Annotated in this window: 63 protein-coding genes and 1 pseudogene (1 of these 64 only partly in view); 30 read left to right on the top strand and 34 right to left on the bottom strand. The window is 66.1% G+C overall.

The features are described 5' to 3' along the window. Positions 1–852, bottom strand: the 5' portion of a protein-coding gene (locus AC6CID_RS20875) for an IS110 family RNA-guided transposase (RefSeq protein ID WP_138843968.1). Its footprint begins 354 nt before the window's first position; the window shows 852 of its 1,206 coding nt (coding positions 1–852); the start codon lies at positions 850–852; the stop codon falls past the left edge of the window. A gap of 201 nt (positions 853–1,053) precedes the next feature. Between AC6CID_RS20875 and AC6CID_RS20870 the strand changes: the two are divergent. Further along, positions 1,054–1,506 (top strand): annotated as a pseudogene (locus AC6CID_RS20870) (IS30 family transposase); the annotation flags it as partial. 124 nt (positions 1,507–1,630) lie between these two features. Here the strand turns inward: AC6CID_RS20870 and AC6CID_RS20865 are convergent. Beyond that, positions 1,631–1,990: a hypothetical protein gene (locus AC6CID_RS20865; protein WP_024100463.1), complete on the bottom strand. Its 360-nt coding sequence runs from the start codon at positions 1,988–1,990 to the stop codon at positions 1,631–1,633. Between the two features lie 400 nt (positions 1,991–2,390). Beyond that, on the bottom strand, positions 2,391–2,939 hold the full coding sequence (locus AC6CID_RS20860; protein WP_498354394.1) for a hypothetical protein: 549 nt from the start codon (positions 2,937–2,939) through the stop codon (positions 2,391–2,393). Positions 2,940–2,994: 55 nt separating this feature from the next. Here AC6CID_RS20860 and AC6CID_RS20855 point away from each other — a divergent pair. Further along, a protein-coding gene (locus AC6CID_RS20855) for an IS5 family transposase (protein WP_153008482.1) occupies positions 2,995–3,791 on the top strand; the annotation gives its coding sequence in 2 pieces (ribosomal slippage) (positions 2,995–3,331 and positions 3,331–3,791; 798 coding nt in all). Positions 3,792–3,958: 167 nt separating this feature from the next. Here AC6CID_RS20855 and AC6CID_RS20850 read toward each other — a convergent pair. The 21 genes from AC6CID_RS20850 to AC6CID_RS20750 all read right to left on the bottom strand — a co-directional run bounded on the left by AC6CID_RS20850 (position 3,959) and on the right by AC6CID_RS20750 (position 23,554). Continuing rightward, the gene (locus AC6CID_RS20850) at positions 3,959–4,318 is read right to left on the bottom strand and encodes a hypothetical protein (RefSeq protein ID WP_498354393.1); all 360 of its coding nucleotides are present in this window, start codon (positions 4,316–4,318) and stop codon (positions 3,959–3,961) included. A 44-nt stretch (positions 4,319–4,362) separates the two neighbouring features. After that, the gene (locus AC6CID_RS20845) at positions 4,363–4,764 is read right to left on the bottom strand and encodes a hypothetical protein (protein ID WP_012476981.1); all 402 of its coding nucleotides are present in this window, start codon (positions 4,762–4,764) and stop codon (positions 4,363–4,365) included. Between the two features lie 28 nt (positions 4,765–4,792). Beyond that, the gene (locus tag AC6CID_RS20840; RefSeq protein ID WP_242411774.1) at positions 4,793–5,605 is read right to left on the bottom strand and encodes a DUF6884 domain-containing protein; all 813 of its coding nucleotides are present in this window, start codon (positions 5,603–5,605) and stop codon (positions 4,793–4,795) included. 261 nt (positions 5,606–5,866) lie between these two features. Continuing rightward, positions 5,867–6,214 (bottom strand): hypothetical protein, encoded by a 348-nt coding sequence (locus AC6CID_RS20835; protein WP_231414312.1) that lies wholly within the window; start codon positions 6,212–6,214, stop codon positions 5,867–5,869. Next, a complete protein-coding gene (imuA', locus tag AC6CID_RS20830; RefSeq protein WP_498354392.1) occupies positions 6,211–6,744 on the bottom strand; it encodes a DnaE2-dependent mutagenesis accessory factor ImuA' in 534 nt (177 codons plus the stop codon). Before imuA' ends, AC6CID_RS20835 begins: the two co-directional genes overlap by 4 nt. Before the next feature lie 350 nt (positions 6,745–7,094). Further along, positions 7,095–7,268 carry a hypothetical protein gene (locus tag AC6CID_RS20825; RefSeq protein ID WP_450118388.1) on the bottom strand — a complete coding sequence of 58 codons (174 nt, stop codon included), beginning with the start codon at positions 7,266–7,268 and terminating at the stop codon, positions 7,095–7,097. Between the two features lie 123 nt (positions 7,269–7,391). Then, a complete protein-coding gene (locus AC6CID_RS20820) occupies positions 7,392–7,988 on the bottom strand; it encodes a hypothetical protein (RefSeq protein WP_498354391.1) in 597 nt (198 codons plus the stop codon). 102 nt (positions 7,989–8,090) lie between these two features. Then, a complete protein-coding gene (locus tag AC6CID_RS20815; RefSeq protein ID WP_498354390.1) occupies positions 8,091–9,182 on the bottom strand; it encodes an ADP-ribosylglycohydrolase family protein in 1,092 nt (363 codons plus the stop codon). Next, positions 9,179–9,367 (bottom strand): helix-turn-helix domain-containing protein, encoded by a 189-nt coding sequence (locus AC6CID_RS20810; RefSeq protein WP_012476975.1) that lies wholly within the window; start codon positions 9,365–9,367, stop codon positions 9,179–9,181. Before AC6CID_RS20810 ends, AC6CID_RS20815 begins: the two co-directional genes overlap by 4 nt. A 55-nt stretch (positions 9,368–9,422) precedes the next feature. After that, positions 9,423–11,426, bottom strand: a complete 2,004-nt coding sequence (locus AC6CID_RS20805) for an ADP-ribosyltransferase (protein WP_498354389.1) — start codon at positions 11,424–11,426, stop codon at positions 9,423–9,425. Positions 11,427–11,868: 442 nt separating this feature from the next. After that, positions 11,869–12,174, bottom strand: coding sequence for a hypothetical protein (locus tag AC6CID_RS20800; RefSeq protein ID WP_080678626.1), 306 nt, complete (start codon positions 12,172–12,174; stop codon positions 11,869–11,871). A gap of 259 nt (positions 12,175–12,433) precedes the next feature. Next, positions 12,434–14,425: a cutinase family protein gene (locus AC6CID_RS20795; RefSeq protein WP_498354388.1), complete on the bottom strand. Its 1,992-nt coding sequence runs from the start codon at positions 14,423–14,425 to the stop codon at positions 12,434–12,436. Between the two features lie 193 nt (positions 14,426–14,618). Further along, positions 14,619–15,413, bottom strand: coding sequence for a hypothetical protein (locus AC6CID_RS20790; RefSeq protein ID WP_217580480.1), 795 nt, complete (start codon positions 15,411–15,413; stop codon positions 14,619–14,621). Next, positions 15,414–17,207 (bottom strand): hypothetical protein, encoded by a 1,794-nt coding sequence (locus AC6CID_RS20785; protein ID WP_012476971.1) that lies wholly within the window; start codon positions 17,205–17,207, stop codon positions 15,414–15,416. Continuing rightward, entirely contained in the window at positions 17,207–18,307 is a 1,101-nt protein-coding gene (locus tag AC6CID_RS20780) for a DUF2637 domain-containing protein (RefSeq protein WP_498354387.1), read from the bottom strand. The genes AC6CID_RS20785 and AC6CID_RS20780 overlap by 1 nt, the downstream gene beginning before the upstream one ends. Before the next feature lie 186 nt (positions 18,308–18,493). Then, a complete protein-coding gene (locus tag AC6CID_RS20775) occupies positions 18,494–18,886 on the bottom strand; it encodes a ParB family protein (protein WP_260783049.1) in 393 nt (130 codons plus the stop codon). Beyond that, the gene (locus AC6CID_RS20770) at positions 18,886–19,674 is read right to left on the bottom strand and encodes a ParA family protein (RefSeq protein WP_475869109.1); all 789 of its coding nucleotides are present in this window, start codon (positions 19,672–19,674) and stop codon (positions 18,886–18,888) included. The genes AC6CID_RS20775 and AC6CID_RS20770 overlap by 1 nt, the downstream gene beginning before the upstream one ends. A 347-nt stretch (positions 19,675–20,021) precedes the next feature. Then, positions 20,022–20,630, bottom strand: coding sequence for a hypothetical protein (locus tag AC6CID_RS20765; RefSeq protein ID WP_082899698.1), 609 nt, complete (start codon positions 20,628–20,630; stop codon positions 20,022–20,024). Positions 20,631–20,785: 155 nt separating this feature from the next. Beyond that, complete coding sequence (locus tag AC6CID_RS20760; protein WP_498354386.1) at positions 20,786–22,339, bottom strand: hypothetical protein; 1,554 nt, start codon at positions 22,337–22,339, stop codon at positions 20,786–20,788. A 241-nt stretch (positions 22,340–22,580) separates the two neighbouring features. Continuing rightward, on the bottom strand, positions 22,581–22,904 hold the full coding sequence (locus AC6CID_RS20755) for a hypothetical protein (protein ID WP_498354385.1): 324 nt from the start codon (positions 22,902–22,904) through the stop codon (positions 22,581–22,583). Beyond that, the gene (locus tag AC6CID_RS20750) at positions 22,901–23,554 is read right to left on the bottom strand and encodes a hypothetical protein (RefSeq protein ID WP_498354384.1); all 654 of its coding nucleotides are present in this window, start codon (positions 23,552–23,554) and stop codon (positions 22,901–22,903) included. Before AC6CID_RS20750 ends, AC6CID_RS20755 begins: the two co-directional genes overlap by 4 nt. A gap of 410 nt (positions 23,555–23,964) precedes the next feature. Here AC6CID_RS20750 and AC6CID_RS20745 point away from each other — a divergent pair, with 410 nt between their 5' ends. The 3 genes from AC6CID_RS20745 (at position 23,965) to fabG (ending at position 26,407) form a co-directional block, all read left to right on the top strand. Then, positions 23,965–24,396 (top strand): helix-turn-helix transcriptional regulator, encoded by a 432-nt coding sequence (locus tag AC6CID_RS20745; protein ID WP_230792454.1) that lies wholly within the window; start codon positions 23,965–23,967, stop codon positions 24,394–24,396. Between the two features lie 299 nt (positions 24,397–24,695). Continuing rightward, positions 24,696–25,655: a hypothetical protein gene (locus AC6CID_RS20740; protein WP_498354383.1), complete on the top strand. Its 960-nt coding sequence runs from the start codon at positions 24,696–24,698 to the stop codon at positions 25,653–25,655. A gap of 53 nt (positions 25,656–25,708) precedes the next feature. Further along, the gene (gene fabG, locus AC6CID_RS20735; protein ID WP_012476962.1) at positions 25,709–26,407 is read left to right on the top strand and encodes a 3-oxoacyl-ACP reductase FabG; all 699 of its coding nucleotides are present in this window, start codon (positions 25,709–25,711) and stop codon (positions 26,405–26,407) included. Positions 26,408–26,612: 205 nt separating this feature from the next. On the opposite strand, the gene AC6CID_RS20730 is transcribed toward fabG, so the two are convergent. The 8 genes from AC6CID_RS20730 to AC6CID_RS20695 all read right to left on the bottom strand — a co-directional run bounded on the left by AC6CID_RS20730 (position 26,613) and on the right by AC6CID_RS20695 (position 36,436). Beyond that, complete coding sequence (locus AC6CID_RS20730; RefSeq protein WP_012476961.1) at positions 26,613–27,206, bottom strand: hypothetical protein; 594 nt, start codon at positions 27,204–27,206, stop codon at positions 26,613–26,615. A gap of 12 nt (positions 27,207–27,218) precedes the next feature. Next, entirely contained in the window at positions 27,219–27,575 is a 357-nt protein-coding gene (locus AC6CID_RS20725; protein WP_231414590.1) for a hypothetical protein, read from the bottom strand. Positions 27,576–28,031: 456 nt separating this feature from the next. Beyond that, a complete protein-coding gene (locus AC6CID_RS20720; RefSeq protein WP_173283625.1) occupies positions 28,032–29,630 on the bottom strand; it encodes a peptidoglycan DD-metalloendopeptidase family protein in 1,599 nt (532 codons plus the stop codon). Further along, positions 29,627–30,319, bottom strand: a complete 693-nt coding sequence (locus AC6CID_RS20715) for a hypothetical protein (RefSeq protein WP_498354382.1) — start codon at positions 30,317–30,319, stop codon at positions 29,627–29,629. Before AC6CID_RS20715 ends, AC6CID_RS20720 begins: the two co-directional genes overlap by 4 nt. 149 nt (positions 30,320–30,468) lie before the next feature. Next, on the bottom strand, positions 30,469–32,526 hold the full coding sequence (locus AC6CID_RS20710) for a hypothetical protein (RefSeq protein WP_498354412.1): 2,058 nt from the start codon (positions 32,524–32,526) through the stop codon (positions 30,469–30,471). A 98-nt stretch (positions 32,527–32,624) separates the two neighbouring features. Continuing rightward, positions 32,625–35,690: an ATP-binding protein gene (locus AC6CID_RS20705; RefSeq protein ID WP_248957644.1), complete on the bottom strand. Its 3,066-nt coding sequence runs from the start codon at positions 35,688–35,690 to the stop codon at positions 32,625–32,627. After that, a complete protein-coding gene (locus tag AC6CID_RS20700; protein WP_498354381.1) occupies positions 35,687–36,085 on the bottom strand; it encodes a hypothetical protein in 399 nt (132 codons plus the stop codon). Before AC6CID_RS20700 ends, AC6CID_RS20705 begins: the two co-directional genes overlap by 4 nt. A gap of 42 nt (positions 36,086–36,127) precedes the next feature. After that, entirely contained in the window at positions 36,128–36,436 is a 309-nt protein-coding gene (locus tag AC6CID_RS20695; protein ID WP_217580502.1) for a hypothetical protein, read from the bottom strand. A gap of 1,065 nt (positions 36,437–37,501) precedes the next feature. On the opposite strand from AC6CID_RS20695, the gene AC6CID_RS20690 reads away from it, so the two are divergent. The 9 genes from AC6CID_RS20690 to AC6CID_RS20650 all read left to right on the top strand — a co-directional run bounded on the left by AC6CID_RS20690 (position 37,502) and on the right by AC6CID_RS20650 (position 45,571). Then, the gene (locus AC6CID_RS20690; RefSeq protein ID WP_498354380.1) at positions 37,502–39,658 is read left to right on the top strand and encodes a type IV secretory system conjugative DNA transfer family protein; all 2,157 of its coding nucleotides are present in this window, start codon (positions 37,502–37,504) and stop codon (positions 39,656–39,658) included. A 109-nt stretch (positions 39,659–39,767) separates the two neighbouring features. Further along, complete coding sequence (locus tag AC6CID_RS20685) at positions 39,768–40,115, top strand: hypothetical protein (RefSeq protein ID WP_012476952.1); 348 nt, start codon at positions 39,768–39,770, stop codon at positions 40,113–40,115. A 2-nt stretch (positions 40,116–40,117) separates the two neighbouring features. Next, positions 40,118–41,506, top strand: a complete 1,389-nt coding sequence (locus tag AC6CID_RS20680; RefSeq protein ID WP_387399801.1) for a CpaE/TadZ family protein — start codon at positions 40,118–40,120, stop codon at positions 41,504–41,506. A 62-nt stretch (positions 41,507–41,568) separates the two neighbouring features. Continuing rightward, positions 41,569–42,873: an insoluble domain protein gene (locus tag AC6CID_RS20675; protein WP_498354379.1), complete on the top strand. Its 1,305-nt coding sequence runs from the start codon at positions 41,569–41,571 to the stop codon at positions 42,871–42,873. Between the two features lie 69 nt (positions 42,874–42,942). After that, positions 42,943–43,596, top strand: a complete 654-nt coding sequence (locus AC6CID_RS20670) for a DUF8176 domain-containing protein (RefSeq protein ID WP_258913961.1) — start codon at positions 42,943–42,945, stop codon at positions 43,594–43,596. A gap of 52 nt (positions 43,597–43,648) precedes the next feature. After that, a complete protein-coding gene (locus AC6CID_RS20665; RefSeq protein ID WP_498354378.1) occupies positions 43,649–44,164 on the top strand; it encodes a hypothetical protein in 516 nt (171 codons plus the stop codon). A gap of 63 nt (positions 44,165–44,227) precedes the next feature. Then, positions 44,228–44,689, top strand: a complete 462-nt coding sequence (locus AC6CID_RS20660) for a hypothetical protein (RefSeq protein WP_217580656.1) — start codon at positions 44,228–44,230, stop codon at positions 44,687–44,689. Continuing rightward, complete coding sequence (locus tag AC6CID_RS20655; RefSeq protein WP_217580512.1) at positions 44,686–45,039, top strand: hypothetical protein; 354 nt, start codon at positions 44,686–44,688, stop codon at positions 45,037–45,039. Before AC6CID_RS20660 ends, AC6CID_RS20655 begins: the two co-directional genes overlap by 4 nt. A gap of 55 nt (positions 45,040–45,094) precedes the next feature. After that, the gene (locus AC6CID_RS20650) at positions 45,095–45,571 is read left to right on the top strand and encodes a helix-turn-helix domain-containing protein (RefSeq protein ID WP_258913962.1); all 477 of its coding nucleotides are present in this window, start codon (positions 45,095–45,097) and stop codon (positions 45,569–45,571) included. Positions 45,572–45,621: 50 nt separating this feature from the next. Here AC6CID_RS20650 and AC6CID_RS20645 read toward each other — a convergent pair whose 3' ends face one another. After that, a complete protein-coding gene (locus AC6CID_RS20645; protein ID WP_231414578.1) occupies positions 45,622–45,840 on the bottom strand; it encodes a hypothetical protein in 219 nt (72 codons plus the stop codon). Positions 45,841–45,897: 57 nt separating this feature from the next. Continuing rightward, on the bottom strand, positions 45,898–46,158 hold the full coding sequence (locus AC6CID_RS20640; RefSeq protein WP_231414577.1) for a helix-turn-helix transcriptional regulator: 261 nt from the start codon (positions 46,156–46,158) through the stop codon (positions 45,898–45,900). A 192-nt stretch (positions 46,159–46,350) separates the two neighbouring features. Between AC6CID_RS20640 and AC6CID_RS20635 the strand changes: the two genes are divergently transcribed. The 16 genes from AC6CID_RS20635 (at position 46,351) to AC6CID_RS20560 (ending at position 56,061) form a co-directional block, all read left to right on the top strand. Then, a complete protein-coding gene (locus AC6CID_RS20635) occupies positions 46,351–46,938 on the top strand; it encodes a hypothetical protein (protein WP_258913963.1) in 588 nt (195 codons plus the stop codon). 58 nt (positions 46,939–46,996) lie between these two features. Further along, positions 46,997–48,034, top strand: coding sequence for a DUF3560 domain-containing protein (locus tag AC6CID_RS20630; protein ID WP_258913964.1), 1,038 nt, complete (start codon positions 46,997–46,999; stop codon positions 48,032–48,034). A gap of 72 nt (positions 48,035–48,106) precedes the next feature. After that, entirely contained in the window at positions 48,107–48,397 is a 291-nt protein-coding gene (locus AC6CID_RS20625; protein WP_012476944.1) for a hypothetical protein, read from the top strand. Positions 48,398–48,620: 223 nt separating this feature from the next. After that, on the top strand, positions 48,621–49,286 hold the full coding sequence (locus AC6CID_RS20620; RefSeq protein ID WP_242411766.1) for a 3'-5' exonuclease: 666 nt from the start codon (positions 48,621–48,623) through the stop codon (positions 49,284–49,286). 225 nt (positions 49,287–49,511) lie between these two features. After that, entirely contained in the window at positions 49,512–49,724 is a 213-nt protein-coding gene (locus tag AC6CID_RS20615) for a hypothetical protein (protein ID WP_173283623.1), read from the top strand. Positions 49,725–49,770: 46 nt separating this feature from the next. Continuing rightward, positions 49,771–50,241, top strand: coding sequence for a hypothetical protein (locus AC6CID_RS20610; protein ID WP_012476941.1), 471 nt, complete (start codon positions 49,771–49,773; stop codon positions 50,239–50,241). Positions 50,242–50,341: 100 nt separating this feature from the next. Beyond that, positions 50,342–50,560: a hypothetical protein gene (locus AC6CID_RS20605; protein WP_024100336.1), complete on the top strand. Its 219-nt coding sequence runs from the start codon at positions 50,342–50,344 to the stop codon at positions 50,558–50,560. Positions 50,561–50,658: 98 nt separating this feature from the next. Further along, positions 50,659–51,096 carry a helix-turn-helix domain-containing protein gene (locus AC6CID_RS20600; RefSeq protein ID WP_252174527.1) on the top strand — a complete coding sequence of 146 codons (438 nt, stop codon included), beginning with the start codon at positions 50,659–50,661 and terminating at the stop codon, positions 51,094–51,096. Between the two features lie 112 nt (positions 51,097–51,208). After that, positions 51,209–52,024, top strand: a complete 816-nt coding sequence (locus tag AC6CID_RS20595) for an N-formylglutamate amidohydrolase (RefSeq protein ID WP_012476938.1) — start codon at positions 51,209–51,211, stop codon at positions 52,022–52,024. After that, positions 52,017–53,141: a hypothetical protein gene (locus tag AC6CID_RS20590; protein ID WP_012476937.1), complete on the top strand. Its 1,125-nt coding sequence runs from the start codon at positions 52,017–52,019 to the stop codon at positions 53,139–53,141. Before AC6CID_RS20595 ends, AC6CID_RS20590 begins: the two co-directional genes overlap by 8 nt. 356 nt (positions 53,142–53,497) lie before the next feature. Further along, positions 53,498–53,938, top strand: coding sequence for a hypothetical protein (locus AC6CID_RS20585; protein ID WP_012476936.1), 441 nt, complete (start codon positions 53,498–53,500; stop codon positions 53,936–53,938). Continuing rightward, positions 53,935–54,195 carry a hypothetical protein gene (locus tag AC6CID_RS20580; RefSeq protein WP_121209305.1) on the top strand — a complete coding sequence of 87 codons (261 nt, stop codon included), beginning with the start codon at positions 53,935–53,937 and terminating at the stop codon, positions 54,193–54,195. Before AC6CID_RS20585 ends, AC6CID_RS20580 begins: the two co-directional genes overlap by 4 nt. A gap of 63 nt (positions 54,196–54,258) precedes the next feature. Beyond that, the gene (locus AC6CID_RS20575) at positions 54,259–54,594 is read left to right on the top strand and encodes a hypothetical protein (protein ID WP_498354377.1); all 336 of its coding nucleotides are present in this window, start codon (positions 54,259–54,261) and stop codon (positions 54,592–54,594) included. A gap of 77 nt (positions 54,595–54,671) precedes the next feature. Next, a complete protein-coding gene (locus AC6CID_RS20570) occupies positions 54,672–55,334 on the top strand; it encodes a hypothetical protein (protein ID WP_498354376.1) in 663 nt (220 codons plus the stop codon). Beyond that, entirely contained in the window at positions 55,331–55,780 is a 450-nt protein-coding gene (locus AC6CID_RS20565) for a hypothetical protein (protein ID WP_219130553.1), read from the top strand. Before AC6CID_RS20570 ends, AC6CID_RS20565 begins: the two co-directional genes overlap by 4 nt. Before the next feature lie 134 nt (positions 55,781–55,914). Further along, complete coding sequence (locus AC6CID_RS20560) at positions 55,915–56,061, top strand: hypothetical protein (RefSeq protein WP_012476932.1); 147 nt, start codon at positions 55,915–55,917, stop codon at positions 56,059–56,061. Positions 56,062–56,643: the final 582 nt, after the last annotated feature.

The raw sequence follows: 56,643 nt of genomic DNA, 5'->3' as shown, positions 1-56,643 counted from the left end.
GCCGAGGAAGGGCCCGAATCCCGGCATCGACTCGATGATCTCGGCCTGCGGGTGCCGGCTGAACTCGTGGCGGATCTTCTCGTCCAGGGCTTTGACTCGTTCGTCGAGAGCAAGGATCGCGCCGGCGAGCTCGGAGACGATCGTTGCGGTGAGCTCTTGTCCGGGCAGCACGATCGACTGCGCTTCGGCTGCGGCGAGCGCCCGGGCCGCCACGTCGTCGGCGCCGCGGACCTTCCGGTTCCGCAACCACTGCGTCAGCCGGGTCTGGCCGAGGCGCCGGATCCGATCGGGACTGGCGTAGCGGGTGAGCAGCACCAGCGCTCCCTTGTGGGCGGAGTAGTCGAATGCCCGCTCCAGGCTGGGAAACACACTGGTCAACAGGTCGCGCAGTCGGTTGATCATCCGGACGCGATCGGCGATCAGATCCGTCCGGTGCCCGGTCAACACGGCGAGGTTACGCACCAGATCGGTGCCGGCATCGATGACCGTCAGGTCCCGGCGCAGGCGAGCGGTCTCGGCGATCACGTACGCGTCTTTGGCGTCGGTTTTTCCTTCGCCGGTGTACGCAGCGCTCATCGCCGCCACCACTCGACCGGATGCGTAGTGCACCGAGTGGCCGGCCCGAGCCAGCACACCGAGGAGCAGCGCCGACGGCGCGCCGATGATGTCGACGGCCCAGATCAGCTGCTGCGCCAGCGAACCTGCTCGGTCCACGAACGCGACGAGGTCGGTTTCGTCGTTGGCGAGCTTGACCGATGACAAGGTCCGACCGTTAGCGTCCACGACGCACGCCCAGTGGTGGGTCTTGCCGACATCGATGCCGATCCATGCCTTGTCCCGAACTACCGTCATGCGTGTCTCCGTCCGTCGACCGGGTGCTGACAGCGGTCCCGTGGAACACCCCGCTGACGCATCCGTAACCAGCGACCGAGCGCAGATCTCAATCAGCAGCCGAGGCGTCCCGGAGGACCGGGTGGACATTCCCAATCAGCGACCACAGCGCAAGGCGATTTCAGCCACACCCGGCCCTCCCGGACCACCAACAGTCTTACGGAAGGCGATTTGATCACCGGTGAGCTGAACAAGACCGCGATCGGCACCCTCGTCGAACGCACCACCCGCTACACGATGCTGCTGCACCTGCCGAACGGGCACGACGCCGAATCCGTGCGGGACGCGCTCATCGCCGCGATGAAAGACCTGCCCGCGCATCTTCGTGGCTCGCTGACCTGGGATCAAGGCGCCGAGATGGCCCGGCACAAGCAGTTCGGTATCGCTGCCGATATGGCCGTCTACTTCTGTGACCCGGCCAGCCCCTGGCAGCGCGGCACCAACGAGAACACCAACGGACTGCTGCGGCAGTATTTCCCCAAGGGCACCGATCTGAGTGTCTACAGCCCGGCGGACCTCGAGCACGTCGCCCAGGAGCTCAACGGCCGGCCACGCAAAACGCTCGGCTGGGATACTCCAGCCGAGCGTCTGCGTGATCTAATCACCACCAACTAACAGCGGTGTTGCGTCGACCCCTTGAAACCGCCAGAACTCGTGGGGCCTTCGCTGTGTCTGTATCAGCGGATGCGCTGGTCGCAATGGGCGCAGCTGTGAGGCGGCAGGTGGCCCGAGCTAACAGTCAGCGTTTCGTCTGCTGGCCGAGGGCATCCAGGAGTGCGTTCAGGTCCACTGCCACAACGAGGGTTGCCCCGTGCTGTCCTGCTACGACAGGAGTCGCGGCAGGAGTCGCGGGAGCGACTGCGACGTCGTCGACGTGAGTGCGGATGGAGACGACGCGATAGGCGCTCGTGTCGGTCAAGCGCGGAGTGATCGCCTCCGGGTGCTCGGCGTTCCACTCTGCCGCGCGTTCGATCGCACGGCGGATTCCACGACGCTCGGCCTGGTCGTAGCCCTTGGGGGCGTCGACAACGATGGTGAAGGTCTGGCTCTTGAACTCGTATCCGGTGCTGGCCTGGATCTCGACAGCGTAGGCGTTCATGTGCCCTCCTCGAGGTAGTCGGATGGATTGATCGGCAGTGTCTGCTCGCCGAGGTGTTTCGGATTCCGAGGCATAGAACCTCGCGGTGTCGCACCGCCGAACACTCCACAACATTACAATAGTATTTTGCATAGTTGCAACCCTCATGCAGATGCGCACCCTGAACGACGAGTACGCCTTGCCTCCCGTCGCCCCACTTTCGCCTTTACCGCACCCCGGAAGGCGGCTATCGAAGATAGAACACCGGAGACCACCTGAAATGACCGCGCCCCTGTCGTCTGTGGCGGGGTAGGCCAGACAACAGGGGCGACTTACTCACGTAGCCGGGGGGCGCTACGTGCGGTCGATATAGCACCACACGTACTGGGAATCGTCCAACTGGGTGAACACTCCGGGGATATCACCGTGTTTCGGGTGTGCGCAGATGGAGGACGAGCCAAACCACGGCAGCAACTGTCACGAGCGCTAATGAACCCGCTCCCATTGACAGTTGGTCAGATACTCGACGAATCGATTCGATCACGAGCACAACAATCGCCAGCGTTGTCGAGGCACTCGCCGGAACGACCCAGGCGCGAAGCGGAACCGCCGGGGTGTAGTAGTGGTGCCGGCCTTTCATGTGAGCGCGAGCGGCCAGATAGGTCAGCCCGGCAACAGCAACGATGACGAGCAGAGCCAGACCGGCAGCCAATCTGAGCTGTTCGATATGGCGGACGACGGACCGCAGCGCGAGGAGCTGAATGAGGCCCGCGGCGGCGCCGAGCGCGACAGACCCCACCCGAATCCCTATGGACGACTCGTCGTCTGCGGCCAGCCACATCGTCACCGCGAATGCCGCGACCGCTACCGCCGTCAAGAGCCATGAATATCCGACTATCCAATTAATGGTTGACCAGTCCGAATAATGACTGACCGCGGTCCCCGACGAACCAGCAAGCATTAAGAGCATGTCTCTTATGGTCTCGATCGTTTGTGCGGCATAATGCACCGTCGTGGTCGATGCGTTGTCTTCCCGGCTGGTACCGGATGCGTTGTGGGATATCGTCGAACCGTTGTTGCCCGGATTCCGGGCGCGGCCGCAGGGTGGCGGCCGGGCGGCGCTCGATGATCGGGCGGTGTTCACCGCTATCGTCTACGTGCTCACCAGCGGCTGTGCCTGGCGGCACCTGCCGCCGTCATTCGGAGTCAGTGTTCCGACCGCGCATAGACGGTTCACGACCTGGGCCAAGGCTGGGGTGTTCGACGAGCTGCACCGCCGGGTCCTCGACCAACTCGGTGCCGGTGGGGACCTGGACTGGTCCGCCGCGATCCTCGACGCCGCGCACGTGCGGGCGAAAAAGGGGGATCTTTGACCGGTCCCAGCCCGGTCGATCGAGGCAAGAACGGCTCGAAGATCCACATCCTCTCCGACGCCGATGGTATCCCACTGGTCACCGCGGTGACCTCGGCGAACACCCACGACAGTGTCATGCTGCAACCCATGGTCGCTGCGATTCCTGCGGTGCGTTCGCGTCGCGGTCCGCGGCGCCGCCGACCCGGCCGGTTGCGGGCGGACAAGGGTTACGACTACCCCGTGCACCGCCGGTGGCTGCGGGCCCGGGGCATCGTTCCGCGGATCGCCCGCCGCGGCGTCGACAGCAGCGAACGCTTGGGACGTTACCGGTGGAAGATCGAGCGCACTCTGGCCTGGCTCACCGGCTACCGCCGGCTGACCATCCGCTACGAGCGCCACGGCGAGCACTTCGCTGCTTTCCTCCAACTCGCCGCGGCGTTGACCTGCTTCAAGAAGCTCGCCAAATGAGACATTCTCTAAGCATCCCCTTCAGGATCAAGAATCGGAGTGTTGATCAAGATCGAAGCTACCTCAAACTCGTATCACGTTCGCAGGCACAAATCGCGCGCGGGTTGCCGCTCGTCGTCGCCGAATCCGGGTGTAACCGAATCGAGGGGACGTGCCATCTAGCCTGTTCACGATGACTTTTTGTGGCATTCCCGGTTAGCGCCGAGGCTGAGAAGATCTTCAATTCGTGCTGTCTTGCGTCCACGGTGACGTGCGCGGATCAACTGTAGGTAGATTCGCGCACCTATTCCTGCCTGCATAAGCATGCGATGGATGCGCCATTCGGCGAGAAAGCTCGCGTCGAGTGCATCCTGATTCGCATGGGTGACCTGCTGGCTGAGCAGTTCGATGATGCTGACGAGGTCTTCTTTGTCTCGGAGGAGCCAATCCTCGCGACGAATATGACCGTTCCACCGCTTCACTCGGGGACGGTCATCCCAGTTGGGCGGGAAGTAATTGGTCAGCGGATCGGGGGTGCGGTCGGGCATCGGGTCTCCGTTCTCCGGATCGCTCGGAAGGCCGGGGTGGAAGATCAGTGGTCGGCGGCGGTGGTGATGGTCACGACGAGCTCCCCCGTGTCACCGGAGCCGATCTCGATGCCGAGGGTGAGCAGGTCTTCTCCGTCCAGGGCAGGCGCTGGGGTGAAGTTGAACAGCTGGAGCCCGGCGGCGCCGAGGCTCTGCGCGCGCAGGAGCGCTCGAGCGGCGTGGGCCAGGACGGTCCAGGCGCGGCCTGTTTCGCAGCGAAGCGCATCGTCGGCTTCCGGCCACGCGATGGTGTGCTTCCAGGCGCGATCGGTGATCGCGGTGGGCAGCAAGATCCCGAAGCGACGGGCTTCGGAGGTGACGTCACGCAAGGCACCACAGGCGAGAGCGCCGGTTCTAGTGCCCTGGGTTGATTCCACTCCGTGGCTTTCTGGCAGCAGTTCGGTCATAGATCCTCCAAGTGTGTCGGTGTGGTGATCAGTGCAGCTGGCCGCATGCGGCGATCTCTGCGAGTCGCTTCTGCTGTTCGCCGATGCCTTTCGTGCCTGCCAACGGTGTGTGTGCATGAGGCCAGACCTGCTGTGCGAGCGTGGTGTAGTCGCGACCACCGAACAGCACGACGTTGCGATGGTCGAGCAGCCCCTGGTCGGCGGCCTGCTCCCGGAGTCGTTCTGCTGTGATCGATCCGGGCTGGCCGAGGCGCAGGTTGTATGGCTCGATGAGGTGATGCAGCGGTACCAGACCGAAGCGCGCGGAGAGGATGCGTGTGGTATTCGGGCCCGCGAGCGCGGCGGCCGCACGCAGGCCGAGTCGGTGGTAGGTGCCCGTGTAGCGCTGCCCTGCCGGGATCTTGGAGGGGGTCGGGTCTTTCGTTGCTCCGCAAGGCACGATGACCAGGGGTTCGTCCGCGCGGGCGGCGGCAGCATCGTGTGCCAGATGGTCGGCGACAGTCCATCGCAGCCAGTTCCAGCCGGGACGGTCGGGCAGGTCGAAGCAGTTCTGCGAGTGGGCTGCGACGAGGAACGGGGTGCGCCACGGCCGAAGATCAGTGTTGGGCAACGTGGTTTCGACGCCGTCGTGAGGCCGGAGGAAGCGGGTGTGCAGGGGCCCGATCGAGATCGGGACTCCGATGTATCCGCCGCCGCTCTTCGGACCGATCCCCGGCAAAGACTCGACGAGTCCGATGTCTTCGATCAGGGCACGCCCAGGGGCCGGCGGAGTCAGAGTCGGGTCGTCGTAGCGGAAAGTCGGGGTGTAGATCGGCGACATTACGTTGTGCGCTGCTTTCATCGTTGGAGTTGGGGCGACCGCTCACCAACCAGACCAAACATTACATTACTTCTTTGTATTGTCTAGCTCGGGTTCGATTGCGCTAGCTGATAAGTGACATCAGGCATCAACCAAGGCCGGGCAGATGGTTCGACGAATCGTCGCCATATCATCCGAGATCCGCCCCGAAGGGACATGCCATCTGGGCAGCTCATGGCTATTGCGGGCGGGTGCGATGATCGCGCCTCGGCCTGATGATGCGATGCCTTCCGGGCAACTCGCTTACAGTTGCGCCCCTTCACCCGCGGGGAACACGAAGACGGAATCCACCCACAGCCACAGCTCGGCGCCACTGCGGCCGCTGGAGGAGCGCACCGGAAGGCGCACCTGGGCAAGCCAGCGTCCGTCGCACACCCTGATCCAGGCGTGCAGAGTCGCTCGCATTACCGATTCGAGCCGAATACCCCCGGCCCTCACACGCAGTGGCAGGCCATCGACACGAGTGAATCCTCTGCCGGCAGGTAGAGCTCGGGAGACATCGACCATCACCTCGATGGGTTCGGGTGGCCGCCGCAGGATCGGCATGCCTGGAAACTGCTCATCCCAGGCGTCGAGTCCGGGACCGGTCACTGCGCAACCTTCAGCATTTCTGGGGCTGCCGGTCGCGCAATCCATCTGAGACCGTCAGAGTGGCCGGTGAGCGTGATGTTCCCTCGTTGCGGCAGCCGTCCCCTGGCACGCGCCTCGACGGTCAGGTCCAGCCCTGTGATGCGGCCACCGTCTCCGCCGCCGAGACCCCGATAGCCGACCACCTGAGCGTCGAGGTTCAGATCCACAGTCGGCCAACTTCCGTCGGCAACAACGAGTACCGCGCCGTTGTTGCGGGTGCGTGCGGCGATGGCACGTGCACGACTCGGAGGGATGCTGGCACCACCGAGCGAGAGAACAACCAGGTCGAGTCCGTCCAGGAGCACGGCGGCCACGGCGAGGGGGTCTGCACCAGGATCGGGAACGAGGGCACATCGAGCGAGATCCGCTCCCATTTCCACGCCGGCGAGCAATCCGAGGTTGGGGCTTCCGATCACCCCTGCCCAGCCTCCCGAGCCCGTCACCGAGGCCAGGAGCCCGAGCCGAAGAGCCGTCGCGCCGGTGACGTGCACAGTTGATCCTCGGAGCAGTCCGCCGTGCGGAAGCAGGGGCGCGAGCGGTTCGGGGACAGGGAGGACCCCCCGTGCCGTCCCGAGGGCCGGCGGCCGGGCTGTTTCGGTGTGCGGCCCGCGCGCGGTCGACGACGGACGCAGACGTGGGTCATTCGGCCGGCCGGGAATCGCGGCAATCCGGTTTCGCAGGTGCGCGATCGTGTCGACCTTCGACTCCACAGCTGATCACCCCTTAGCTCCGCCCCTTAGCGTAGAACACATGTTCGATAGATTGAGGCATATCCATATGGGAGCTAATACCCCATACGTCTGCGGGATGTGACGTCGCAGCAGGTCAAACACCTTTCCCATCAGCGCGATGCCAAATCCGAAGTGACCCAGCGCTCAGCACGGCGCCGTGCGCCTGGACCGAAGTACATCTGCTCGATCACCGATTGCGCACTGACATGGGCATAGGGAATCACGGCCAAGATCCGGCCGGACTGCACAACCCAGCGGCCGTACTCTGCGCGAGAGAGATTCACGGTTTTCTCCTGCCGCCCGGTTCAACCGCAGACGGTAAGCCTCATCCAGGGGACATCAGACGATCGTCGACACCGAAAGGGGACGTGCCATAACCGCAGTTCAGCGGTCCATTCTTGAGTGTGTCAGGAAACAGAAACCAGCAGCTCGGAGGGTTCGCTGCGCAGACGCCACCAGCGCCGCAGACCCAATGCCGCAGCTACCGGCACGAGAGCGAAGATTCCGGCGGTAATGGCGCTCGCGGCCGTCTGTGACGCCCTGTCGACTTCTTCCTGCGTCTGGAAGCCGAGCATGGCCGCGATCGCCGACGCCACCGCCATTCCGCCCACTACGACGACCAGACCTCCGAGCGCGGCAGTCCACCCGAAGATCGCCCACGGTGACCAGAAGTACCGCGGAGGGACTGCACCTCGGTTTCGGCAATCACGTTGCTGCTCCCGGAACTCCGCACGACGAGTGCGCACGCCTTGAACGAGGAACCACACGCCGGCGGCGAGACCGATGCTGATCACGACCGAACTGACTGCGTCCTGAACCCGCGCAGGCAACCCCAGAATCGAGACGACGGGCAGCGCCCCGAACGCGGCCAGGATCAGCAACCAGGCTCGCCCGTAGAAAACGGCTGCGCTGCCGTATCGAGGAACGACGCGGGGCGCCCAGACGAACCCGCACGCTCCGCCGACGATCATCACCGCGCCCGTTGCTACTGCTTCGACCTGCAATTCGCTCCCTTTCGCTGTGATGCCTCGGGCCCACTCGAACCCAAGAGGGGATGTGCCACCTTGGCAGGACGCAGCGCATTTCACCTACTGGGTGCGCTCAGGTCAGCGCACCACCGAATCCCCGGGAAGGCAGCAGGATGCCGACTCGATCGCAGCGGCGTAGCGCGGCTCGAATCTCGGGGCCAGCCCAGCGAGGCGCCAGTAATCCGGCGTCGTCTGCGCGGCACCGATAAGTGCGCCCGCAATGCAGGCAATCGAGTCCGAGTCCCCGTTGCTGGTCGCCGCCCAGGCAAGCGCCTGCGGGCCACCCCAGTTATTCCCGGAGCTGATCTGTCGGTCTTCCGGCAGCGTGGCCAGGTCTGCAACGAGGAGTCCCAGTGCGATCGCGCTCGCCGACTCCCACCCTTCGCCGATGCCCGTGCACGGGTCGCCGTACTCGGTCGTGTCCACCAACGCGAGGCGGTCCAACGTCTCCGCGGCCGCGACGAGGATGTCCACAACATCATCGTTCAACCCCTCGACCAGCACTGATGACACGTCCCCTCGATAGGGGGCAAGGACATCGGCGAGGTAGGGATCGGTCAACCACTCGCTCACACCGTCGAAGATCCGCTCGGCCTCGGTCAGAGCGTGCTCGAGGAATCGGCCGCGGCGTTCGGGAGCGTGCCGGACCGCGTCAGCGAGCAGCAGTGCCGGCACGATCGCGCGAGGGTGCTTGTGGGTGATCACCGCCTGGAGAGCAGTCAGTCCCCGCCAGTACGGCTCGGGAGCGAACGCGGCCGGCACCAAGCGCATCACGGCCCCGCAGCCGGCAGATTCATGTGCACCGTCCTGGTCGTACCAGCGCGCGCCAGCACTCAGGTTCGACAGTGATCCCATGCAGGTGCGGCCTGGGGCGCGATTGTTGTCGGGGTCGAGCTTCCACAGGGTGAAGTGCCGGACGATCGCGGCGGTGACCGCCTCGATGTCGTCGAAGTCGGCGACCTCGGTGAGCGCATCGTGCAGGGCGAGGGTCATCTGGGTGTCGTCGCTGATGATCCACTCCCCCGCAGGCGCCGGCACCGGGAAGGCCGGCATCGAAGCGTAGGAGAAGAACTCGACCTGGTAACCCCAGGCGTCGCCGGCCGCGAGACCGGTCAGTGCGTTGCTGTACCGCGCGAGCTGAACGGGACGATCGGCAGTAGGTGCGGTCAAGGCTTCTCCCCGTGTTGTTGGTTCTCGTGTTCGAGTTCGTTGGCCGCGGTGCGCACGTACTCGATCTCAATGAGATCGAGGTCGGCGACACGGCCGATGTAGTTTGCGATGTCGTCCGGGCTCATCCCCTGGGCGAGGTATTCACGGATGTCGTCGAGCTGTTCGTCGGTCAATTTCGAGTTCATGGTGCCTTCTCTCTCACGATGGGGGACATGCCATCATCCCAGTTCAATGATGGTTTTACGCTACTGCCTTGAGCGGCGGATGCGTACCGCCATCGGCTTCGGCAACCAGGTCCTCAGCTACGAGCCACACCGTGGGCATGCCGTGGACACCGTGGTGATCGACGCGTACACAGCGCAGATCGGTGCCCGTGGGCACGATGACCTCGTCTTCGCCGCTGTGCAGCGAGATCGACTTGACCGGAAGCCCAGAGCGGGTACGGATGACCATCATGTACGGCGGATGTCCGGCGAATCCCTTTGCGGTTGCCTGTTTGGTCGTCGTACTGGTGACCTTGCCGATCTGCATCTTCGATCCGACCGTGAACGTGGCGTCGATGTACTCGGCGGCTGTCCCCTTCCATCCGCTCGGCACACGGGTGCCCCGCATGACGGTCATCGGCTCGATGTTCGGGTTGTGCTCGTTGAACTTGTCGAACGCCGACTCGATCCCCGACACCGTGGTCTTCGTCGACCCGGAAGGGTTCGGATCACGGCCGGTGATTGCAGCGTTGATCGCGTGGTAACTGCCGCCGGTGTAGGTCGTCAGCGCGCTGCGTTCGGACTTGTCGAGCACCTTGTTCACGAACGTGGCATTGTGCGCCGTCAGTTTGGACAGGTCGGAGGTCTTCACCTTGTCGCCGCTGACCGAGAACCCCCACGCCTTCAGATCGCCGGCACGCTGATGGATCACCGCGTAGTCGTCGGCGGTCTCTTTGCCGAAGGCCCTGATTCCACTGCGGTACAGGCTCTTGTGCTTCTCCTCCCCCAGGCTCTCCGGCGGAATCTTGTGGTCGAAGTGGGGAATCACGCCGCCACCACGAGTTTCGGTGCCCAGCGCGCGGCGATGTGCACGGACGTATGCCTGCTCGGCCTGCGCCGTGGACTTGCCAGCAGCCAGCGCCTGGGCGCGGGCCTTCTCCCCCGCTGCGATCGCAGCCTGCTCCCGCAGCCGCTTGTTGTGCCGTTTGACGCCGGCGTAGATGTCGGCACGGACCGGGCCGGCTCCGACCGAGTCGGTCAACTTCTCGACAGCGCCGCTGTAGCCGTCGTTGATGATCTTCTGCTGGATCTCGGCGGTGGGGGCTTTGCCGGCGGCCGATTGGCGCGCGACGTCGAGCAGTACGTCGCCGCGAATGGCGTGTGCCTGCCGCTGCATGTCGGTTGCGCCCTCGGGCAACGCGCCGGGGTCGACGAGGATCGGGATGCGATTGGCCTTGGCCAGGGCATCTTGTTTTCCGTTCGCGGTGGCCACCGGGTAATACGCGTCGCCCTTGCGCTGAAGGACGACGAAGTCGCTGTATCCGCGGCGAACGATAGCAGTTCCGCCGTCGAGATAGCGGCCTTCGACCTGTTCAACACCCGATCCGGTTTCCATCGGAATGGTGCCGGCCTTGTAGATGTCGGTGTCACGCGCGACGCCGGTAGGTGCCAGAACCGGTCCCTCGGCGATGGCGGCCGTTGCTTCAGCGGCGTACTTACGGTTGTACGACCGAGTGATCGCGGCGACCTCGTCGTCGGTGAGGCTTGCGTAGTACGCGTCGCGCTCTTCGTCGCTGCTCATGTCCTCCCGCATGCCGAACTTCGCGGCCGCCAGGTCGTCGCGTGATTCGGCCTGCCGCCGTTGAGCATCGACATATGCGTCCTTGGCCTTATCGAGCAGTTTCTGCTGCTCGGCGACAGCTTCGGCGGTACCTGTTCCTGCCTCCAGCTCCTTCTTCGCTTTGCGGAGTCGGGTCCGGTAGCGGTTGACCGCCTTTCGCGCTTCGTTCTCATCGTGATCGGCCGCGGCGACGTTCTCTTCGGCTGCGTCGAGAGCAGCCTGAGCCGGGGTGATCTTCGGCGCCGCGAGCTTGTCCCGCTCGGCCTTTGCCTGTGCGATCAGCAGTTTCGCGCTGGGAGGGTTAGCGTGCGTGCTCGGCATGGGCGTCTTGCCCAGGATCTCTGGGTCGATTCCGAGCCCTTCCATGAACTCTTTCAGAACACTCGGCGGCGCAGCCAGAACGGCAGCTGCGGACTCCACCAACCCTTGTTCCTTCAGATGCTCGACGACCTTCCTGCGCGCCTCGCGTGCAAGTCGGCGATTTCCGTTGGCTTTCGCAGCAGCTTTATAGCTCCCACACCCCGGGCATCGACGGCCTGATCCATGAGATTTAGAGCGGCACATAGCCGGATCGTACTGGGGAGACGGCACGTCCCCCCTACCGGCCTGCATGCGCATTCGGCCGCAGAGGACGGGCGGAAGCCCAGGGAGGAGACGAAGGTTCACCGCGGCACGTGCGCAGCCGGCCATATCGCTCACCTTCCTCCCGTTCGCGCCGGCCTCTCAGCCCCGTACGCTTACATGACGTCGACCGATCCACCGGTCCAACTCGACCACAACATTACAATAATAATTTGCATTGTTGCAACTCGGCGCGCAGTCTTCGCGGGATCGAAAACCCCTGCATCGGCACGGCTACCCATCAATCATCCGCTCTATCGGGAAGGCCGCCGAGGTCCGCCCCATCGGTCGCGAGCGGAACGGTAACAACCCACACCGGGCTCTTGTTTGTGTCCGCATGCCGGCTAGCGGCAGGAGGGAGCTCGTCGACCTCAGTCAGACCCGCGATGAGATCGCCGACGGCCAGCGCGACCTCATTTGCTCCCGCCCCCACCGCTGCTGCATGCGTTGCTTCCGCACGAGCGGCGGTGCCGACCATGTCGCCGAGTCCCGCGAAGACCAATGCGCTCAACCCCACGAGCACACCAACGCCCACAGCCTTGGTCACAACGTCACACGCCCCGCCGCAGCGGCCCGCACCGCTTGGGTACGCAGCAAGTCACGGTCTATCTCCCCGCTGCTCAACGCATCAGGACGGTGCCCGACGTGGAAGAGACCATCAACGTGAGGGCACGCGAACACAGCCAGACCCTTCTCCCCCCGGTGACGCCTCCGGACCGCCCGCGCGTCACCGCGGGTGAGATATCCCCGGTGAGCGCATGTAGCGCACCAGGTCCAGCGGGCAGACGGATTGTGGGCACGGGAACTCATACGGCACGTCCGATCTGAAGATTGAGCCAGTCGGAGAGCCACTGGATGGCATTTCGCCCGGCGTTGTCGACCACGAGAGTGTTGTAGTTGGTGTGAGCGCCAGAGGTGAAGAAACTCGCAGCACTGAGCCCTTCACTGACCAGCGCGGCGAGATCCTGAGCGCCCTGGGATTGCGAGAGCGTGACCAGAGAGTCCGACAGCTGCGGAAGATCCAGGTTCGCGGCCTGGGTGGTGATACTCGTCGATACAGCGTTCGCCTGCTTGCCCAGCAGCTCCGGCGGGGTCTTGGTGGCCTTACCCGAGAGCATGTCAACCGCAACGGATGCCAGGTCCAGCCCCACCGGCAGCAGGCCGGTCATTGCAGCTCCCGCACCGATTGGATCAGGCGCGATTCCCGGCGGCGGGAAGAGTTTTTCGAGAGCTGCCCACGCGATTTCCTGAATCTGACCAACGATGTTGGCCAGTCTGATCACATCGACGTTCGACAAGATCGACGACACGAGGGCAGCGATCTGTGTCGCGCCGGATGGGTCCGGGATGACCGCAAGGATTTGTGAGACCCACCGCATGTCGACCTCCGCCGCCATCTTCACCAACGGCGAGAACTGGTTGTTCAGCTCACCTGCGATCTGGTGGGCGCCGTGCGCGTCGAGCGCAGCGACCTTCTGCGGCAGCAGGGCCAGGTTGTTGAGAATGCCGGGCAGGTCCAGGGACGTCACGCCGGTAGCGACGTTGAGGACCTGGTTGACCACCACGGTCGGTTTGAGCACCGACAGCACACTGGTGGCCGAACTGAGCGCATCCACAGGGGTGGAAACCAGCGGTGCGACCTGGCCGGTCAGCAGGTTCGCATTGTCGGCAAGCGTTTGAATCTCGGGCGCAGAGGACGGGAGACCGGCGGAGGCATCCCCGGCCAGGGTGCTCGCAGTGTCGGCGATCTTGAGGGCTGCACTGAAGGCGCTCTCGAGGTCGGATTGCCCCGCGCGGGTAAGGACTTCACCAGCATTGTGCTCGGCAGTCCCGACCGGTGCGTCGGCGAGCTGACCGTTCGCCGCGGGGTTCGCTGCACCGGAACTGAGGAGATCGGTCAGCGGAGCGAGGGTCTTCGCGATGGATCGGGCGGTATCGGCCACCTGGTCGATATCAACAGTCGGTGCCGTCAACTGCTGCCCGAGAGTGGAGACCTTGGTACCCAGGGCCGGCAGATCCGCATCAGAAAAGTCGGAGGTCAGAGCCGCGGCGAGCTGCGTGTTGCCCCCAGGCTCCGCAGTGGGGACATCACCGACGCTCGAGCTCTTGCTCAGGATCGACCCCAGTGATCCGAGCAACGGGCTCGATCCCTTCTCGATCGAGCAGTACAGATCCCCCGGGTCGCAGATCGAGGCGACGCGGCCGGACAGTGCCCCCATTCCCTGGGGTCGAGGATCAGCGATGCCTTGTCCGGAAGTGCGCGGGCCTACAGTCGCTGACCCTTTCGTTCCTGCTCCAGGATCTGCCAACAGACCGACTGCGAGTACACGGCTGGCGTCGATGGGTCCTCTGCCGTTGCCGATGTCGGAGGCGATGTCGCCGGCAGCGTCCGCGCCCTGCGAGTAGCCGATCATCGTGAACTTCGTTCGGGGGCACGAGTTCGCGACGTCTGCGAGCACCTGCTTGGCCTTCGACACCGCGTCGGCCTTGCTGTCGGCGTAGGTATGACCGTTGTCGAAGGCTCTGGCCATGTACGGCAACGTGTAGACCTCGACAGCACTGCCGTGGGCATTCTCGAGCGCGTCTGCGACCGGCTTGAGCATGCCCACCGGCTGACTGGGGTCAGCGTTCTCGTCGGTCTCCCAGGTGCCGGGAATGAAGAGGTTGAACGTCGACGCGCAATCGGTCGGAGCCGCATGTGCAATCGCGGGCGCAGTGAGTAGCACGCCCCCGCTTGCGACGGTCGCGGTGGCAACCAGCGCAACAGTGCGGCGGGACCTCCAACGTCTGACAGGCATGGGCACCTCTGATGGCCGAATGGGAATGTGCCTGCATACATTCACCCACAACCGGGATTTTCCCCAACGGGGTGAACCCTTCACCGGACCACATTTGTGCCTCTTGAACTGCGCAAATATCCAGCCTCAATGACATGCACAAAACCGCCGAGGGCCGCCCCGCATAGCGGAAGCGGCCCTCGGTGACAGTGCCTCAGTGCCAGGTGACGTCGAGTTTGTCGATGGCATCGAAGTGGAAACCGAACTGATCACCGTAGGCATCGAAACCCTTGTTCTCCGGATAGTCAAGGGTGGCATGGCGTTCGAGGATTGCCACGACACGCGCCTGATCGTCGTTGGCCAGTGCCGCAGCGAGAGCTTGAGACTCTTCGGCACTGAAGGGGACGTCGGAGTTACCGAAGTCCAGCGTGCGGGTGCGGAAGTCGTATCCGGCTTCATCACCATTGCGAACATGCACGCGGCCGGTGACACGGATGGTGGCGATCTTCGGGGTTCCATCCGGCTTGAGAACGCCGGCCTGGTGCATGGTGACCTGAGCCTTTGCGGCCTTGAGCTTGGACTTTGCGTCGTTGCGCAACTCGTTGGTCTTTCCCGACATGTACTTGCGCACCGACGACGGGCTGCGACCGATCTTCTTCGCCACCTCGTTGACCCCGCCGAGCCGCGCGATTGCGGCGCGGCGCTGCGCGAGTTCGGCGATCGACGCGTGAGGAATGCGGTCCTGCTGCGCCCACCGGCGCAGAGTGCGGTCCGACGGAGGCTTGGCCCCGGCATCGATCGCGGCCTGGCGAAGACCGTCGTTGCCGATCTCGCTACGCATCTGTTTGATCGGGACCTTCGCAGTCAGGCCGGCCAGTCCACTACTGGATTCCTGTGCCTTGGCCACCCCTGCCGCCGCGGCCGCGGCGACCTTGACCTTCATGCCGTCGAGACCGACGGCCTTCTGCACCACGGACTTCGATCGGGGCTTGGGAAGATGCAGTGCCATCTAGTCCTCCTCGTCCTGGGAACCGTAGGCCGCAGCGATCGTGAGGCGAACATCGTGGGTGGTCTCGGCCGCGGCGAACGACAGGATCATCTCGTCGGTCAGCTCTACATGCTTCTCCAAAGTCATCTTGCCCAAGGCGTCACTGTCGTCGGCGATATCCTGCCCCTCCCCCACCAGGTAGACCCAGGAGTCGGTCATGGTGCGGATCGGCCAGCGTCCGGTCTCGCGGGCGATGCGCATCGCGACGCGGCGGCCACGCCAGCGGCAGTGCGCCATGATCGCCGCCCGCCACAGCGGTTGATGGTGGTGCTGCATACGGGTGGCGGTCCACATGTCCGGGTTGACCATCCGGCCGACATAGCCCTTGTAGCAGGCACCGAGGAAGCGCTTCATCGCCGCATCATTGGTGTCGACGGCCACCGCGCGGGCCTCGCGGAGCACCTTGGCCCACTTGTCGAGGGCACGGCCTTGTTCTTCGTAGACCCAGGCTTCGGTGATGTCGAGATCGTCGAGGTCCAGGCCCATCCCGCCGTCTGCGATCGGTGCGCACAGCCCGTCGAGGCTGACTGTGGTGATCCAGGTCTGCACGGGCTGGTCGTCGAGCATCGCCGGATGGGGCAGCGGCAGCTTTGTCGGCAACGCGTACTGCCCCGCGGCGGGCAGGGTCACGCGCCAGATCCCGAAGGGGGGCTTGTCGGTTGCGGCCGCGGCCGCGGCGTCGGCGCCGGTGAGGTTGCGGACCCGGCCGTAGCCGAAGGACAGCATGCCGGCGGAGGCCAGGTACGCGGCGCGCTGGTCGATGGTCACCAGTGCCGTGGCACCGTCGAGATCGTCGGTGTCGGGAATGCGGGACCAGCCCGCGGCCGGCTCGAAGTCCCCACGCGGTGCACCGTCGATCGGCGGGATCGGGCCGCCGGCGGTGACGACGATGCCCTTGCCTGTGCGGAGGCGTTCGCGGCGGATCTTGTCCAGGACCGCAGCGCCGGTGCGAGCGGGAGTGGGCCCGGGCAGGGTGTCGAGGTGTTTGACGGACCAGGCCAGGCGGCGGCCGAGCTCGCGGGCGGCGGGCAGGTCGTCGTCGGGCAGATAGGTGCCCACGGTGGGGTTGCCGAGGATGCCCATGTCTCCGACCCGATTGCCCCATCCGAAGTCCTTGTTCCAGTACGTCCACACGTACGGCTCGAGGATCAGGTCGACCATCTGGGTGGCGGTTCCGACCTTGCGGATCAGGTGCACGACGAATCCGGGCTCGCCCCGCAGCTCCCAGCCGGCAGCGATCAGCGGCGGCAGTGTCGCCGCGATGGCTTCGGTGAGTTCGGATGCGGCACGTTGACGGAGCTGTTCGAGGTCGTCGACATCGTCTTCGCTGCCAGGATCGATGGTCCACCCGAGCTGGGCGCAGGAATCGATCCCCACGAACCACACCTGTGCGGTGAGTCCGTGCGGGGTCAGCGCTGCCCAGTGCAGCAGCTTGTCCAGCTTCTCGATCGAGTCGACCGGTCCGGTCAGTCGCGCACCGGAGGGGGTGTAGGTGGCTTCGGCAGTGACGATGATTGCGTGGCCGTCGGCATCGGTGGTTACCGGCAGCGATTCCCACGGTCGCGGATTGAGTTCTAGTGCCTCGACTGTGGTGCCGGCCTCTTGTTCCGTGCCGTCTGCGTCGGGCTCGGGGCTTTCTTCCGGCGCCGCCGCAGGCTGCATCGTCTCGGGCTCGGAACTGTTCGGTTCTTCGTGATCGCCCTCTTCGGGGAATCCGAAGAGGGCGAACTGTTCTTCTCCCCTGTGGTCGGTCATCAGCTGGTCACCAGTTCTCGTTCTTCGACGTGTTCGCGACCGAGGGAACCTTCGCCCAAGTCAGGCAGCGGCGGCATGGTGAAGCCAGCCTTGAGCGCTGCCTCTTCTGCCTTCTTGTAGCGACGCAATGCGGTGCTGGTTGCGACACCACCGGTTTGCTCGGCGATCGCCGCGAACGTCAAGTCCGGAGTGCTGATCTTCATCCGCGCGGTCTCGCGTACTTCGTCAGAGAGGCCGGGAACCTGGTCGATGAACTCGAGGAGCGCGCGGGTGCTCTGCTCAGGAGCCGGTGCTGTTTCGACGATCGGGGCCGTTGCGGTGTCATCCGCAACAACTGTCTCGGGAGTCGGCGACGGCGTGCCTTCAGGTGCAACGGATGCAACGTGGTGCGCAACGGATGCAACGTGGTGCGCAACGGATGCAACGTGGTGCGCAACAGGTGCAACGTCGTGCGCAACAGGCGTCCGCTCGGACGCAGCGGCGGCGTCGCTGCTCCACTCGTCGGTCTTCGTGACGGGTCCGGGTTCGGCGGGTTCCGTTGAAGTCCACGCAATGGTGGGGGCCGACGTTGCATCGGCAGCTTTGACCAGTTCGCTGTACTCGGTGAAGGCCGATCCGATGGCCTTGATGAGGATGCCGATGCCATGTGTGAAGGCCAAGACCAGCAACGGAGGGATCACCGCGATAATCGGCGCAACCGTCGGTGCAAGGGGGTTGAACCCCAGGATGGCGCCTCCGGCGATGGTCTGTGCAGCATCCTGCGCGGCCCGATAGGCGTGATACGCATTGCCTGCAACGCTCACGAACACCACGGCGATCAGAAGGCAGAGGAAGAAGTTGCGCCCTTTTGCGCTCCCGCTGATCTTGCTCAGGACGATCACAGCAATGGTTGCACCGAGGATTCCGCCGTCAACGATCGCAGGGAAAATCCAGGCGTGCTCAGCGGGGAGCATGCCTTGCACAGCGAGGTCTTTCAGGACGGAGAACGAAAGAATGAATGCGCCGGTGGTGATCCCAGCGGCGAGCAGTGCCGCGAGGAGCACCGCTGCAAGAAGTCCGTACAGCTGAAGTCGCGCCGCGCGGAGATTAAAGTCGGTCATAGATCGGGGTTCCTTCCACGGTGGTCCCGGTCGCAGAGACCCTGCCGGGTACCAGCCGGCGGGGTCTCATTGCATAGTGGCTGCTGGAGGATTCGGGGTTGCGCAACTGCGCAACGGCGCTGGTAGAGGTGTTGCACCACGTGCAATGCCCATACTTGTACCTATATCCCCTATACCCCATATGGGCTAAAGGTTGACTCCCTGCGCCGGAGGCGGGAATGCCTCGCCGTTGTTGAAGTCGGACTCCAGACGCTTGCACAGCTGCTCGATCGCAATGCGGATGAACTGCTGCTGGCTGGTGATGCCGGTGCGCGGGCGTGTGTGCTCCAGCGTTGCAACCATGCGCTCCTTCAGCTCCTCCGACACCGAAAGCAGGATGTCGGTGGTGGCGACCTTCCGCTTTTTTGGAGCGGGTGCTGCCTGTTGCGCAACGGGGGCCGGCGTTGCACCAGCCTGTTGCGCAACGGGGGCCGGCGTTGCGGAGATTGCGTCGTCGGCCGCGAGGGATTCCTTGGCTTGTGCAAACGTGTTGCGCGCCCTGCGAGGCGTCGGTCGCGTGGGTTCTGGGATGCCACTCATCAGGAAGCCACCTTCTCGAGGATCTCGGTAAATGTCGCGTGGAGGTTGCGCGCCCAGGCCGGCGACTTGGGGTGTTGATCGAATCCCATGCCGACGTTCGTGAGCTTGGAGATGTCGGCGAGTTGCGGGATGAGGTCGCCGAGAATCGCAATGCCGTCCTCGGCCGCGTACTGCTTGAGGTATTCGATCGACTTGGCATGGTCGCTGCGACGGCCGTCGACCCGGTTGACGACCACGCCTGCAAGCGGGAGCACTTTGTCCATGTACTCGGCGATGTCGTCGAGAGCGTCCCGGATTGCGTCGAATCCGTCGAGAGCATCCTGCTCGGGCTGCACGACGACCAGGACGTTGTCCGCGGCGTACAACGCACTGCGCGAGACCAGATCGATCGCAGGGCGGCAGTCGATCAAGATGTGGTCGTAGTCGCCGGAGATCTTCTTCAGCGCCCGAGCGAACGCCATCTCCCCGCCTGGCTTGGTGCCGAGCTGGTCGCTGACCGCCTGCAAATCGCCGAACCCGCTAGGAAGCACATGGATCGCTTCCCTGCGCGCAGGAATGATCGCATCCCGGGCCGGAAGGTCCACATTGCGATCCAGAACATCAGCGAGCGATTTCGGTGAAGGTTCGGTCGCCGAGTACCCGGTGAGATGCTTCGTTGAGTTTCCTTGCATGTCCGCATCGATCAACAGACATGACTTTCCGGCCGCGGCCGCGGCGTGGGCCAACCCATTGGCGACGGTCGTCTTGCCCACCCCGCCCTTGAGGTTGGCGATCGCGGTGATCGTCATTCCCTCCCCTTTCGTTTCCCATATGGGTACTAATATTAGCTTATATATCCTCTATGTACTAGAGGATATCTGTACTTGTCTTAGACAAGATGATATGCCTCCAGCACAGCACAGATCACCTATCGGAAGTTGCTATCTGGTTCGCATAGATATGGTGCGCTCAACTCATCTACCGAAGTCTGTCATTGCAGCAGCTCATGTGCGCTTTTATCTGCTCAGGCAATGGCTGATGAGGCATGATCCCCAGCACTCCGATAGCACCGGTGCGCCGACTGGCTCCGCCGCTGACAGCCCGCTCCCCTATAGCCCATATGGGCTATAGGGGAGCGGGCTGTCAGCGGGGCTGGCTACGTGAGTAGGCCAGAGGAAGCGACGTGAACGTTGGCGCGAGCGGGGCCTGTGACCTTCACGCCGCGCGCAACAGCGGCGCTGGCATCTCCAGAAAGACGCACGGAGGAAGAGTCGGCCGCGGTGACTCGAGCACGATCGCTGGCGTCCACCCGTGCATGGTCGTACGCAGCGATCTCGGTGTCGTCTACCGCAACGACGACGACCGAGTCGCAGGCACTGACTGCGGCGTAATTCCACGCGTGAACGGTGCACTGATCGAATGCGTGAACAGTGGCATGGGTGTAGGCATGCACTGTTACTCGTCCAGTGACCTCTACGAAGGATCTTCCGGTCGCAACGATCTGCGCGGTGGCCGGCAGGGGAGTGGAGAGGTGGATTCGGACCTTCGACGTGCCCACGATCCGCAGCGTCCACTCATGCTTCGCCCGCAGTTCCTTTTCGGACAGGTCGATGACCCGATCGCCGCTGTCGACCACTATCAGCTGCGCGCCATTCCGAAGCCGTTCTCTCACTGAGTCCGCGTTGCGAGAGACCTTCCGCCTCTCGTCTACCGATCGGCTGACCAGGACGCGGGGATGCGAGCGGGGGGCCTGCTTACTGCTCATGGTCACTTCCGTCCTCCTGCTCGCTCCAGGCTCACGCGACTCGTTTCGTAGCCTATGCACTCGTTGCCTTCAGGCCAGCGCTTTGGCTCGGCGTGGCCCATTTCCCAAACGCCGTGACGCGCTGAGCAGGTTCGATGACACGTCCCCCTGCGTAGTCATCCGACACGTGCCGAGGCCAGAGCGCGGGCCGCCTTCTTAGCTGCCAGGTCAGCTGTCAACTGCTCGCGAATCGCTCGTCGATGCTCGTCAGAGGCCGGAGGTGCCAGCTTTGCCGAGACGGCCGCGCGAGTCCGTCGGTGGGCCTTGACCAGGCGGTAGGCCGCCTCGGCCGGGCATTCTCCGGCCAGTTCGCGGCCGTGGATCTTGCGCTCGGTCAGGGACGGGCTGCTCCAGTCGAGCTGGGAGAGCCGGAACGCGAGTAACCTCAGCGGAGAAGTCATCGTCTCGGCTGCCGGCCACATCCAGCCCCGGGCCGCACCATCGTGGTTCAGGGCCTGTGCGATGTCGGCACCTGTCCAGCGAGTTGTGTCGATTCCCGCTTCGACGAGCAGGTCGCAGACCGATCCGATGTGGCCTCGACGCTTCCCTGTCGCCTCATCGAGGCCGACGACGGCACGCAGTGCTGGGACGCGTTCGACCAACTCCGCTGCTGCACGCTGGAGCGTCAGAGGACGAATCCTGGTCGGTGTTGAGTGTTCTTCGCCTGCGCGCTCGCGCGCTTGGTGATCTTTCCTAACGGAAAGACACACAAGAAAAGAACTCCTAGAAGATTGGGGTGCGGAACGCGGTGACCTTCGAGGGACCGACGAAGCCGGGCGGGAAGTGGACGCTCCCGTCTTCCGTACTCGCCGCGCCGATCGGCGCTGTGACCGCCTCTTGGGCTTCTTGGGGGCGGGCATAGCCTCCACAGCCCAGAGCGGCGCGGACAGCGCCCACACGCTCGCCGCGCCGCTCTGGAGCCGTGTCGGGGCCTGTCCGTGGGCCTGGGCGTAGAGACGCGCCGCAGCCTCTCGTTCGTGGCCGTTGAGCTTCTTCCCGCGGGCGAGTTCTACGCCGAGCTCGAGCGTCTTGAGGACACGGCGGCCGCGCTTGAGTTGGTCGGTCGACAGCTTCGACCGACTGGCGAGGGTGGCGAGGGTGGCTGCTACATCACGGCCGGTGGGGGAGTCTGCGTACTCGGCATGAGCCGCGCACACCTTCAGGAACGTCTCTGCGGCGATGCCGTGGCGCTTGAGAGCGGTCTTCCCGCGGTCGGTGTTGGCAGCGATCCACTCGCACAGCGTCAGCCAGTACCGGCGGCTGTGCCAGGTCGGGGTTCGAGCGCAGGCGCCTGCGGGAACAGGCAGCGTCAGTGCGGCGCGCGTGCCGGCCGGCTGGGCTTCGAGCAGGTCCTGGACGGCTGCCTCGGCAGGGTCGTCCTGGTCCTGAGCAGCTTCGATTGCAGCGACGTTCGCTACCGCGGCAGCAACGATCGCTTCCCATTCCTCGTCAGCGAAAGGCTGGGGGAGGGGGAAGTCGACATCACTGACCTCGGGCGACACGCCGGGGGTCGTAGAAAACTGAACGGTTGAGCCTGTTTCAGGGTGTGCGCTACCCTGAGACGTACCGGTCAAGGTAAGTCCCTTCGGGGAAGCAGTAATGAGTATCTGAAGCGCCAACTTCGGACACTCACCCAGAGCGTGATCGTCCTGCCAGACGATCTCCCTCAAGTGGTGAAGGATCTTCCAAATCCTTCGGCGGATCTCCTCCTGAAACCCACCCCCACCTGGGGGCTTCTCTTTTTTTGGGCTATATCACTGCACTGTTTAGTTGCTGGGCCCTTCCGTTGGATCACTCAGTCATCGGTGCACCTCCTGTGTTTTCGACCCACTACAGCACCCCACATCTCACCATGCGCAGGACTCTCCGGAGCGGAGGCACGCATGGGATTGGTGAGACGCATGTAATCGGTCATGCGCTCTGTCGACCTTGTGGCAGGAGGATCGACTGAGCGAATACGGCGACCTGCCGGATCTGTTCGATCGAGGCTGTTTCCGGATCGGACGCCACGAGGCCGACAGTGTCGGCAATCGCAGCGAACCCGCCGGTGACAGTGAGCCGCGGAGGGGACAGGACCAACGGTCCGTGCATCTCCACCAGCTCGGCGAGGTCGCAGAGGATGGCAGCTGCGCCTTCTCGGGCGAGACGGCCTTTCATCCGGCCATCAAGAGCGAAGAGCGTCCATTCACGGCCGTCTCGATCGATAGCAGCCTGATCGTTTGCCCCGGGCTTCATGCGGCAGCCGACCCGAAGAGCGTCAGCTGATCACTCGCAGCGGGCATCGGAGCAGTCGCGGTGCAACCAGCCGCGCGGCGCCGAGCACGGCTGCTCCGGCCCTTGGTCTTCACCCCGCGCCGGTCTGCGTACTTGTCGAACCCCTCGATATCGATCTCGGCGCCCTGAGTGGAGAACAGTCGGCCGGCCAGAATCTGGTCACTGATCTTCTCACCGCTGGAGAGCCTGCGTTCCAACTCCGTGGCGCACTGGGCCAGCAACGGGCACTGTGCACACGCGGCGACGGCCTGTCGCCACGGGGCGGACTCGTTGCCCGTGACAGTCCACGCAGTCCCTTTTCCGGAGCACAGGCCCTTGCCCGCCTTGATCTCACTGATGGGGGCTTTGAACCGGGTTTCGAGCTCCAGGGCGATACGGCGCGAGGTGGGGCACAGCCGCACGCTCGGGGTGTAGACGAAGCCACACCGGCGGCAGCGACCGGTGCCGCAGTGCTCCCGCTGCATCGCGCGGAGCCGGGTCGTCGAGTAGTTGCTGAGGGACTTGGTGGGCGCACTCGTCGCCATCTTGCGCAGTGCCTCGGCGACGGGCGGGCACAGCGGCTGTTCCTTGGAATAGACGAAGTGGCAGGTCGAGCACGCGGTCTCGGTCATGTTCGGCAGGTGCCGAGCAAGGATGTGGCGCGGATCTTTGCTGCTAGAAGGTGCGCTCCGGGTCCCTTGGCGAAGGGGGGCCGGGCGGGCCGTCACTAGGCGTAAGGGCCCAGTGCCAACTAACGTGTTCATCGCAGGCTCCATATCTGCAATCGAGGTCGCGGGGGGCTAACCCGCGTTCCTCTGGCTTGTCCGACTGCGTCAACAGTCGGCTTGCACTCTGAACGGTCCCTCAGCTGCGTCAACAGCTGGGGGACCGTTTCTTTTCTGTGTTCAATTCCACCACCCCCTATCCTTATTCTATTCAGCCATAATTCTCTGCCCGTATGCGCACATCGTATCGAGAGGGTTGCACAGTGTCTAGCGATGACCACTTCACGAGGAGGACGCGCACGGTGAGCCGTCGAGTCATACGGGGGTTCAGTCCGGACGCATTGCGCCAAGCGCGGCTTGAGGCGGGTTTTGTGCAGACAGAAACTGCGCGACTGGCCAAGGTCGGCACTGAGACTCTTCGTCGCTGGGAGAGCGGTGCCGCTTCTCCCCAGGTGGACCTGCTCGCACGCGTTGTCGAGGTGCTGGGCGTGACGATCGCCGACGTCGTGTTGGTCCCGGAGGACGATCGCTACCCGGGAGACTTCCGCGTGCTGCTGGGTCTGACGCAGCCTCAGCTCGGCGCCAAGGCCGGCCTCCCCACTCAGACGGTGAGTTCGGTGGAGCGTGGCGTGGTTTCGCTCTCGGATGCTGCGGCGCAAAAACTGTCCGCAGCCCTCGGGATTTCGGAAGACGAGCTGCGTGCGGCCCATGAGCGTGCTCGGAATAGGCCGCCGGGAGCGCCTGCGTAAGTGTCCCGCTCGTGAAGCCGTGGCGCGTCTCTCGATCCTGGTGCTCGCTCTGTGCATGCCGTCCTCCGATTCCTGGTAGCTGGAAGCAGACCTCACGATTTTTCGTGGGCCTTCTGCTTCCAGACGGGAATCACTCACCGACTGGCGCGAGCACGAAGGAGACACTCCCCCGAGCAGAAGGGAACATACCCAGAGGAATCGAACGATGCAAGACTGTGACATACGTCACTGTAACAGTCACTCGTATCAGATATATGGCGGCTGATAGCCCATAGGGCGCGTCCCATAACCTGACCTGCATGGCACTTTCGGGGACATGGATTGCCGTCGACATCATCGGTAGCCAACTAGGTAACGACATCTTCGTGCACTCGGCCGCGGGGGAGCGCGTCGCTCGGCCCTTGCACAGGGCGAAATCGCTCGGCTTGGACAAGACCGGCGAAGCAGTAGTGAGGGCGGTCCTTTCCGCAGCCCTCGAAGGCCGTTCGATCCCACAAGTCGACGGCATGCACATCGAAACCCACCAGGTAGATGCCTCGGACGGAACACCGGTTGGCCTGATCGCCTGGATCGGGACCGACAAGCCCGGCCCGCGGCCGACCTACAACGCGTGGATTCTCGACATGGCGGCGATGACCACCCGGACCACTGGCGACAACCCGTCGCTCATCGGCGATGGCCGCGAAGCCAATGAGGAACGCCACGTCCAGTACCTGTTCACCTACCTGAACCCAGAAGACGCGTGGAATATGGTCGGTGGCTACTACGACGCGCTGACCGGCGAAGACGGATTGCTCATCGATTCCTTCTGGAGCCTGCGGCCCGGTGGTACCTGGGTGCACTTCTGGTCCAGCTGCCGGCTGCGAGTGCGTAAGAACGACCAGCGCCTCCTCTACGGCCTCACCATGCAGCTCGACAAGCGAGAGATGCTCGAAGCGAACATTTCCTCGCTCGTCCGATACAGCAATGCGACGCTGCTGCTCGTGGAAGCCCGTCAGACGATCCCGATCACCACCGTCGGAAGGCACGCCCCACTGGGGGAAAGTCGCATTTCTCAGGTCCTCGAGCAGGTCGACCTTGCCGAGCTGGCCAGGCCGGACGCTCCAGAGGATGCAGAGCAGAAGATCACGATCGACGGTGTTCCGTTCCTCGCGGCATCCTTTCCGCTGCATTCGACCCGTGAGCGGCACGGCGACCCTGTGGCAATCATCCTCCTGGTCGAAGAACGGCACGCTGCTCTCGAAGAACAGCTCGCCTGACCTACCACCCACCAACCACCATCTACGAATCGTCAACTCGGAAGGAACTATCAGTGCGCGTTCTCGTCACCGGTGCAACACGCGGCATCGGCGCGGCCATTGCCAGCCAGCTCGTCAAGGAAGGACACACGGTATGGGGAACGCACCGCGGCTCATCCGTCCCTGACGGTGTACACGGCATCGAATGCGATGTCACCGACGATGCGTCGGTCGATGCGGCCTTCACGCACATCGAGACTGAAGACGGCCCCGTCGAAGGTCTGGTGGCCAACGCCGGTATCAACGACGACACCCTGCTGATGCGCATGAACACCGAGAACTTCTCGCGCGTTGTCGACACCAACCTGACCGGTGTCTTTCGCGTCGTGCAGCGTTCAACCCGCAACATGCTCAAGGCACGTTCCGGACGCATCGTGATCATCGGCTCGGTCAGCGGTCTGTCCGGATCGGCGGGTCAGGTCAACTATGCCGCCGCCAAGGCCGGTGTGGTCGGTATTGCACGCTCGGTGGCCCGCGAACTCGGCTCCCGTTCGATCACCTGCAACGTCCTTGCACCCGGATTCACCGAGACCGACATGACCGACGCTCTCGGCGAGAAGAACATCGAGCTCGCCAAGCAGCACATCCCGTTGGGCCGATTCGGCAAGCCCGAAGAGATCGCAGCTACGGCGGCGTTCCTTTTCAGCCCTGGTGCCGCGTACATCACCGGAAGCGTCATCAACGTCGACGGCGGTATCGGCATGGGACATTGATGAATCGATGGGGGGTCTTCTACCGGCTAGAACGCCGCGCCCCCTGCGATTCCGAACGAGGCCGGCCCGGCACCTCGACCGCTCCAGAGAACGGAGAACGAGATGCCGGGCCGGCCTCGTTTATGAGACGGGGAGGGAGTAGCTGCCAGCCGCAGGGCGGCGACGAAAATGCCTCCTAACTGCGGTGACGGCACGTCCCCAACGTTTACTGCTCGCCGCGCAACTCTGCATACGCGGCCTCGGCGACAGGCTGCGCCTTGGCGTACTCCGAAATGGCAGTTTCGTCGTTCACGAAGAAACGCTCGTCTTCGATGTATCCGCGCTCATCGGACTGCTGTACCGCCAGCGCGTACGCTGCCGGGTCGCTCGGATCGGCCTTCACGGCTGCGGCGTTATCCATGAACGTGTACGTCGCGACGCGCACCGCGTCCGTGGAATCGGCACCGATGTTGTACGTGAATCGCCATCCGTAGATGTCCGCGATTGCGGTCGCAGGCGGCGGCAGGGACAACCCGGACCTCCAGCCCGTTTCGGCCTGACCGGCAAGAAGAGCAGCTATGGCCTGTTCCGGCGTGCCTCCGCGTTCCTCCACCGCTTCGATGATCGCGACGGCGTTCCGCTGATGGATCTTGAAGAGGATGTCGGTGCTGTCTTCGCCGAAGACCGATACCGCCGGTGCTGCGGTCGTGCTCGGAACCTCAGCGCCGGCAGGAGCCTGCGGCTCGTCGCTGCCGCATGACACCAGAGCGGTCGCGAGAGCGGCGGTGATCAGGGCAGCAGCAAGGTTCTTCAGCTTCACAGGTCCTCCAGGTCAGTAGCGGATCTCGTCGATGAGCCAGCGGTCGCCTTCTCGCACGATCGTGACCCATACCGTGGTGTCGGAATCGACGGTATCGGTGCCGCTGCCGGACACCGCGGTCTGCTTGATGGTGGCCACGCGATGAACGACGGTGTCGGTGTCCTCGGGGCACCCGGAGCACTCGATACTGACGTCGGCGATGACCTTCGCTTGTTCCTCGGCCCACTGAGCCCACTGCACGCTGGGCCCACGCTCGGTGCTGGCGTCGACGATCATGCGCTCGGCAAGGGAATCGGTCAGCCAGTCCCTGGCCCGGCCGTAGGCATCGTTCTGGGTGCTGTCGGTGGCCGGATACCACGTGAATGCCACGGTCAGTCCCTGCTTGGCCGCATCCTCGGCTGCCCGAGCCGGGGGCGCTGGAGTCGTGATCTCCGCAGTTGTAGAAGGCCGGGGCGTCGTGCTGGGCATGGTGGGCGACGACGAACTGGTCGTTGAGCCGGCGCTCGCAGATCCCTCGACCTTGTTGGGGCGAGCCGTGCACGAATACGCGGCCCAGCCGATCACTGCGAGGACCAGCAACGCCACGACAAGTTTCCGTGCCTTCAAAAGGCCCTCCGATCCGGACAGAAAATGCAGATGAGCAGCATAAACGACACGTCCCCTTGCGCCGAATGGGTGAAACCCGAACCCATCAATCGCATGTCGCGGTGACGTTCGTAGGTGTCGGGCGCCCACGGGCGGAAGGGATTGCAGTTCCGGCCGGGGGCGCTAAGAACTTCTCCACTATCGAAAATAGGTCTCTGAGCAGCAAAGATGGCACGTCCCCTACATCACTCGGCGGGCTTTCATTCCTGGTTGGAGCGGTGCTTCGGTGACGACATCGCCGGTAGTGGGTGCATGGACCATCTGGCCGTTGCCCGAGTAGATCCCCACATGGCCGGGCCCGGCCGGGCCCCAGCTACCGAAGACGAGATCTCCCGGCTGCGCCTTCTCGATCGGCACCTCGACCCCGACGGTCCACTGCTGCTCGGAGGTCCGGGGGAGTGAGATCTTGCCGGCACTGGCCGCATGGACCGCGAACGAGGTCAGGCCCGAGCAGTCGAACCCACCGCCGGAGGGCCCGCCAATGCCCCCGCCTCCCCAGACGTACGGCGTGCCCAGGTACTCGCGCGCCGCCGCAACGACCTGCCCATTGCCGTCCGAGGCATTCGGCATGAACCGGCCCCGCGAGTTCGGGTTGGTGAAGGCCGCGCGCGCTGCGGTGATCTTGGCGACGTAGTTCTGTGTTTCCGCATAAGGCGGGATGCCTCGATGCAGCAGCACCGCTCCCGGCCCTGCGTTGTAGGCCGCCAGGGTCAGCTCGATCGGATCTCCCGGTACTTCGGAAATGTCCTGGTAGAGCGCGCACATGAAGTGTGCTTGTGAGATCACGGCATCACCGATCGAGTTCGGGTCCGCTGTTCCGTCACCATCGTGGTCCTTGCCCCAGGTGGCCCAGGTGCCAGGCATGAACTGCGCGGGTCCCACCGCGCCGGCCGGTGAGACGGGAGCGTTCGGACCGTGACGGAAGTTGTTCTCCTGCTGGAGTTGCGCGGCCAGGAGAGCCGAGTCGATCTCCGGGCACACCGCGCCTGCGCGACGCAGCCACGGCTCGAACTCGGCCGGTACGGCTCCGAAGGCGAGATTGCCGCCGCCGGCCATACCGAATCCCGAACAGTCGGCGGTCGAACGGGACGCGGCGACGAGTTGCACGTCGCTGCTTCGCTCGCTGTCACTGGTGTGAGGGTCATCGGCGAGCAGTGCAGCTCCGCCGTTTTGCTGCGCAATCTCGGGCAGCACGGTCACCGGGTCGATCGGTGTGCCGCCCTGCAACCGGCCGCCCTGCCAGTACTCGAAGTGCAGGTGCGCTCCGGTGCTGCTGCCGGCGTTTCCGATGTCGGCGATGTGCTCGCCCGCGGTAACTCGCTGGCCGGGGCTCACGTGGATGCCGTCGGCGAACATGTGCCCGTAGACAGTGCTCACGGGGGAACCGTCGACGTTGGAGTCGATGATCACCCAGTTCTCGAATCCGACCCCTGGCCCTTCCCCCGAGGACCCGGCGGCGACGACCACCCCGTCGAGTGCAGCGAGGATCGGCGTGCCGACCGGACCTGCCAGGTCATCGCCTTGATGCTGCCCACCCCAGCGCGGACCGAATCCGGAGGTGTGAGTGGTTGTTCCGGGACGAACCGGCAACTGGATCGGGCCGGAGACCGGCACGGACGCCCCTGGTGCAGTCTCCGCGGAACCGCTGGTATCGGTCGGCAGGACCCGGCACGGATCGCGCGGGATCACCGGCGCGCCCACCGAGCACGCGGACGTGCCAATGACTACGGCAGCCGCCCCACCGAGCAGCAGTGCCTTTCCTGCGCGGCGGACACTCACAGCTGCCCCGGAATCGGAGTGTCGAGTTCCGGAATCGGAATCGGGCCTGGAACCGGTACGGGAGTGGGATCGGCGGTGCGACTCGGTGTCACCTCGGAGTCGTCGCGATCGAGCGTCGGCTCAGAGGTCGTCGTCGGTGAGGGCGGAGAAGGCTTGGTCGTAGGGGTGGGCTGTGCAGATGCGTCGTCGTCCGTCGACGTCCGGGGCGTGGGGGTTGTCGTGGCCGGTCTTGTGGCGTCTTCGACCTCGGACAGTTCCAGCGTCGGCAGCGGAGTGGTGACCGCCCACTGCTGGGTGCCATCCGACAGTTCCTCGACGACGACCGAGACCAACAGATCTCCTGCCTGCGTCGGGACGCTCACCTGCGCGGCCGGAGCCTCTGCATCGCCGGTCACCGAGGTGCTTGTCGTGGGGCCGGTGATGACGATCGGAGTCCGCGGCCGTGCGGCCACTGTGGCTGGACCGGGCGTATCCACGGTGTAGCGGCTCAGCGCGCGGGTCCACTCGGCGTCGGAGAGTGCCGTGTCGACGAAGACGTGCGCGTAGGCCATTGCGGTCGCGGGTGCGCTGGAAGCGACCCAGGACGCCGACTTGGCGACCACCACGGACTCGGTGACCTCGTCGAGGTTGTACTCGATTGCTATCGTGGGTGGCGCGCTCTCAACAGCTTCTATTGCGGTGCTGTCCACGGATCGAGGCTGCGGATCTTCTCCGAAGATCATTCCGACCAGCGACAACACAACGAGGCCAGAACCTACCGAGATCGCCAGGTTGGTACGTGAGTAGAGCACCCACCGTCGGATCGGTGCGAGCACGGGGTTGGGTCCGGACCTCGTCATCAGGCGTACCTATCCGTCGACTTGGGGCCGGACGGTGCAGGTGCATTCCGGACCGCCCGGGAAGCGGTGGTCACCGTCGATCTGGCGGAGTTGAGTGCCAGGTGGCGGGGGGGTCGACTCGGCTCGCGATTGCCGGTAGGGGTGTAGACCTTCATCGGTGCGATGGCCGAGCGGTCCCCGCCGTCCCAGCGCTGCCCGACGCTCGCTGTCAGCATCTCCTTGCGAGCTTGCCGATCTTGACGGCGGTTCTCGACCTCGTCCTTGTCCAGGCGCTTCCACGCTGCGGCGCCGGATGCTGCGGCCCGCTCGGTGTCCTTGCGCTCCACGGGATTGTCTCCTCGGGCCATGTCCCGGCTGGCGACAGCGGCGATGCTGGCGATACGTGCGTCGCGCTCGGCAATCCGATCGGTGCCCTGACCCAGACGTTCGATGCGGCTCTTGCGAGCGTCCGACCGTGCCTGTGTCAGTGCCTGCTGCCTGCGGTTGCCCAGGCCGCGGCCTTCGGGTCTGGCTACGAAGGCTGCCTTGGCCTCGCCGTCACCGGCGATGTCGTCTTCGTGAGCCCGTCGAGCGAAGCGTTCGCCGGCCTTGGCTGCGATTGCTCCGCCGGGCCCGCCGATTGCTGCGCCTGCTGCGGCGAATGCCTTGGTCTTGAGGGAGCGTTTCGCCTCGCGGGCCTTGCGATTGACCATGCTCGTGTTGTTCTGGGTGAAGGTCTGGGTCATTCGCTTGAACGGACGCATGATCGCCCAGCACACAGCGGTCAACAGGATCATGAACCACAGTCGCCAGGACCCGTCGACCTGACCGTTGTCGACGCCGTACAGCTGCACGAGGGCCATCAGGTACAGCGCGACGATGACCGCACCGGCCACGCCCCACATGTAGGCGGTGGCGAGCATCCGCATGATGCGGGCCAGCCAGCCACCGCCGGCAAGTGCGAGCGGCACCCACAGCGGCGCGAACAGGATGGCGAAGCGGATCGCGAGCAGTGCGGTGATTTTGAGCAGTGAGGCGCCGATCCAGAGCGCTGACGGCATGGCCAGTTTGAGCATGCCGAGGAACCCGGTCGAGGTACGTCCGGAGTCTTTGCCCTGGAATTGGTAGTAGGACAACTGGTGGTCGGATTCCAGCGATGCGACGATCTCGCGGAACTTGTCGGACTTGTGCTCGGCGAGCTCGGCCTGGGCGGCCGGATCGTTCTTGACGCGCTCCTGCTCTTCGTACGAGAAGGCCAGCGAATCGCGCAGCTTCGGCCCCAGTCCGGCAGCGTCCGTCTGGTCGTAGTTGGTTCCGAACCAGCCTTTGCGCCAATCCTCGAGAAACACCCGATCGATCAGCACATTCTTCGGATCAGTCGGGCCACTCGTGAGGGTGCCACCGCCGGGGCCGTCGCCGAACTGGACCGAGAAGATCTGGTCCTGGGTCTCGGTGATCAGGGCGCCGAACGTCTCGTCGGCGACTTGGACCGCTTTCTGCGGTGCACCGACGAACAGTGCTCCGAGCATCAGTCCGGCCGCGGCGATCGCCGAGGTCTTCGTGACGCCGGCGGCATCGGCCTTGAGCGACTTCCACAGCACGATCGCAGCGACGATGGTCAGCGCGACCATCAGCCACTCCACGTAGACGCCGCGCATGCCATCGGAGATGGAATAGACGATGCGGTCGAACTGGGCCAGGGCGGGCTCAACACCCGCCTCAAGGGCGTCCTGCCCCGTCTTGGTCTGGTCGTCGAGCCAGAAGGCTGCGGCCGCGAGCGATTTGCCGATCGTCAGGAAGGTGTTGCCCAGCGTGGTGTCGGCGACCGCGCCGGGCGCCTTGACCAGATCCTCGCCGCAGCCGAGATCGTAGGTGTGCCACTTCAGCCCGGCCCACCCGTAACTCTCGTAGCCGGTGCCACCTCCCCCTTCCCGAGGTGCCCGGTGGGCGCTGGACGAGTCGAAGGTCGTCTCGATGACCTCGTTGGGGAACTCCGCGGTCGGCACCTCTGTGCAGTCGAATCCGCCCGCAGCCGCTACACCGGTGCCCGCTGCGATCAGCGAGATGCCCGCGAGCATCAACACGGTCAGAAACCGCGCCAGCAGCCCCGTACGCCACCCGAAACGGCGCGGGGAAGGGCAACGACCGGTCGAGTCGGCTCGGAACCGCTGCGGGCTCATGAGGCGCCGCCCATCGCCGCGCGGGTCGCCCGCGAGTCCAGCGCCTCGAACACGTGCGCCAGGTGGACGAAGTGGGTCCAGTCCGAGCGGATCAGTTCGATGTCGTCGGCCATCTTCACGATGAACCGGCGTGCTTGATCGAAGTGCTCGGTGTTGGTGTCCGGATCGAAGGTGTCCTCGCCGCCGCCTCCGAGGTCGGCCAGCAACGCTTCGTAGCCTTCTCCGGAGGGGAGGTTCAGCAATTTCAGAGCGCCGTCGATGGCGTGAGCGTTACCGCCGAGATCGCCGATGATGACCTCGTAGGTCAGAGCCGACTTGTCGTCGCTGCCGTCGACGCCGAGATAGTCATCGGGCAGCTGGGAGCACACGAGCGCGCGGACTTTGTACTTGCGCGAGTCACGCGCGATGCGCAGGTTCAGGGTGCGGCCGGCGCCGGTCTGCTCGAGGTACTTGTTCTCGTCGAGGAACAACACCTTGCGCTCGTAGCGCGGCAGCTCGTAGACGAGCCGGTTCGCCAGCCACGCGGCCATGTGCATCAGCGGGCCGGCCATGCGCTGCTGCGGGGTCCACTGCGACGGGTCGGTACCGGTGGGAGGCAGTTGCAGTCCGGGCATCGTCAGCACCGTCAGCCGGATGTTGTCGCCTGCGATGTCGCCGGTGTCTCCTGTGGTTCCGCGCTCGGGGAAGAGCACTCGGGCTTCGGCGAGATCGGCCATCATCGTCAGGTCCTGGTGCACGCTGCGCGCGCAGGTACGCAGGTCGGCGTTCTCGTCGTCATTGCCGAGCGCGGCGATCGCGTCGAGGACTTCACGCAGGTTGTGGTGACGTTCGCCGCCGACGGTGTTTGCCGCGGTCTGAAGGACGGTTTCGGTCCACTCGTGCTCGAGGCGGGCGGGGGTCAACATCATCTTGAGTACCGACACCGCCACCGAGATCCGCTCCGCTTGCGCGGCGCGTACGTCGGCCTCGTACTGGGCGTGGGCGGCGGCGACAGGATCGGCGTCGTCGGCGTAATCCGGGTTGGCGGGGTCGTACTCGGGGTCGTCACGGCGTGGGTCGACGATCACCCGGTAGGGGTTGAGCGAACCGGGCCGGGAGGTGCGCCCGGTCAATGCTTGGACATCGGCGATACCCCGGAACTCGGGGAGCTGCGCGAGTTTCTTGAGCGGCCCGGAGGGGTCGAGCACCACCCCGTAGGCCCCGGCGCGCACTGCTTGGTAGACGAGCATTCCGGCGAGGAAGGTCTTGCCCGATCCGGGCACCGCCACGATCGGGGTCAGGCCGGACTTGTGCTTCTTCTCGTGCGCGGCGAACAGGTCCCATACCGCCGGGCGGGGTGCGATCGAGGCGGTCTCGCCGATCACCACACCGTTGCGGTCCCCGATCCGGTCGCCGACCGCGGCCATCCCCGCGGAGACGGCTTCGACGCTCATGCGCCGGCAGTGCGCGATGTTGGCGAGCGGTTCGCCCGGGATGAACTCGCGCAGCAACTGGTACTGGCCGTGCTCCTGCTCGAGACGGATGCGCGGGGCGTACATCTCCTGGAGCATCGACACCTTTTCTTTCGCCTCGTCCGGTGTCGAGCCGACGACGAGCACCCGGTACCAGCCCTCGGTGCGTACCGACAGCCCCGAGTGGTCGTCTTCGATGTCGGAGATCACCTGCTGCGCGAGCGCGTGCTGTTCGGCGAGTTCCTGCGGTGGGACCTGATCGTGTTCGACGGTGTAGTGATCGAACTGCGCTTCGATGCGCGCGGTGAGCCGGCGCAGCTGGTGGATGGACTGGCTCTTGGTCTTCAGGCGGATGCGCTCGGACCATTCGAGCGGTTCACCGGAGGAGTCACCGAGGACCTGCCAGGGCAGCATCCGCTCCGGGATCGGCAGCGGCGCCATCCGCCCGACGGTGAGGACGATGGCGTAACCGGTGTAGTCGCGGCCACCGACCTGACCGCGCACGGTGGTGTACCCGTCGCCGGGGGTCAGTTCCAGATCGGTGAGGTCTTCGAGCGCAGCGACATCGGACTGTTCCCAGTGACCGCCACCGGAGATCACACCCTCGGCATCGAGAGGCAATCCGAGCGAGGCCGAGCGCAGCAACAGATAGTCCATCAACGCACCCGTTGCGGGCTTGGCGCGCACCCCCTGGCCCGAAAGGATGCGTTCGATCGTGGCGAGGTGATCGGCGAGCGCCTTCTGCTCGCCCAGGAATGCTGTGCGCGCCCAGGCCCGGACCAGCTTCGCGACCCGGCCCAGCAGTGGCACATCGATCACAGGAAGCAGCCATTCGGAGACGGTGTCGAGTCCGACCGCCAGCGCCGTCCGCGGCGGTAGCTCCACACCCCAGTAGCGGCCTTTCTGGGTCGAGTTGCCCCACAGCATCGCGTGCTGCTGACCGCGCAGATAGTCCGACCATGACAACGCACCCGGAACGTCGGGGATGGGTTCGGCCCACGCGTCATGCGCTTGCGCCCATTGGCGCACCGGCCACGGGGTGCGCACCAGCCGGCGGTGCAGGCCGGTGACGCCGGCGTCGGCGAGGTTCGCCAGCACCAGCGCTTCGTTCTGGATGTAGCGGCGCTGTCGGGCGACCGGACGCATGTTCCACGGTCCGGGCTCTTGGATGAACCATGCGGTCGACCGCTTGCGGGTGCGGGTGATGTTGCCTTCCACACCGACCAGTTGCAGGCGTACCGCTTTGCGGGCGCGATCGGCGCGCTTGGCGGCGGCCTTGGACTGGCGGGTGAACTCGGCGTCGGCGCCGGCGGTCTTGCCGCGCTTCGTGCGTCCACCCCTGCGCTTGCTGTCCGTCCGGTCCGCCTCGACCGCGATGGGCGCGGCGCTCACCTCGGTGGGGGAGGCGATGCTGCTGTCGGGGACCTGGGACCACGCCAATTCCGGCTCCGCGGCCCGAGCAGGTGCAGGCGGCGGGGGAGTGGTTCTACTCGCTGCCATCGCTGCGGCCCAGGACGGGGGCAGCGCGCCGGGCGGCACGATCGCCGGTTCGGGCTCGTCGAAGTTCGGATCGAACAGCGACGCGATGTCGTTGTCGGGCTGCAAAGTCATCGGGAGACGTTCCCTTCGTTCGGCGCGGTGTCCTGCGCGCTCCGCCGGGTGTGGAAGGCGGCAGGGATGCGGAGCACAACGGTCTGGCCGACCTTGGGCGGGCGCGGGGCGTTCAGGTCGTTCCATGCGGCCTTGAGCACCGACCGCAGTGGGCGGTCGGCGTTGACGTATCTCGTGACCTTCGAGGTGAGCACGACACCGAGCGCGAGGATGATCACGATCGACTGGAAACCGAGCGAGATGTGCACGATCGCGCGGGCGATGAAGAAGACGGTGAAGATGATGGCCACACCGATCCCGACCGCTCCGTAGCGCACTCGGAACGGCAGCGTGAAGCCGGTCGGGCCGAGATAGTGCCGATCCACGCGGTGCAGCATGTCGTCGTTGTCGATCACGGTCGTGCCCTTCAGTCGTCGGCCGGTGGTTTCAGGTAGCGGTCAGACCTGGATGCCGACCAGACCGAGGAGCCATCTGCCGATCCCGGTCGCCGCGTCGGGGTTCGTCGCGACGACCAGATACGCCATGCCCGCCACCGACAGGCCGCCGACGGAGACGACCTTCGACAGGTTGCCGCGCAGGCCACCCATCAGCACCACGCACGCGATGAGAATGAGAATCGTGAAGACGATGTTGTCTTCGATCCATGCGCGCACCCCCGTGGTGCTGACCTCGGTGGTCTGGGCGAGTGCGTCGCCGGTGGAGATCGTTGTGATCGCCAGTTCGGCCAAGCTTGACGCGTAAGACATGAGCGCTCCATTGATGGTTCGGTCGATACACCCGAGTTGGGATGGGCGAGACCGTAAAACGGCGAGACGTTTTTCCCCAACAGGGTGACTGCACCTATCGCGTGGGTCCGCAGAGGTCGACAAGCAGATCGAACGAGACGGACACGCACCGTCGAGCGCCCCCGAAATGCGGTGCAGACATGGCGCATCCGACGGTGGACCGTAGCAGTGTCCACGAGCTCGCTCTCAGCGTCCACGCAGCGGTGCGCTCGTTGATGCCTATGGGGCGGTAGCAGTTGTAGCTCTCATATGGGTACCCAGTACGCCTATCCCAGCGCTGCTCTCGCGCGAGGCGGCAGTGGTGGTCGCCCGGCGGTGATCGAGCGCGGGGAGAAGGGCGGCGCGGGTCAGACGTACGCGCACGGGGAAAGAGCGCTCGTGTGAGCGCATGAAATCAGCGGTGGATTGGGGGATCGATGTGAGCGGTGGATTCGACCGCTCGAAAAAGCGCTCGTAGCGCCTACCCCTCCGGGGTCACTCCCCCCCGGCGTTCCTTGGGGGGGAGTGTAACTCAGAATTCCGCCGAGCGCCAACGCTATTCGCGACCGCCCACGTCGAACGCTATTTCAAGCGCTCGATGCACCGGTCGTACACACGCGCAGCGTCGGTGACGTCCAACGCTGTCGTGCCCGCTCATCGGAGCGGTCGTGAAGGCGGGGCGACTCGCACAATCGAGCACTCTTCCGAGCCGTGCACGACCGCTCCAGCGAGCGCTCGAAAGAGCGCGACGCACGTGCATCGACGACCGCCATGTCGAGCGCTCCGAACAGCGGCGCCCAGCCGAGTGGAAGAGCGCTCGATGCAGCGATCGAACGAACAGCGGGTGTACGCGCCTCAAGCGGTTGCCGAACATGTTGGACAGCACGTCAATCGGCGGCCGGCGTCCCGATGCGACATGCCATCGCTCGAAGGGGCGGAAGGTGTCCACCCTGTTGGTGAAAACAGCACCCCTCTGTAACTCTGCTCGCACCCACCGAAGGGCAGCCACATCGTCAGCGACGTCGACACGAGCGAAAGGCACAGGCAGTGAGCGGAACTCCAGACCCACTCAAAGACTGGTTGGTCGCTGTGTGGCGTGACACGGTCGGAGACAGTGGCGACGCTCGCGGCCCCCGCATCGGCGACGATGGCCGCCCCACCGGAGTCTCGCGCTTCGTGCCGTTCTCACCGCTTACTGCGGTATCTGCCGCAGCCGCCTTCTCCAGCCCGCACTTCATCGCTTCGGTTGCCGACAACGTCGCGGCTCTGGATGCGCTGACCCAGCTGCACGACTGCCGGTGGCCGCTGGCGGTAGCGACCGCACCGCTGATCGGTCTCGACCTTGCCCGTCACCGCGGCCGCCGGTGGTCGCAGATGCTCGAATCGATGGTCCGGCAGAGCACCGGTCACCTGCCCACGAAGGTCACTGTTCCGCTGTCCGCTGGTCGGCGCACGATGCGCCGCGCGACGATCACGCTGCCGCGTGGTGCGGTGATCCGGCCCAAGCAGTTCGAGGAATTCTCCCGAGCGGTCGAGTCGGCATTCGGTGGCAGCGACTCGTGGGCGATGACGGTGCGGCACGACGCGCACCGCGACCGACTCGTCCTCACCCGTACCTCGGTCGCCCCGGACACCCGCAGCGAACGGCAGAAGGCTCTTCAGGACGCGCTCGATGCGGCGTCGATCTTCTCCGACCCCAAGGTCACCGTCGAAACGATCGATGAGAACGCCGTCGAGACCGGCTATCGGATCACCTTCGACAAGTCGATGAATACCGGCTCGCCCGGCTTCCAAATGAAAGTCGAGGAAGCGCTCGCCTCGTTGGCGGGGGAGCACGAGTCCGGTCGCAATTGGACCACTGATTGGTACCCGAGCAAGGGCTATCTGGTGATGCGCCTCGTCACTGCCATGCCCACGCGCGTGGACCACCCCCTCGAACTGGTCGATGAGAACCTGCGGCACCTGCCCTATGCGACCGGCGCGGCCGATCGGATCATGTTCTGGGATGTGTCCACCAGCTCGAACAAGCCGCACTGCCTGATCGTCGGCCCGACCGGTGGCGGTAAGACCTCGGTGATCCGCACGCTGCTGACCGAGGCGGCGCGGCGCGGTATCCCGTTCGTGGGGGTCGATCCGAAGATGATCGAACTCGACGGCCTCGAGGGCTATCCGGGGTGCGGGGCGATCATCTACGACGCGCTGCGCGCAGCGATGTTCGTGCGCGCCCTGCACACCGAGATGATGGCCCGCAACGCCTACATCCACCAGATGAAGATCGAAGGCTCCCAGCTGCCGCTGATGATCGCGGTGCTCGACGAGTTCTTCATCCTCTCCGGCAAGTGGCAACGCCTGGCCAAGACCGGCGACGACGAAACCAAGGCGCAGCTCAAAGAACTCGATCCGCTCGGAGCCTGGGCGGATCTGGCGGTGCTCGCCCGCTCGGCCGGCATCCGCTTGTTGCTCGGAGTGCAGCGCCCGGACGCGTCCCTGTTCGGCGGCGCCTCGGGCAATGCGCGCGACAACTTCGGCACCCGCATTTCGCTCGGCAATCTCTCGCAGGACGGCGCGCTGATGATGTGGGGTGATTCCACCGTCGGCCGGGAGGTCGACACGTCGGTCAAGGGCCGCGGGATCGCGCTCGGTGACGACGGTAATCCGGTCGATGCGCAGATGTGGTGGACCCCGAACGTCGACAAGCATCCGAACAAGTGGAACCAGCTCTCGCAGAGCGAAAAGGCGATCATCGACGGCCTGGTACCGGCCGAGGCGCCGCAGTTCACCTGCTACTCGCCGGAACTGGCCGACTTCATCGAATCCGAGCGGGCGCTGGCGAAGCGTGCGCGCAGCCACGGCAGCGTCCCCGAACCGATCGTCATCGGGGCGGGTCGTGGCGACGATGCCGCGGTGTCGATGGTCAAAGAAGAGCCCGAGTCGGCACCGGAACCGGAGGCAGAAGACGACGACTTCGCCGATGCCATTCCGGCGTCGAGTGTGCAGGCCGGTCAGACCGTGCTCATCGACGACGATGACGGCGAGCTGGTGCCGGTCACCGTCGACGAGGTCGAGGTGCGCCGCAACAAGAAGGGCGAGGTCACCTCGACCGTTCTGATCGTGGGCACCGGCCGCGTCAAGACCCGCATCACCTTCGACGCGACCGGCGTCGTGGCACTGCCCGATCCCGACTCTGTAGGAGCGCCCGCATGACCCTGTGACCTTGCCGCATCGAGCCGATGCCCGACCCGCACGGCGGCTCTCGTCCCGAGAGTCCACCCGCTACCGAATCACACCGAAATCACTCCTCGAAAGGAACACCATGACCCGCCGTATCTCCCAGTCGATCACCCCCACCGCCGAGGATGTCGCTGCGCTGCGTGGACCGTTCATCGCCAAGGGCGCCAACGATCCGGTCATCGCTGCACTGCGCGAGTACTTCAAGGCATCGGTGCCTGCGTGGCTGCCCAAGCTCGACGAGAAGCAGGAACTGACCCGCGAACGCCTCGCCGAGATCCGCGAGGCCGGCGTCAAGCGCCGCGCGGTCATCGAAGCGCTGCCCGAGGGCAAGGCCCGCGAGCAGGCGTTGGCCGAGTTGGAGCAGACCGAGGCCGTCGTCGAGGACATGGACACCGCGCTGGCCGGCGCTGGTGCCTTCGGCGGGAACTGACGATGACGCCGACCGTGGAAATCGAGGCGACCTCCGCGACGACAGCGCGCGCACAACTCGCCGGTGCCGCCGTGCCGCCGATGGAACTGGCTGCAACCGATGACAAGAACCTGGCGGTTGTCGTGCACGAGTTCGTGCGCACGATCGCAGTGGAGCAGCAGGCGGCCGTCGAGGTCGTTTATCGGACGGGCAAGGACACTCGCTTCCTCACGGTCGGCCCCGACGGCAAGCTCACCGAGAACGCCCCGAGCGTGCCCATCCCGGTCGCGGTGGCCGATCCGGAACCGGCGCCCGCGGAGCCTGGCTCCCCGGCGCCGGCCGGACCGGTGACCGTGGCCGCCGAATCGATCCCCTACGAGGCGCCCGCACAGCCTGTTCAGGCGACTGCACGGCCCGCGCGGGCAGCAACCCCCACCGCGCGGTCTGTTCGGCCCACAGACGCGGCCACAGGCCCGATCGGGGCGTTGCCGGCACTGTCCGCACCGGGCGTGAATCCGGCAGCGAACCTGCCCGCCCGGATCGGGATGAGGGGCCGGCTCAATGCGATGCTCGGCCTCGCCTTGGCCCCGAAGGCGGACTCGCTCGAAATGCGGCTGCGCGACGCACAGGCAACGATCGCCGGCCCGCTGCCGGAGAGCGCCGTGATCACCTTCGTCAACCTCAAGGGCGGCGTCGGCAAGACCCCGATGTCGATCGCTCTGGCCGAGACGATCGCCGAGTACCGCGGCCCTGCCACGGCCGCGTGCCTGGACCTCGGCGAGATCGGCGGCAGTTTCTCCGATCGGGTCGCGGTCCCCCCGGCCGCAGGACACGACGCGGTGAGCTTGCTCGCGGATCTCGGCCAGGCACCGCACCAGGTGCGCCCGTCCACTCTCGCGCGCTACCTGACCCGCCAGCCGAACGGCTCCTACGCCTTGGCAGGACCGGCCGGGGCCGAGGCGCCGTTGAGCTTCGACGATGCCGCCACGCTCGGGGCGATCCTCGAACGGCACTACGACCTGATGCTCGCGGACACCGGAAACTCCAGCCACTCCGGCAGCTGGCGGTGGGCGATCACCGCCGCGCACACGGTTGTTGTGCCCGTTCCGCTGCGTCGCGACGCCGCCGTGGCCGCGCAGCGCACCCTCACTGCGATCTCCGCGGTCCGCCCGGATGTGCTCGCGCGCACCGTTGTCGTCATCACCGACGGGCCGGGGGATGCGCCGATGGTCGAGACCGAGGCCGTCGAGGCGTTCACCGCGCTCGGGGTGTCGGTGTGCCGGATGCCCTTCGAGCCGGCCTTCGCGTCCGGGGAACGGATCGTGCTTTCACAGCTGCGGCGCGAGACCTGCGATGCGTTGACCGTGCTCGCGGCGACCGTCACCCGGATCGGCAGTGGTGCTGCTGGTTGAGTCGTTGCCCCCGCTGCGCGGTGGGCCCTGTTTTCTTCACCTACTTTCACCGAGAGGTACAGATGAGCATCGACACCACTATCGGAAACCGCGCCGCGCGCCGCGCACAGGGGCGGCATCGCCGTCGGTCCGCAAAGACCACCGCGACGGCGCTGGCGGTGGCCTCCGCTGCGTTCGGGATGTCCGCGATGGTGGCAGGCCCGGCGTCGGCCGCGCCGATCCAGGGCGGGGTGACCGGCGGCACCACGCAGGAAGGTGTGACCAGCGGCGCGCAGACCGGCGGCACCACCGCGGCCGAGACGCCTGCGCCGAGCGCCGCGGAGCCGAAGGCCGATAGCAGCTTCTGGGTGGCGCCGCCGGCGCAGTACAACCAGGGCACGCGCGCCTACGACCCGCAGACCGGTGGCGGGGTGACCGTCGTGGATTACTCCACCGACTACTCGACCGACTACTCCACCGACTACTCCGGGGGTGGCGGCTACAGCGCCTATACCGACACGGAGGAGGCGACGCCGGCTGTGGACTGGAGCCGGCTGCACGCCCCGACCCCGGTGCTCGAACCGACCGTGCCGATCCAGGCACCCAAAGACAAGATGCGCATGGGCCGCGTGGTGTTCGAACAGCCCAACTGGGTCTCCGACATCGACGCCGAACGCACCAACAACACCACCGCGGTGATCGAAGCTCAGGTCACCGATGCGTGGCGCTCGGTCGGCCTCGAGACCACCGAAGCCGAACGCATCGCCTCGGCGCAGGTCGCCGGCACCGCTCTTGGCGCCGGCGCCGGCGCGGCCACCGGGTGCGCAGCGGTCGGTGTCCCGACCAGCCTCGTCGTCGGCACGGTCGCCGGCATCGGCGGCGCACTCGCTGGGACGATGGTGCCCCTGCCGATCCCCGGCGCTGCTCCGGTCACCAGCGGCGTCGCCGCGACGGCGCTCGGTGCGGCCGGTGGCCTGGGCGTCGGGTGCGCGATCGGCGGCGGTATCGGCGCCGGTCTCGGTGGTGCCGCCGGTTTCGCTGCCGGCACGGCCTACGGCGCCGGTGAGGACGCCACGCCGATCGAGGCGGAGGTCCCCGACGTCGAGGCCGACGCCGTCGGTGAGCAGGTCGATGCCACGCTCGAACAGTGGTCGCAGGACCCGATCGGTCAGGTCGTCGTCGACGCTGTGCAGACGTTCACCACCGAGACAGCCCCGGCGATCGACACGCAGGTCCGCGATGTCGTGCAGGCACAGCCGGGCGGCGAGCAGATCGTCGAGCAGGTCGACCAGACCCTCGAGACGTTCTTCAACGACGCCACCCCGGGCCTGGCCGGAAACCTCATCTCCAACGCCATCGGCGACGGAATCACCCAGTTCGGTATCTGAGTCGAGAAGAAAGTGGGCAGCATCATGAGGAAGCCGAACATCACACGGAGGACCCCTCGCCATCCCGCGGTGGTCGACCTTCTCGGTGGTGCGCCCACCTCACCCGCGGCGATGCCGTCGACCCTGACCGCTTCGGCGGCACCGGGGCCGGCGGCGTCGCCGCGCGGCGAGCGCGGCCGGTGGCGGCCCGGCCGCACCGCCGCTGTCGCCGCGGCGGCGGTGGCCGTGGTGGTGGCCGGGGCCGTCGCCGCCGGACAGCTCACCGCAGACCACAGCGCCGCCGAGCCGGCCCCGTCGGCGGACATCGAGGACCCGGCCAGCGACAACGGCCTCCCGGTGCTGAATCTGCCGGCCGAACCCGAGCCGGCGGCCGCCGCTGATCCGGAGGCGACCAGCGAATGCCGCGCCGATCGCGGTGACCAGCGCAGCGGACCGGGCGTGATCGCTGCGTTCAACTACGCGTACTACAACCGCCGCGACGCCGCCGCCGCGCGGGCCTTGGCCACCCCGACCTCGACGGTCACGCCCGCCCCGGAGTTGCAGACCTTCATCGACAAGCTCCCGCAGGGCACCAACTACTGCCTGCGCACCGTCGAGCTGTCGGACGGGGTCTTCCTCGTCGACCTGTCGGTCATGCGACCCGGTGTGCCGGTCGAGCGCGGCACTCAGACCGTGACCACCGCGAAGATCGACGGCCGCTGGTACGTCGACGTGTTCAAGTGACCGGTCCCCGCCGCCGCCCCTGCTGCCCCGAAAGGATCACCCGGAGATGTTTGTGACCGACCAGATGCGCCGCGCGGCGCTCGCGGGGGTGGTCCTCGCGAGCGGGCTTGCCGTGTTGACCGGCTGTGGCGACGCGCCGCGCGACGCTGCGGCAGTGTCCACCTCGTTCAGTGGCCGGGTCGTCACCGGTACCAGCACCGATCTGGGCAGCATCGTTCTCGGCTGGGGAGATACGCACTCGGACACCGAGATCACCACGCCTCAACCGGACGAGATCACCGCCCGGTGCACCGGCCGCGGCGATGACCTGGCCGTCGAGATCACCGCTCCGCACGGGTGGACGATCCGCGCCGCATACGGCTCGCCGGTGCTGACGGTGGGCAACACCGACCAGCAGCTCGAGGCCGCCGAGCTCGACACCACCACCGCGTTGATCGCGGCGCCCGTGCCGGTGGACTGGTCCGAACCCGATCAGCTCGATATCGCCGTGGCCGTCGACGGCCCGGTCGAGTGGAGCAGCGAGCACAGTGGTCGGGTGTATGTCTCGGTGCACGTCGACTGCCGCTGAGCAGGGGACATCGCTCTCCCGCTTGCCGCAACGGCACTTTAAAAGTATCTTTAAAGTATGTCTGTGCGTGAGGTCCCGTTCTCGGATATCCAGAACAAAGGAAAGTCGACGTTGTCCGAGTGGCAGCGCTCCGGCGCACGGCCACTCCGGGTGACTCGCCGCGACGCCGAGGATCTGGTCCTGATGACCGCGGTGCGCGCGGATCAGGAACGTGAGGTTCTCACGGCCGCGACGGCCATGGTCGGCGCTTTGCTGCACTCGGACAATCGCGAGTTGATCCGCACGGTCGTCGAAGCGGCATTTCCGTGGGTGAGCTACCTGTCGAGTGAGGAGGCAGCCGACTTCGTCGACGAACTGGTCGCGTCGCTGAGAGCCGGTTCGTCGCTGGACAATCCGGCTCCGGTGGCATGCACGATCGAGACGTGGCGCCATACCGCAGAGGTGTATGCCGATCCGGAACTTGCGCGTATCTTGTCGACGCCGTCCGAGGGTGACTTCGGGGCCGTCCCGGCACCGGAGCTGTGAGCCCGAAACGCGGCGATCGGGTCGCGCCGCCGGCTGCCGGGTCGCTGTGGGATCTGAGATTTGCCACCAGTGAGGCCGCGAAAGGCTGGGACGAGCTGTGCCGGCAGGCTGCGGCGAACACGTTGGTCGCGTACGAGGAGATGCGTCACCGCGCGGTCGAGCAGGAACCGACGACGCGCCATCACCAGTTGAAGGGCAGACTCGCAACCGGGGTGCACAACGGAGTCGAGATGCCGCAGTGGCAGTACGAGGTCACTTCCGGCGGGCGGATTTGGTACTTGTTGGACATCGAGCGGCGCACTGTATGGCTGAAGTACGCAGGTACGGCGCATCCCAAGCAGACCGAATGACCTTTCTGCGCGGGGGCGTGCTGTTCATGCGTGTGACGCCGGCAGGAGGTGCGCCGTGACGACGACGATGCCGAACCCTGATGAGCAGGTCCTCGCGGATCTGGGCCGGGAGAAGGCCCGCGAAACGGCCGCACACATCGCCTACCTGCGGCATCTGCGGCAGCTCCACGAGCGGGGTTTCACTCGGGTGCGCCTGGCCGAGATCGTCGGTGTGAGCCAGCCGACGATCAGCGACATGCTGCGCCGCGCCCGCATCGACGCTCCCGATGTGCGGCCCGGTACACACGGGGGCACCGCGTACGAGATCGCCGTCCGGTACGCCGCCGGCGAGATCCCGCGCGCCACGATGATGCGGGAGTTGGCCGACTGGGTGTACGAACGCCCCGCCGAGCCCAGCCCCGTCGCGTGGGCCGACGACGGAAACCCTGCCGTGGAGGGAAGTGCCACCCTGCAGGTCGGACGGGCCCTGCGGGACGGGTTCCTCACCGACGAGGACTACGACGCGCTCCTCGACGCGTTGGCGGACCACTGACCTGTACGCACACCCGCCGAGATCAATGCCTGCCGTAGGTGATCGGGAAATTAAACGGGGCTGCGTCGATCCGGCGGTGCAGGTGCCCTTCGATCTGGTGGGCGAGGACGTTGCGGGATCAGCCGTGCTCGGCGGCCTGGGTGGCATATCAGGTGCGTTCGCGGGCGTCGGTCAGGTTGTCCAACTTCCGCGGTGACATGGACCCACGGAAGTTGTGCAACAGGCTGTTGCACTATTTCCTGGGACCACGCCTCGGCGAAGGGCCGCATGTAGAACACGTTGCGTCGGGACAAGCCGCTCGCTCTCGACCTTCTGTGTCCTGCGGACTATTCGGCGGTGTCGGCGCTGGTGGTGCGTCGGCGTGGCTTGCGCAGGTCGGTGCGTGCGCCGCGTCCTGGCCGGTTGCGGGCCCATTCGACGATCTCGCTGCGTTTCCACAACGGTGTGTTGCCGATCTTCTCGACCGGTTTGGGGGCGTGGCCGCGGTGGACGTAGGAGTGGAAGGTCACCGGCTTGATTTCGTCGCCGGTTTCTTCTTTGAGCAGGTCGACGCACTGCTGTGCCGTGAGGCGGTTCGGGTTCGCCATCGCTTCGGGCCTTTCGTGTCTGAGGGCACGGCCGTTGCGGGTGTGCCTGCGGTTCGGTCCCTGCAACGTTACATATCGGTATTGCTTTGTGGAAATGCGCGCGTGCGTCTCGGAGTGCATCCGGGGTTGAAACAATACAAATGTTTATTGTAATGTTAGAGACGGAAGAGCAGTCACGGGAAGGGAAACCGCATGTCGATCATCACCGTTACCGCAGGACTCGCACTGGCAGCACTGGTCATCTGGACGATCGGCGCTCCGATCGCCCGCCTCGGTGGCGCCCTGCTGACGATCGCCTCGTTGCTGTGCATCGTCTCCGGCGACCCGATCGCCACCCGCGCACCGCTGCTCCTCGGCGGTGCGGCGCTGTGGCTGGCCGGTCACTTCCTGACCGCCTGCAAAACCCGGGCCTGGTCCTCGCGGCTGGCCGAGAACATCGTGACCCGCACACCGTTGCGCTATCTCGATCCGGTCCGTGGCTACGAGCACCGCCATGCACGCCGCCCTGTCACGGGCAGCACGCCGGAGTCGACCCCCGACCGGATTCAGCCCCCGGTCGACGACTTCGCGCAGTGGGAGCGGGAACTGACCGCCGACACCGCTCCCACCGTCCCGGCCCCGCCTGTCCGCCCCGTGGCCAAACGCGTCCCCGTCCGTCCGGCCGGACCCTCGCGCGGCGTCGTGTACGGCAAGCGCGCAGCCAAGATCGCGGGCAACCTCGCCGTCCGCAAGGTGCCCGGTGCTCGCGCCGTGCGCTCGGCCTGGCGGTTCGTGCGCTGATCCACCACTGCGCCCCCTCCGACCTGCACACCCTCCCCTGAGAAAGGACGGACCGCCCATGTCCGCACTGACCATCACCCACACTCACGCCGAGGGCACTCTCATCGACGGCACGAGCCGTGGCGACGGCTCCGCCGAGATTCTGAAGGCTCAGCGCTGGCGTTGGTCCCGGAACCTCGGGTCCTGGTACATCCCGCAGTCGCGGGATCGCCGCGCCAAGCTGCCCCAGATCAACGCGACGGCCGCCGCGCTGCGCGCAGCCGGTTTCACTGTCGACGTCGACATCGACGACACCTACCGGCCCACCGCCGACGTCGAAGCCGACAAGATCGCCCGCCAAGCCGCCCGCGTCGATGCACTCGATGCCAAGGCCGACCGCAAGGCCGGCACTGCCGAGGCCGCGTGGGCCGCAGACCAGGCCGCACATGATGCGCTGCCCGAGGGCGGCGAACCGATCAAGGTCGGCCACCACAGCGAGACCCGGCACCGCCGCGCGGTGGAGAAGTCCTGGAACGCACTCGGCAAGGCCGTGGCAGCCGAGCGCGCCGCCGCCACCGCGCGGGGCCGCGTCGATGCCGCAGCCAAGACCACCGATCGTCGTTACGCCCCGGTCACGGTCGCGCGGCGGATCGACAAGCTCACCGCCGAGCTGCGCCGCCTCGAACGTGACCGCGACGGATACACCCGGACCCTGCACACCAACAAGCAGACCGGCCAGAAGTACGTCGAGACCCACGAGGCTGCGAGCGGGGACTACCGCGAGCGGGTACTCGCCGAGATCGAGCACATCGCCGACGAGCTCGCCTACTGGGAAGGCGTGCGCGCACACCAGATCGACGCAGGCACCGCGACCGCCTACAGCCGCGACGTTGTCGCCGCGGGCGATCTGGTGCGGTACGTCGGGCACTTCCACCGTGTCCTCAAGGTCAATGCGAAGACGGTGACCATCGGCTCGATCGTCGGAGGTTCGTGGACAGATCGCGTCCCCTACAGCGAGATCCGCGGGCTGCGTGACGCCGATGGGAACGGGGTGCGCATCGTCGACGGCGCGCGGGTGGTCGACACCGGCACCGACACCGGGCCTGACGCTGCCTGAACTGCTGCTTCCCGGGGCGCTCGGACAGCCCGAGCGCCCCGACCTTGCGACCTGGACACGATGGGAGACCACATGACCAAGATCCTGACCAACCGGCACGGCGACGAGATCGCCGTCGGGCAGCTGTGGACGGACGATCTGCGCCGCACCACCGTGCGGACGCTGCACGTCGACGACCTCGTTCGCGAGGGGAACCTGGGTTCGCGCGCGGTGTGCACCGTCATCCGCTCGCACGACACCGAGACCGGGCAGGTCACCGAACCCGGGAGGGTGGTGTCGATCAACATCGACAGCCTGCACACCACCGCATCGGGTCGGGGCTACCGGCTCGAAGTCGACGCCGAGCCGGCCCCCGGCGTGTAACCGCTTCAACGCCCGAAAATGCCCGTGACCTGCTGTGACGACACGTCCCGTCAGGTCGCCGGCGCTGGCCATTTCGGGGCAGGGGGTGGCCGTTCGCGCCCTGGAACACCCGCACACAGGGGCCGCGGTGGCCGATACAGCCCTGTGACCAGCGCAGACGGCATGTCCCACGGTGACAACCGGCCCCGCTGGCGAGGTCGAAATGCGTCCCCGCTGCGGCGCGGTGTTGCTCGCCGATCATGATCGAGACCGAGGAGGTGCAATGCCGTTACAGACACACACGCCGCGCGCGTGGGCGAATGCCGTGCTCGCGGACGGTGCGGCCTGCATCGTCGATGTGGAAACCAGCGGGCTGGACGGGTCGATCATCGAGATCGCCGTGATCGACGCCGCGACCGGTGAGGTGCTGCTCAACACGCTCGTGGACTGCTCACCGGTCGAGATCGAGCCTGGAGCGGTCGAAGTGCACGGACTGACTGCTACGGATCTGGCCGGTGCACCGCGCTGGTCGGAGGTCTTCCCTGAGCTCGCGGCGGCAACGAAGAACCGTGTGGTGCTCGCTTATAACGCGAAGTTCGACCGGGGCCGGGTGCTGCACGACTGTCGACGGGAGGGTATCGATCCGGCGCATCTGGCCGAGCCGGCCCGCTGGCAGTGCGTGATGGCCCGCCGTTGCGAAGCGCTCGGATTGGGACTCGATGGCCGTCTGCGGCTCGGCGGTGGCCATCGCGCGCTCGCCGATGTGCGCGCGACCCGCGTGGTGCTTCGGATGCTCGCCGATGGGCGACCCGATACCGATGGGTCTGCTGCCTTGGCGATCCGTGCCAGGGAGGAAGCTCGAGAGGTGGCCGTCGACAGTCGATCACCCGGACGACGTCTGCATAGATGACACGTCCCGCCGGGTGGCCGGCGGTCAAGGCCGGGTGTGGGGAAGCGTTCCCTGCGCCCGGCATTTTGTTGTCGGTTTTCTGGTTCTCGAAAGATGCGTTGATCTGCGGTGACGGTACGTCCCGGAGGGATGCGAGCGGAGGGAGTGACGGCCAAGGGGTTGCAACAATGCAAATGTTGTTTGTATAGTAACCACTGTCCAAAGCACCGAACGAAGGAGAAGGAAATGTCGAATACCCCTGTTGCAGAACTCATCACCGTCACCATCACCGGAACTCCGGTGCGCACCGAGGTCGCCGAGATCCTCAACTACCGAACCGACTTTTTCGGCGGCCGGGTCGCCGACGTGCGCCTGGCCGACGGCACCATCGCCCGGCACGTCGATGCTCTCGACATCGAGGTGGGCGTCGCCACGCGCGCCGCGCGCGCCGCCGCCTGATGTGCCTGCCGATCTCGAATCCACACTCCAGTACAGGAGAACGCCCATGACTGCACCGGCCACCGCACTGCCCACCGGGTTCGCCACCGAGGTCGACGGAGCCGCCGCGCTCATTGTCGGCGGCGTCCACAGCTTCCCGCGTCATCCGCAGCGTGGCGCGCTGGCGCAGCCGTTCGCGGGTGCGCAGAGTTCGGCTTCGGAGGTCGGGGTGATCGGCGTGCCGCTGTACGCGCTGGTCGCGGTCGACTGGGCAACCGAGGTGGCCACCATCGAGCGGGACGGCCGCACTCGCACGGTGTTCACCACGGGTTGGCTGGGCGCTCCGCGCGGGGTCACCTGGTATCTGCACCCGGCCGTCCATGACGTCGAGCGCGGGCTGTACCTGCTCGATGCTTCGGAGCGGTTCGCTGCATCGGCATCGGCGGTCGAGATCCCTGCTGCGGTGGCCCGCGCGGCGCGGTCCTGGGGGCTGGGTGCTGTTCCGGAGCGGGTGCGTGTCCACAACTTTCCGCTGTGATGCGCGTAGGCGCAGGTCACGGGCTCGTTCGCATTATTGGTTGTCGTATGACAACCAATAATGTAATATCGAGTTGTCAGATGGCAACGGAAGGTGGAGGATGGACAAGTACAAGGGGATCGACAAGGACACCCGCAAGATCCTCAAGGCGGTCGAGGAGGCAGGTTTCGTGGTTCGCCGAGCCAAGAGCCACCTGATGGTCTACAAGGACGACGCGCTGATCACGACGTTCTCGGCCACCGCGAGCGATCCGCGGGCGTTCAGAAACGGTCTCGCCCCGCTCAAACGAGCGGGATTTCAGTGGCCACCGCGTCGCTGACGATCAAGGGCCGGGGGTGCTGATATCACCCCCGGCCCGACCCCATTGTCCACCACCGACCGAACCGACCCGCACCGCACCCGAGAGGAATACCTACCGTGACCGCACAGTCCTACAACGTCATCGCCGAACTCGACACCGAGTTCGGACCGGAGAACGCCGAGCAGCTGCTGGGCCCCATCGCGGACTACAGCGGCGCGGCCGGACGCTCCGAACTCGGCCACGCCGAGGTGATCTTCACCGTCCCGGCCGAGTCGGTACGGCAGGCCAACTCCACCGCGCTGGCGATCCTCAAGACCTACCCGTGGCCGCTGCGCTCGGTGCGCGTGCTGCTCACCGCCGACTACGACCGCCTGCTCGACGGCGTGGATCTGCCGCCGCTGCTGTCGGTTCAGGAGGCCGCCGACCGGCTCGGAATCAGCCGCCAGGCCGTGATCAAGGCGATCTCCACCCAGCGGCTGCCCGCCATCCGTGTCGGCGGCACCTGGATCGTGCGGGAATCGTCTGTGCGCGCCCTCTCCCAGCGCAGCGTGTGAGCGCCACCCTGTTGGTCGAACACGGCCTTCTCGAGGACAATTCGCGTCCCCGGGCACGCTGTCGTGCCCGGCTCACCGCTCGACCTCCGCCACAGAACCGACAAGGACCGCCATGCCCACCTCACCGCTTGTCCTCCCGGGAGATCGCCAGTGCCCGGTGCTCATCCACGTCCCGCACGCCTCGCGCATCATCCCGCCCGAGATCCGCGCCGACCTGATCCCCACCGACGTCGAACTGGCCGCCGAACTCGACGAATCCACCGACACCGCCACCGACGAGATCGCGGCGGCCACGCGACGCCACAGCCGCCTGCGGCCGACCGCCGTGGTCAACACCATGTCGCGGCTGGTGATCGATCCGGAACGGTTCACCGACGCCGGCGAGCCGGCCAATGCCTTCGGCCGGGGCGCGGTCTACACCCGCACCTGCACCGGCGCACCGCTGCGCGCCGAACCGTATCCGCGCACCGCCGAGTTGATCGATGCCTATTTCCGTCCCTACGCCGATGCGGTCACCGCCGCTGTCGACGACCGCCTGCGCACGTGCGGTCGAGCGGTGATCATCGACCTGCACTCCTACCCCGCCGCCCCGTCCGGTTTTGAGGACCCGAGCGCCGCGCGCCCCGCGCTGTGTATCGGCACCGACCGGGTGCACACCCCGGCGTGGCTGTCCGAGGCTGTCCGTGGCGCATTCGCGTCCCTGTCCGAGATCGACCGGATCGGCGAGAACACACCGTATGCGGGCAGTTACGTGCCGCTGCGTCACTACGGTCGCGACGAGCGCGTGATCTCGGTGATGATCGAGCTGCGCCGCGATGTCTACCTCACCGACCCGCGCACCCCCGACCCCACGCGCGTGGACCGGCTCGGTCGCGCTCTGGCCACCGTGATCGACCACGCCACCGCACAGGTGGCCGCGAATGTGTAAACCCAAGCCCGGCCCGCGCTGCACCCCGCACATGCGCGCCCGTCTCGAGCAGGCCACCGCGCGCGTCGCGACGGCCCGCGCTCGGCTGGCCGAGCATCCGACGCACACGCGGGTGCAACGCCGCCTCGCCGCCGCCGAAGCCGACTACGCGCAGACCCTGGCGCTGTACGACTCCACTCCGGGCGGCCAGGACGACCTGCGTGCCGCGATCGAGGCCACGACCGACCCACACGACCGACACGCGCTGACCGTCCGTCTGCGGGACGCTGAAAGGCTCAGAGCCGAACAGGTCGACGCGCTGCGCCGTGCCCGCACAGAACACACCGATGAGGAAGGAACCGACGATGCACCACGAGGAACCGATGACGCAGGAGCGGCGCGAAGCGTTCTGGAGGACGTTCGGCTGGAGTCCGGACCTTCCGGAAGCCGAACGGAAGGAGATCGAGGATCGGTGGACCGATCCGAAGATCGAGGAGGCCGAAGCCCTCGGCTTCTGATCAACGGCCGGCAGATCACCCCGGTCGCGACGCACACCCTGCCCGGCGACGTGCGCGCGAAGCTCGAGTCCCGTGGGTTGTCTGCGCCGCCACTGCACGAGCTCGCACCGGACGATTGCGGTCTGTACCGCGAGCAGATGCTCGAGCTGACCCGCAAGAATCCGCACGCGGCGTCGGTGTACGTCTACGACGAGGACGAATACCGGGCCATGCGGCTGCTGGTGACCGACGACGGCAAGGCCGGTGTCGCCCTCAAAGGCGACGAGATCGTGTCGGTGTTCGCGCACAAGGACTGCGCACACCCGCGCGCGGCCCGCGCCATGCTCCGGCACGCCACCGCGCTCGGCGGGCACCGGCTGGACTGCTTCGACACCGTGCTTCCGGATCTGTACGCCGATGCCGGGTTCGTGCCTGTGGCACGACTGAGGTGGAACGACGACTACGCCCCCGACGGTTGGGACTACGAGACCTTCCGCGCGTTCAATAACGGCCGCCCCGATGTGGTGTTCATGGCCTACGACTCCGATCGTGTCGACGGCAAGTACACGCCCGGGGCGGGGGAGTACGTCGAGGACTACGACGACGGTATCGCTCGCGCGCAGCGGTACCGCCCGAGCTGACCGGTGCGGCGCGCTGTGGCTCGAATCCGTCCCCGCAACCGATTGTGTCGGTTGCGGGGGCGGTGCTTTTGCCGGTCCGACCTGGGCAGATGGCATGTCCCGTGGCGGGGCTGCGGGCCTTCGGGGAATCGGCAACCTCGCACGGTTGACACATTGCAAACGATATTTGTATTGTTGGGGTGCGCCGCCCGGTGCGGCGAGGGTTCGCAGGCGAGTAGTTCGCCCACCTTCGGTCGGCGCGTGAATCCCCAGATCCGAGCAGCATTTCCGCAGATCCAACGATACAAAACACGTTTGTTTTGTACTCGATCGTGACGTGACCATTTCGGCAACGTCCTGACGACGGGAGCCCGACAGTGACCCTCACACCTCCGCAGTGGACCACCCCCACCGACTACCGCAGCCTGATGCGCCTGCGCCGCGCCCTGCCCGCCCCGATCCTCCACAAAGCCCTCGGCACGCTCTTCGAGGACATCGACCTGCACACCCTCGCCGTGCGCGGAACCCACCTCGCCCGCCGCGCCCCCGCCGACACCGCCGCCGCCGCAGAGCTGGCCGCCATCGCCCGCGTCCTGGCCGAGGTGGTCGCCTCGCCGAGCGCCGCCCGCATCACCACCACCATTGCCGCGCTACGCACCCGTATCGGCCACACCCACCGCAACGGCTTCGAGCTGCTGATGTTCGCCTACCGCGACCTGCTCGACGACCCCTGCGCTCGGCACTACGGCGCCGACGCCCAGGCAGCCGCACCCGCACACCCCCACGACACCCGCTGGAACGAGGCAGCCGCATCATGAGCATCGACTACGCAGCACTGCGGGCACAGGTTCTTCTCGCCGCCCGCGAAGGCCGCGCCACCTACCTGCCCGCCGGGGCACGTGCGAACCCCACGGCACAGGTCTTCATCGACGGCGAATACATCGGGCAGGCAAGCACGGTCGCGCACTACGTCCGCACCGACCACGACAACCCGGCCTCGGTGTACGCGGAAACCGTTCTGCTGCCCGGCCGCGACCACCAGATCCCGGACCGCCTCAAGATCCCGAAGCACTGAGGCCGACGTCGAGACTCTCCGGCCACCCGGCACCACCGAATCTCCGACGAAAGGACCATCACCATGACCAACCCCACCGCCGCAGCGCCCGAGCCGTACCTGTGCGGCGGCGAACGCGCCGCCGCCCACGGCGCGCACTACATCGAAGAGACCGTGCGCGTGTACCTCATGCGCGACCTGGCCGGTACCGACACCTGGGTCATCGACCCCACCTGTTTCGGTGACGCGCTTCCCTCGGAGTACGACGAGCCGCAGAACTCCGAATGCCGGTGCGAGACCCCCGACGAGTGCGCCGACATCGTCGACCGGATGGACAAGGTCGGCCTCCCGGACGGCGAGGACCTGATGTTCATGCTCGCCGCCGCGCTCGGCTACACGCTCACCCAGACCGACTCCTGAGCGGAGCAGGCCGGGACGCGCAGCGCGGCCCGGCTGTGCGGCATGTGCTCATACGACCGACGACAAGGACCTGCCCGATGAACTCTCCCGACCTGTTCTCCACCACGCGCACGATCGCCGATCTTGCCGCTGTGCGCGACGCTCACGCCCCGATTGCTCTGGACCCTGCCACCGCTGCCACCGACATGGCCCCGGACCACACGAGCGCCACACGGGCGCTTTCGGCGCTGTGGGCGCTGGTGCCGTACGCCGAGCGCACCGGAGCGACCCCTGACGACCTCGAGTCGGTCCTGGCCGACCTGACCGCTGATCTTCGTCACCTGGCGGACCGGCTCGGCACCGACTGGCACGAGATCACGCGCCGCGCGGATGGCTACTACGGCGACGAAACCGATGGCACCGATCAGGGGCCGGCCCCCGCCCGCCGTCCGGCGGCTCCCGAGCTGGAGGTCATCGTCGTGCGCGATCCCGACGGCCCGTCCGTGATCGAGGCGTTCCTCGACGGCGTGCCCGTCCGGCCCACCGAGTACGTCATCGACGCCGGGGCAGGCTGGCACTGGAACGACTGGACCGAGGCACGCGATGCGAATCTGGCGACAGCCTCGCCCGCTACCCGCGCCGCGCTGCTGAGCCACTACGACAACCCGCCCGGTGGGCAGTACGTCGAAGACCGCGACGACGCCCCGTGGATCGATTCCGTCCCTGTGCCTGCCGCTACCGTCGACGGAGCGGCGCAGTGACCACGATGGCGTACCTGACCCGTCGCGCGTTCCCCTCGTCCGCCGATCGCTATCGAGCCCTGCTCGCCAGTCGCGCAACAGTCGCCGAAGTGCCGGACTACCTGCGGATCTTCGACTCGATCGGCATCACCACCGTGGCCGCGCGAGCGGTGCGCCTGGCGACCCGTCAGGCCCGAGGGACCGCGGAGGAGGTGGCCACCCTCGAGATGCTCGACCGCCGCACCGGCGAGATCGTCGGGCACCGGGTAGGAGCGGAGTTGTACGCGGCGGCAACAGTGCTCGGCGAATACCTGCGGCTGCCTGCCACCGATCAGTTCGTGACGGACATGGCCGATGTGCTCGCCCGCGAGCGGCGCTACGAGCTGCGTACCGACGTCGAAATGGTGATGCTCACCTACCGGCTGCTGCTGCTCGATCCCGGCGGGAGCGCAGAGAACATCCTGTGAACTGCGACGACGGCACGTCCCGCCGGGCACGTCCTGCGGCCGGATCGGGTGGTGCGAAAAAAGCCGCTCCCCGGGCTTGACACGATACAAATCAGATTTGTATAGTTAGGGAGTCCCCAACGAGAGGAAGAATCATGGAGAACACCATCGAGCAGGCCCGCACCCGCTACGCCGCTGCGATCAAGGGTGGCGACGACGCCGAGTTCATCGCCGCGAAGTCCGCGCTGATCGCCGCGACCACCGGCACCGTCGTGACCGCCGAACAGGCCGCCTACATCTGAGCGGCCCCGCGAAGAACCCCACCGGCTGATATCCGGTGGGGTTCTTCCATTTCCAGCCCCTACCAGCGAAAAGGCGACACGACGCCGACGCTGGGCCTCGATCCCATCGACTATCCCGCCTTCAACGTCCCCGGCCTGGCCGGGAACATTCCCGGCGCAAACCTGTTCGACACCGTGCGGCACTGCCGCCAGATGATCACCTGGGGTGAACTCGTCAAGGCCGAGCCGCTGTGGGACTCCGAGCCCGATCTGTGGGTGGCCCTGCGTGAGCCGCCCGCCGCCTGAAGCTCGACCGCGAACACGAGAAACCCGCCTTTACCTGCAACGATGGCACGTCCCGGCGAATGGGCCGGCACTTCGCCTCGATGGGGCCGACCGCGCCGATCCCCGCCCTGACCTGCGTCGACGCCACGTCCCGCACGGCGCGCGGGGTCCGTGCGATGCCGATGTCCGCCACGGGCCCCGGCTTGAACTATGCAAAACAGATATGTAAAGTAACGGGTGTTGGAAGCGTGACTGACCAGCCCGAATAACCCCGCCGAATCAGGCGGAGACAAGGAGTTCACTGTGGACAAGATGGTG

The organism is Rhodococcus sp. GQ147, assembly GCF_059759155.1.
This window is presented reverse-complemented; position numbering and strand designations above follow the sequence as displayed.

What these genes read in the sequence shown, in the direction of transcription:
- AC6CID_RS20575 (WP_498354377.1), top strand. Translation starts at nt 54,259, where the DNA reads ATGACCAACCCCACCGCCGCAGCGCCCGAGCCGTACCTGTGCGGCGGC.
- AC6CID_RS20580 (WP_121209305.1), top strand. Translation starts at nt 53,935, where the DNA reads ATGAGCATCGACTACGCAGCACTGCGGGCACAGGTTCTTCTCGCCGCC.
- AC6CID_RS20625 (WP_012476944.1), top strand. Translation starts at nt 48,107, where the DNA reads ATGACCAAGATCCTGACCAACCGGCACGGCGACGAGATCGCCGTCGGG.
- AC6CID_RS20790 (WP_217580480.1), bottom strand. Translation starts at nt 15,413, where the DNA reads ATGGCACTGCATCTTCCCAAGCCCCGATCGAAGTCCGTGGTGCAGAAG.
- AC6CID_RS20775 (WP_260783049.1), bottom strand. Translation starts at nt 18,886, where the DNA reads ATGAGTGGCATCCCAGAACCCACGCGACCGACGCCTCGCAGGGCGCGC.
- AC6CID_RS20850 (WP_498354393.1), bottom strand. Translation starts at nt 4,318, where the DNA reads ATGCCCGACCGCACCCCCGATCCGCTGACCAATTACTTCCCGCCCAAC.
- AC6CID_RS20630 (WP_258913964.1), top strand. Translation starts at nt 46,997, where the DNA reads ATGTCCGCACTGACCATCACCCACACTCACGCCGAGGGCACTCTCATC.
- AC6CID_RS20755 (WP_498354385.1), bottom strand. Translation starts at nt 22,904, where the DNA reads ATGAAGCCCGGGGCAAACGATCAGGCTGCTATCGATCGAGACGGCCGT.
- AC6CID_RS20610 (WP_012476941.1), top strand. Translation starts at nt 49,771, where the DNA reads ATGACTGCACCGGCCACCGCACTGCCCACCGGGTTCGCCACCGAGGTC.
- AC6CID_RS20750 (WP_498354384.1), bottom strand. Translation starts at nt 23,554, where the DNA reads ATGACCGAGACCGCGTGCTCGACCTGCCACTTCGTCTATTCCAAGGAA.
- AC6CID_RS20615 (WP_173283623.1), top strand. Translation starts at nt 49,512, where the DNA reads ATGTCGAATACCCCTGTTGCAGAACTCATCACCGTCACCATCACCGGA.
- AC6CID_RS20675 (WP_498354379.1), top strand. Translation starts at nt 41,569, where the DNA reads ATGAGCATCGACACCACTATCGGAAACCGCGCCGCGCGCCGCGCACAG.
- AC6CID_RS20860 (WP_498354394.1), bottom strand. Translation starts at nt 2,939, where the DNA reads ATGCTCTTAATGCTTGCTGGTTCGTCGGGGACCGCGGTCAGTCATTAT.
- AC6CID_RS20695 (WP_217580502.1), bottom strand. Translation starts at nt 36,436, where the DNA reads ATGTCTTACGCGTCAAGCTTGGCCGAACTGGCGATCACAACGATCTCC.
- AC6CID_RS20605 (WP_024100336.1), top strand. Translation starts at nt 50,342, where the DNA reads ATGGACAAGTACAAGGGGATCGACAAGGACACCCGCAAGATCCTCAAG.
- AC6CID_RS20680 (WP_387399801.1), top strand. Translation starts at nt 40,118, where the DNA reads ATGACGCCGACCGTGGAAATCGAGGCGACCTCCGCGACGACAGCGCGC.
- AC6CID_RS20785 (WP_012476971.1), bottom strand. Translation starts at nt 17,207, where the DNA reads ATGACCGACCACAGGGGAGAAGAACAGTTCGCCCTCTTCGGATTCCCC.
- AC6CID_RS20635 (WP_258913963.1), top strand. Translation starts at nt 46,351, where the DNA reads ATGTCGATCATCACCGTTACCGCAGGACTCGCACTGGCAGCACTGGTC.
- AC6CID_RS20590 (WP_012476937.1), top strand. Translation starts at nt 52,017, where the DNA reads ATGTGTAAACCCAAGCCCGGCCCGCGCTGCACCCCGCACATGCGCGCC.
- AC6CID_RS20845 (WP_012476981.1), bottom strand. Translation starts at nt 4,764, where the DNA reads ATGACCGAACTGCTGCCAGAAAGCCACGGAGTGGAATCAACCCAGGGC.
- AC6CID_RS20795 (WP_498354388.1), bottom strand. Translation starts at nt 14,425, where the DNA reads ATGCCTGTCAGACGTTGGAGGTCCCGCCGCACTGTTGCGCTGGTTGCC.
- AC6CID_RS20765 (WP_082899698.1), bottom strand. Translation starts at nt 20,630, where the DNA reads ATGAGCAGTAAGCAGGCCCCCCGCTCGCATCCCCGCGTCCTGGTCAGC.
- AC6CID_RS20840 (WP_242411774.1), bottom strand. Translation starts at nt 5,605, where the DNA reads ATGAAAGCAGCGCACAACGTAATGTCGCCGATCTACACCCCGACTTTC.
- AC6CID_RS20685 (WP_012476952.1), top strand. Translation starts at nt 39,768, where the DNA reads ATGACCCGCCGTATCTCCCAGTCGATCACCCCCACCGCCGAGGATGTC.
- AC6CID_RS20780 (WP_498354387.1), bottom strand. Translation starts at nt 18,307, where the DNA reads ATGACCGACTTTAATCTCCGCGCGGCGCGACTTCAGCTGTACGGACTT.
- AC6CID_RS20865 (WP_024100463.1), bottom strand. Translation starts at nt 1,990, where the DNA reads ATGAACGCCTACGCTGTCGAGATCCAGGCCAGCACCGGATACGAGTTC.
- AC6CID_RS20560 (WP_012476932.1), top strand. Translation starts at nt 55,915, where the DNA reads ATGGAGAACACCATCGAGCAGGCCCGCACCCGCTACGCCGCTGCGATC.
- AC6CID_RS20570 (WP_498354376.1), top strand. Translation starts at nt 54,672, where the DNA reads ATGAACTCTCCCGACCTGTTCTCCACCACGCGCACGATCGCCGATCTT.
- AC6CID_RS20740 (WP_498354383.1), top strand. Translation starts at nt 24,696, where the DNA reads ATGGCACTTTCGGGGACATGGATTGCCGTCGACATCATCGGTAGCCAA.
- AC6CID_RS20710 (WP_498354412.1), bottom strand. Translation starts at nt 32,526, where the DNA reads ATGCTCGCGGGCATCTCGCTGATCGCAGCGGGCACCGGTGTAGCGGCT.
- AC6CID_RS20705 (WP_248957644.1), bottom strand. Translation starts at nt 35,690, where the DNA reads ATGACTTTGCAGCCCGACAACGACATCGCGTCGCTGTTCGATCCGAAC.
- AC6CID_RS20810 (WP_012476975.1), bottom strand. Translation starts at nt 9,367, where the DNA reads ATGAACTCGAAATTGACCGACGAACAGCTCGACGACATCCGTGAATAC.
- AC6CID_RS20640 (WP_231414577.1), bottom strand. Translation starts at nt 46,158, where the DNA reads ATGGCGAACCCGAACCGCCTCACGGCACAGCAGTGCGTCGACCTGCTC.
- AC6CID_RS20770 (WP_475869109.1), bottom strand. Translation starts at nt 19,674, where the DNA reads ATGACGATCACCGCGATCGCCAACCTCAAGGGCGGGGTGGGCAAGACG.
- AC6CID_RS20645 (WP_231414578.1), bottom strand. Translation starts at nt 45,840, where the DNA reads ATGCGGCCCTTCGCCGAGGCGTGGTCCCAGGAAATAGTGCAACAGCCT.
- AC6CID_RS20595 (WP_012476938.1), top strand. Translation starts at nt 51,209, where the DNA reads ATGCCCACCTCACCGCTTGTCCTCCCGGGAGATCGCCAGTGCCCGGTG.